Annotated in this window: 50 protein-coding genes and 1 tRNA gene; 26 read left to right on the top strand and 25 right to left on the bottom strand. The window is 68.3% G+C overall.

The window, feature by feature from the left end:
• Positions 1–142 precede the first annotated feature (142 nt).
• The 5 genes from CEK68_RS10930 to CEK68_RS10910 all read left to right on the top strand — a co-directional run bounded on the left by CEK68_RS10930 (position 143) and on the right by CEK68_RS10910 (position 5605).
• Positions 143–2077 carry a heme lyase CcmF/NrfE family subunit gene (locus tag CEK68_RS10930; RefSeq protein WP_152239371.1) on the top strand — a complete coding sequence of 645 codons (1935 nt, stop codon included), beginning with the start codon at positions 143–145 and terminating at the stop codon, positions 2075–2077.
• Positions 2074–2682, top strand: coding sequence for a DsbE family thiol:disulfide interchange protein (locus tag CEK68_RS10925; RefSeq protein ID WP_026143515.1), 609 nt, complete (start codon positions 2074–2076; stop codon positions 2680–2682). The genes CEK68_RS10930 and CEK68_RS10925 overlap by 4 nt, the downstream gene beginning before the upstream one ends.
• A complete protein-coding gene (locus tag CEK68_RS10920; RefSeq protein WP_017907310.1) occupies positions 2679–3137 on the top strand; it encodes a cytochrome c-type biogenesis protein in 459 nt (152 codons plus the stop codon). The genes CEK68_RS10925 and CEK68_RS10920 overlap by 4 nt, the downstream gene beginning before the upstream one ends.
• A gap of 4 nt (positions 3138–3141) precedes the next feature.
• Entirely contained in the window at positions 3142–4179 is a 1038-nt protein-coding gene (locus CEK68_RS10915) for a tetratricopeptide repeat protein (protein WP_152239370.1), read from the top strand.
• 313 nt (positions 4180–4492) lie between these two features.
• Complete coding sequence (locus CEK68_RS10910) at positions 4493–5605, top strand: homoserine O-acetyltransferase (RefSeq protein ID WP_152239369.1); 1113 nt, start codon at positions 4493–4495, stop codon at positions 5603–5605.
• 288 nt (positions 5606–5893) lie between these two features.
• Here CEK68_RS10910 and CEK68_RS10905 read toward each other — a convergent pair whose 3' ends face one another.
• The 3 genes from CEK68_RS10905 to cydD form a co-directional block, all read right to left on the bottom strand.
• Positions 5894–7822: a S8 family serine peptidase gene (locus CEK68_RS10905; protein ID WP_152239368.1), complete on the bottom strand. Its 1929-nt coding sequence runs from the start codon at positions 7820–7822 to the stop codon at positions 5894–5896.
• 268 nt (positions 7823–8090) lie between these two features.
• Entirely contained in the window at positions 8091–9788 is a 1698-nt protein-coding gene (gene cydC, locus CEK68_RS10900; RefSeq protein ID WP_152239367.1) for a thiol reductant ABC exporter subunit CydC, read from the bottom strand.
• Positions 9785–11503 (bottom strand): thiol reductant ABC exporter subunit CydD, encoded by a 1719-nt coding sequence (cydD, locus tag CEK68_RS10895; RefSeq protein WP_226977848.1) that lies wholly within the window; start codon positions 11501–11503, stop codon positions 9785–9787. The genes cydC and cydD overlap by 4 nt, the downstream gene beginning before the upstream one ends.
• Before the next feature lie 272 nt (positions 11504–11775).
• Between cydD and CEK68_RS10890 the strand changes: the two genes are divergently transcribed.
• The 5 genes from CEK68_RS10890 (at position 11776) to CEK68_RS10870 (ending at position 15658) form a co-directional block, all read left to right on the top strand.
• Entirely contained in the window at positions 11776–13365 is a 1590-nt protein-coding gene (locus CEK68_RS10890; RefSeq protein ID WP_017910523.1) for a cytochrome ubiquinol oxidase subunit I, read from the top strand.
• A gap of 19 nt (positions 13366–13384) precedes the next feature.
• Positions 13385–14536, top strand: coding sequence for a cytochrome d ubiquinol oxidase subunit II (cydB, locus tag CEK68_RS10885; protein WP_152239365.1), 1152 nt, complete (start codon positions 13385–13387; stop codon positions 14534–14536).
• Between the two features lie 23 nt (positions 14537–14559).
• Positions 14560–14688: a cytochrome bd-I oxidase subunit CydX gene (gene cydX / locus CEK68_RS10880; protein ID WP_010343450.1), complete on the top strand. Its 129-nt coding sequence runs from the start codon at positions 14560–14562 to the stop codon at positions 14686–14688.
• 60 nt (positions 14689–14748) lie between these two features.
• A tRNA-Pro gene (locus CEK68_RS10875) sits at positions 14749–14825 on the top strand.
• Between the two features lie 299 nt (positions 14826–15124).
• A complete protein-coding gene (locus tag CEK68_RS10870; RefSeq protein ID WP_152239364.1) occupies positions 15125–15658 on the top strand; it encodes a hypothetical protein in 534 nt (177 codons plus the stop codon).
• A gap of 73 nt (positions 15659–15731) precedes the next feature.
• Here CEK68_RS10870 and CEK68_RS10865 read toward each other — a convergent pair whose 3' ends face one another.
• The 13 genes from CEK68_RS10865 to CEK68_RS10805 all read right to left on the bottom strand — a co-directional run bounded on the left by CEK68_RS10865 (position 15732) and on the right by CEK68_RS10805 (position 30158).
• A complete protein-coding gene (locus CEK68_RS10865) occupies positions 15732–17648 on the bottom strand; it encodes a CocE/NonD family hydrolase (RefSeq protein WP_152239363.1) in 1917 nt (638 codons plus the stop codon).
• Positions 17649–17882: 234 nt separating this feature from the next.
• Entirely contained in the window at positions 17883–19130 is a 1248-nt protein-coding gene (locus CEK68_RS10860; RefSeq protein WP_152239362.1) for a glutamate-5-semialdehyde dehydrogenase, read from the bottom strand.
• A 152-nt stretch (positions 19131–19282) separates the two neighbouring features.
• Positions 19283–20464, bottom strand: coding sequence for a glutamate 5-kinase (proB, locus tag CEK68_RS10855; RefSeq protein WP_150409052.1), 1182 nt, complete (start codon positions 20462–20464; stop codon positions 19283–19285).
• Positions 20465–20468: 4 nt separating this feature from the next.
• A complete protein-coding gene (locus CEK68_RS10850; RefSeq protein WP_017912490.1) occupies positions 20469–20726 on the bottom strand; it encodes a YciI family protein in 258 nt (85 codons plus the stop codon).
• Between the two features lie 127 nt (positions 20727–20853).
• Positions 20854–22152: an argininosuccinate lyase gene (argH, locus tag CEK68_RS10845; protein ID WP_152239361.1), complete on the bottom strand. Its 1299-nt coding sequence runs from the start codon at positions 22150–22152 to the stop codon at positions 20854–20856.
• Positions 22153–22238: 86 nt separating this feature from the next.
• Positions 22239–23219 (bottom strand): N-acetyl-gamma-glutamyl-phosphate reductase, encoded by a 981-nt coding sequence (gene argC / locus CEK68_RS10840; protein ID WP_152239360.1) that lies wholly within the window; start codon positions 23217–23219, stop codon positions 22239–22241.
• Positions 23216–23845, bottom strand: coding sequence for a GNAT family protein (locus CEK68_RS10835; protein ID WP_152239359.1), 630 nt, complete (start codon positions 23843–23845; stop codon positions 23216–23218). The genes argC and CEK68_RS10835 overlap by 4 nt, the downstream gene beginning before the upstream one ends.
• A 14-nt stretch (positions 23846–23859) precedes the next feature.
• Positions 23860–25176: an acetylglutamate kinase gene (locus tag CEK68_RS10830; RefSeq protein ID WP_017909775.1), complete on the bottom strand. Its 1317-nt coding sequence runs from the start codon at positions 25174–25176 to the stop codon at positions 23860–23862.
• A 79-nt stretch (positions 25177–25255) separates the two neighbouring features.
• Entirely contained in the window at positions 25256–26353 is a 1098-nt protein-coding gene (locus CEK68_RS10825) for an acetylornithine deacetylase (protein ID WP_152239358.1), read from the bottom strand.
• Between the two features lie 6 nt (positions 26354–26359).
• On the bottom strand, positions 26360–26812 hold the full coding sequence (locus CEK68_RS10820) for a GNAT family N-acetyltransferase (RefSeq protein WP_017912496.1): 453 nt from the start codon (positions 26810–26812) through the stop codon (positions 26360–26362).
• Between the two features lie 187 nt (positions 26813–26999).
• On the bottom strand, positions 27000–28235 hold the full coding sequence (locus tag CEK68_RS10815) for an argininosuccinate synthase (RefSeq protein ID WP_152239357.1): 1236 nt from the start codon (positions 28233–28235) through the stop codon (positions 27000–27002).
• Positions 28236–28293: 58 nt separating this feature from the next.
• Entirely contained in the window at positions 28294–29325 is a 1032-nt protein-coding gene (locus CEK68_RS10810) for an N-acetylornithine carbamoyltransferase (protein WP_017912498.1), read from the bottom strand.
• A 299-nt stretch (positions 29326–29624) separates the two neighbouring features.
• On the bottom strand, positions 29625–30158 hold the full coding sequence (locus CEK68_RS10805) for a hypothetical protein (protein ID WP_152239356.1): 534 nt from the start codon (positions 30156–30158) through the stop codon (positions 29625–29627).
• Between the two features lie 142 nt (positions 30159–30300).
• Between CEK68_RS10805 and cysS the strand changes: the two genes are divergently transcribed.
• The 3 genes from cysS to CEK68_RS10790 all read left to right on the top strand — a co-directional run bounded on the left by cysS (position 30301) and on the right by CEK68_RS10790 (position 33614).
• Positions 30301–31716, top strand: coding sequence for a cysteine--tRNA ligase (gene cysS, locus CEK68_RS10800; protein WP_193314168.1), 1416 nt, complete (start codon positions 30301–30303; stop codon positions 31714–31716).
• Positions 31717–31926: 210 nt separating this feature from the next.
• Positions 31927–32367 carry a SufE family protein gene (locus CEK68_RS10795; RefSeq protein WP_017912501.1) on the top strand — a complete coding sequence of 147 codons (441 nt, stop codon included), beginning with the start codon at positions 31927–31929 and terminating at the stop codon, positions 32365–32367.
• On the top strand, positions 32364–33614 hold the full coding sequence (locus CEK68_RS10790; protein WP_152239354.1) for an MFS transporter: 1251 nt from the start codon (positions 32364–32366) through the stop codon (positions 33612–33614). The genes CEK68_RS10795 and CEK68_RS10790 overlap by 4 nt, the downstream gene beginning before the upstream one ends.
• A 124-nt stretch (positions 33615–33738) precedes the next feature.
• Here CEK68_RS10790 and CEK68_RS10785 read toward each other — a convergent pair whose 3' ends face one another.
• Positions 33739–34851 (bottom strand): alpha/beta hydrolase, encoded by a 1113-nt coding sequence (locus CEK68_RS10785; protein WP_226977845.1) that lies wholly within the window; start codon positions 34849–34851, stop codon positions 33739–33741.
• Positions 34852–35443: 592 nt separating this feature from the next.
• Here CEK68_RS10785 and CEK68_RS10780 point away from each other — a divergent pair.
• From CEK68_RS10780 to CEK68_RS10740, 9 genes are all read left to right on the top strand, one after another.
• The gene (locus CEK68_RS10780; RefSeq protein WP_226977844.1) at positions 35444–36514 is read left to right on the top strand and encodes an HlyD family efflux transporter periplasmic adaptor subunit; all 1071 of its coding nucleotides are present in this window, start codon (positions 35444–35446) and stop codon (positions 36512–36514) included.
• Positions 36511–38703 carry a peptidase domain-containing ABC transporter gene (locus CEK68_RS10775; protein WP_152239353.1) on the top strand — a complete coding sequence of 731 codons (2193 nt, stop codon included), beginning with the start codon at positions 36511–36513 and terminating at the stop codon, positions 38701–38703. Before CEK68_RS10780 ends, CEK68_RS10775 begins: the two co-directional genes overlap by 4 nt.
• Before the next feature lie 29 nt (positions 38704–38732).
• Positions 38733–39353 carry a hypothetical protein gene (locus CEK68_RS10770; protein ID WP_226977843.1) on the top strand — a complete coding sequence of 207 codons (621 nt, stop codon included), beginning with the start codon at positions 38733–38735 and terminating at the stop codon, positions 39351–39353.
• A 49-nt stretch (positions 39354–39402) separates the two neighbouring features.
• Positions 39403–40281, top strand: a complete 879-nt coding sequence (locus CEK68_RS10765; protein ID WP_226977842.1) for a hypothetical protein — start codon at positions 39403–39405, stop codon at positions 40279–40281.
• Positions 40181–41989, top strand: a complete 1809-nt coding sequence (locus CEK68_RS10760; protein ID WP_226977841.1) for a PQQ-binding-like beta-propeller repeat protein — start codon at positions 40181–40183, stop codon at positions 41987–41989. The genes CEK68_RS10765 and CEK68_RS10760 overlap by 101 nt, the downstream gene beginning before the upstream one ends.
• A gap of 111 nt (positions 41990–42100) precedes the next feature.
• A complete protein-coding gene (locus CEK68_RS21225) occupies positions 42101–42940 on the top strand; it encodes a hypothetical protein (protein WP_051067633.1) in 840 nt (279 codons plus the stop codon).
• Positions 42941–43010: 70 nt separating this feature from the next.
• Entirely contained in the window at positions 43011–43397 is a 387-nt protein-coding gene (locus CEK68_RS10750) for a hypothetical protein (RefSeq protein WP_017909791.1), read from the top strand.
• Positions 43398–43725: 328 nt separating this feature from the next.
• The gene (locus CEK68_RS10745) at positions 43726–44580 is read left to right on the top strand and encodes a hypothetical protein (protein ID WP_152239352.1); all 855 of its coding nucleotides are present in this window, start codon (positions 43726–43728) and stop codon (positions 44578–44580) included.
• 69 nt (positions 44581–44649) lie between these two features.
• Positions 44650–45324 carry a hypothetical protein gene (locus CEK68_RS10740; RefSeq protein WP_026144025.1) on the top strand — a complete coding sequence of 225 codons (675 nt, stop codon included), beginning with the start codon at positions 44650–44652 and terminating at the stop codon, positions 45322–45324.
• A gap of 253 nt (positions 45325–45577) precedes the next feature.
• On the opposite strand, the gene dksA is transcribed toward CEK68_RS10740, so the two are convergent.
• Positions 45578–46696: an RNA polymerase-binding protein DksA gene (gene dksA, locus CEK68_RS10735; protein ID WP_152239351.1), complete on the bottom strand. Its 1119-nt coding sequence runs from the start codon at positions 46694–46696 to the stop codon at positions 45578–45580.
• 114 nt (positions 46697–46810) lie between these two features.
• Between dksA and yidD the strand changes: the two genes are divergently transcribed.
• From yidD to CEK68_RS10720, 3 genes are read left to right on the top strand one after another with little or no spacing between them, the layout of a single operon-like run.
• Complete coding sequence (yidD, locus tag CEK68_RS10730; RefSeq protein ID WP_026144024.1) at positions 46811–47083, top strand: membrane protein insertion efficiency factor YidD; 273 nt, start codon at positions 46811–46813, stop codon at positions 47081–47083.
• Positions 47083–48417, top strand: a complete 1335-nt coding sequence (locus CEK68_RS10725) for a dihydroorotase (protein ID WP_152239350.1) — start codon at positions 47083–47085, stop codon at positions 48415–48417. The genes yidD and CEK68_RS10725 overlap by 1 nt, the downstream gene beginning before the upstream one ends.
• The gene (locus CEK68_RS10720; protein ID WP_193314167.1) at positions 48417–49280 is read left to right on the top strand and encodes a M23 family metallopeptidase; all 864 of its coding nucleotides are present in this window, start codon (positions 48417–48419) and stop codon (positions 49278–49280) included. Before CEK68_RS10725 ends, CEK68_RS10720 begins: the two co-directional genes overlap by 1 nt.
• A gap of 436 nt (positions 49281–49716) precedes the next feature.
• On the opposite strand, the gene CEK68_RS10715 is transcribed toward CEK68_RS10720, so the two are convergent.
• Positions 49717–50337, bottom strand: coding sequence for a hypothetical protein (locus CEK68_RS10715; protein ID WP_152182315.1), 621 nt, complete (start codon positions 50335–50337; stop codon positions 49717–49719).
• A gap of 599 nt (positions 50338–50936) precedes the next feature.
• On the opposite strand from CEK68_RS10715, the gene CEK68_RS10710 reads away from it, so the two are divergent.
• Positions 50937–52100, top strand: a complete 1164-nt coding sequence (locus CEK68_RS10710) for a putative acyl-CoA thioester hydrolase (RefSeq protein WP_226977847.1) — start codon at positions 50937–50939, stop codon at positions 52098–52100.
• Positions 52101–52128: 28 nt separating this feature from the next.
• Here CEK68_RS10710 and CEK68_RS10705 read toward each other — a convergent pair whose 3' ends face one another.
• From CEK68_RS10705 to efp, 6 genes are all read right to left on the bottom strand, one after another.
• Complete coding sequence (locus CEK68_RS10705) at positions 52129–52833, bottom strand: phytoene/squalene synthase family protein (protein ID WP_152239348.1); 705 nt, start codon at positions 52831–52833, stop codon at positions 52129–52131.
• A 181-nt stretch (positions 52834–53014) separates the two neighbouring features.
• Positions 53015–53722 (bottom strand): phosphoglycolate phosphatase, encoded by a 708-nt coding sequence (locus CEK68_RS10700; protein ID WP_152239347.1) that lies wholly within the window; start codon positions 53720–53722, stop codon positions 53015–53017.
• Positions 53712–54449, bottom strand: a complete 738-nt coding sequence (gene ubiG, locus CEK68_RS10695; RefSeq protein ID WP_150411436.1) for a bifunctional 2-polyprenyl-6-hydroxyphenol methylase/3-demethylubiquinol 3-O-methyltransferase UbiG — start codon at positions 54447–54449, stop codon at positions 53712–53714. The genes CEK68_RS10700 and ubiG overlap by 11 nt, the downstream gene beginning before the upstream one ends.
• Before the next feature lie 53 nt (positions 54450–54502).
• Positions 54503–55837, bottom strand: coding sequence for a TRZ/ATZ family hydrolase (locus CEK68_RS10690; protein WP_152239346.1), 1335 nt, complete (start codon positions 55835–55837; stop codon positions 54503–54505).
• A gap of 25 nt (positions 55838–55862) precedes the next feature.
• Positions 55863–56522 (bottom strand): TMEM175 family protein, encoded by a 660-nt coding sequence (locus tag CEK68_RS10685; protein WP_017917629.1) that lies wholly within the window; start codon positions 56520–56522, stop codon positions 55863–55865.
• Positions 56523–56648: 126 nt separating this feature from the next.
• Positions 56649–57215, bottom strand: coding sequence for an elongation factor P (gene efp / locus CEK68_RS10680; RefSeq protein ID WP_010343528.1), 567 nt, complete (start codon positions 57213–57215; stop codon positions 56649–56651).
• Between the last annotated feature and the right edge of the window lie 140 nt (positions 57216–57355).

The raw sequence follows: 57355 nt of genomic DNA, 5'->3' as shown, positions 1-57355 counted from the left end.
AATCGTCGAAGCAACAGCGCTGGCACGATCGTTGGGACCACCAAGCAGCGGCGACGGAACCCGGGGGGGCAGCCTTGCGCCATGTGCATCCCGCAATCCGCTGCGCGTCCCGCCCTACCCGCTCGCGCGTTCCGCAAGCACCATGCTGCCTGAGGTTGGTCAGCTCCTGCTGATCCTCGCCCTGCTCACCGCCGTGCTGCAGGCGCTGCTGCCGCTGGCCGGCGCGCAGCGCGGCGATGCGCGCTGGATGGCGGTGGCGCGGCCGGCGGCGTTCGCGCAGCTGGCCTTGGTGGCCGGCGCCTTCGCGATCGTCACCCATGCGTTCGTGACCCAGGACTTCTCGGTGGCCTACGTCGCCGAGAACTCCAATTCGCTGCTGCCGCTGGTGTACCGCTACTCCGCGGTGTGGGGCGCGCACGAGGGCTCGCTGCTGCTGTGGACGCTGATCCTGGCGCTGTGGACCGGCGCTGTCGCGCTGTACTCGCGGCGTCTGCCGGCGCACGTCGTCGCGCGGGTGATCGGCACCCTGGCGCTGGTCAGCATCGGCTTCCTGGCGTTCCTGCTGTTCACCTCCAACCCGTTCGCGCGGCTGCTGCCGGCACCGCTGGAAGGGCGCGATCTCAATCCGTTGCTGCAGGATCCCGGCCTGGTGATCCATCCGCCGCTGCTGTACGCCGGCTATGTCGGCTTCGCGGTGCCGTTCGCCTTCGCCATCGCCGCGCTGCTGGACGGCCAGGTGGATGCGCGCTGGCTGCGCTGGACGCGGCCGTGGACCAACGTGGCCTGGGGCTTTTTGACCATCGGCATCGCCCTCGGCAGCTGGTGGGCGTACTACGAACTGGGCTGGGGCGGCTGGTGGTTCTGGGACCCGGTGGAGAACGCCAGCTTCATGCCGTGGCTGGCCGGGGCGGCGCTGCTGCATTCGCAGGCGGTCACCGAGAAACGCGGCAGCTTCGGCGCCTGGACCCTGTTGCTGGCGATCGCCGCGTTCTCGCTGTCGCTGCTCGGCACCTTCCTGGTGCGCTCGGGCGTGCTGACCAGCGTGCACTCGTTTGCCGCCGACCCCGCCCGCGGCCTGTTCATCCTGGTGTTCCTGAGCCTGCTGTGCGGCGGCGCGCTGCTGCTGTACGCGCTGCGCGGTGGCCGCGTGGCGGCGGCAGCCGACGAGGCGCGGCAACGCTTCGCCCCGGCCTCGCGCGAGACCCTGCTGCTGGCCAACAACCTGCTGCTGACCTGCGCCTGCGCGATGGTGCTGCTGGGCACGCTGTATCCGCTGCTGGCCGATGCGCTGGACCTGGGCAAGCTGTCGGTGGGGCCGCCCTACTTCGGTACCTTGTTCATCGTGCTGATGGCGCCGCTGGTGGCGCTGCTGCCGTTCGGCCCGCTGACCCGCTGGCAGCGCGAACAGGCGTCGCGGCCGCTGGCGCTGCTGGCGCCGTGGGCCGGCCTGGCGCTGCTGGCCGGGGCAATCGGCTTCTTCCTGGCGCCGCAGGGTGCGTGGAAGACCGCCGCCGGCGTCGCCGCCGCGACCTGGGTGCTGCTGGGCACCGCGCGCTTCGTATGGAGCCGGCGCCAGCTCAAGGGCAGCCGTTTCACTGCCGAGATGCTGGGGATGACCCTGGCGCACACCGGCATCGCCGTTTTTCTGGCCGGCGCGTTGCTGGTCGAGGCCCTGGAGCAGCAGCGCGAAGTGGCGCTGGCGCCCGGTCAGCACCTGGAGCTGGGCCGCTACCGCTTCGAGCTGCAGGGCCTGGACCAGCGCAAGGGCCCCAACTACGTGGCCGAGCGCGCGCACGTGCAGGTGCTGCGCGACGATCGCCCGCTGGCGCTGCTGCACCCGGAAAAGCGTCTTTACGCCAGCGGCGGCCAGAACATGACCGAAGCCGGCATCCACCCCGGCCTGTTCGGCGATGTCTACGTCGCCCTCGGCGAGCCGCTGGGCGGCAACGCCTGGGCGATGCGCGTGCACGTCAAACCCTTCGTGCGCTGGATCTGGCTTGGCGCGGCGCTGATGGCGCTGGGCGGTTTCGTCACCGCCGCCGACCGGCGCTTCCGTCGTTCCCCGGAGACCCCCTGATGTCCGCTCCCGCTCCACGTCGCCTGCCGCTGCCCGCCATCCTGCTGGGCGCGCTGTTCTTCCTCGGCCTGCTGGCGTTGATGGTGTATGCGGTGCAGCGTTCCGGCAGCGCCGATCGCGACGCACTGCCCTCGGCGCTGATCGGCAAGCCGGCGCCGGCGTTCGAACTGCCGCTGCTGCACGACGCCTCGATCCGCGTGCGCAGCAGCGAGTTGCTGGGCGCGCCGTACGTGCTCAACGTGTGGGGCAGCTGGTGCCCGGCCTGCCGCGAGGAACACCCGGTGCTCACCCGCTTCGCGCTCAGCAAGCGTGTGCGGGTGATCGGCTACGACTGGAAGGACACCCGCGAGGACGCGCTGCGCTGGCTGGAGCAGTTGGGCAATCCGTTCCTGGCGGTGCTGTTCGATCCCGAAGGGCGTACCGCGATCGACTGGGGCGTGGCCGCGGCGCCGGAGACCTTCCTGGTCGACGCGCGCGGCGTGGTGCGCTGGAAGCATGCCGGCCCGCTGACCGATGCGATCATCCGCGACGAACTGCTGCCGGCACTGGAGCAGGCCGAGCGCGACGCCCCGCCGACGCGCGCCCAGGGTAAGGCCACGCCATGAGCCAGCACCGCCGGCCTGCGCTGCGGCTGGGCCTGCTGGCGCTGCTGGCGTGGTCCACGCTGGCCGGCGCCGAACCGGTGTCCGATCCGACCCCGCTGGCCTACCGCTCCGCCGCCGAGGAGGCGCGCTTCCATGCGCTGACCGCGGAACTGCGCTGCGTGCAATGCCAGAACCAGTCGCTGGCCGACTCCCACGCGCAGATCGCCATGGACCTGCGCCGCGAAGTGCTGGAACTGATGCACCAGGGCAAATCGGATGCGCAGATCAAGCAGTTCCTGGTCGATCGCTATGGCGAGTTCGTGCTGTACCGGCCGCAACTGGAAGCGCGCACCTGGCTGCTGTGGTTCGGCCCCTTGCTGCTGCTGGCCGGCGGCGCCGTGGTGCTGATCCGGATGGTGCGGCGACGCGCGCCGGCAGCGACCGCGCTACCGCTGCAGGACGAACAGGAATGGTGAGGCGATGCTGAGTTGGGGCATGTCGGCCGCGGCGGTGGCGCTGGCGGCGCTGGTGTTCGCGGTGGTGTTGTGGCCGCTGCGCGGCGGCGGCCGCAACGGCGCGGTGCTGGCGGTGGCGATCCTGGCGCTGGGCGTGGCGACGGCGGCGCTGTATGCGTTGGTCGGCACCCCGCGCGCGTTGCAGGCGCAGAACCGCGAGGCACCACGCACGCTCGAGGATGGCGTGAAGCAACTGCAGGCGGCGCTGGCGAAGGATCCCAACCGGGCCGACGGCTGGGCCTTGCTCGGCCGCAGCCAGATGTCGCTGGGCCACCACGCCGAGGCCGCGGCCGCATTCGCGCGTGCGGTGCGCCTGGCGCCGGAGCAGGCGCCGCTGCTGATCGAAGCAGCCGAGGCGCGTGCGATGGCCAACCCGCAACGGCAGTTCGACGACCAGGCGTTGGCCTGGCTGCAGCACGCCCTGCAATTGGCGCCGGGCAGCGAACGCGGCGCCTGGTTCCTGGGCATCGCCCAGCGCCAGCGCGGCCAGGACGCCGCCGCCGCGGCCACCTGGGAAGCGCTGTTGCCGCGCGTGGACGCGGCCACCGCCGCGGCGCTGCGGCCACAGATCGACGCGGCGCGCAGCGCGGCCGGCCTGCCGGCGCTGCCCGCTGACGGCACCGCCGCCACGGCGCAGGATGCGCAGGCGCCGGCGAGCACCGGCCTGACCGTGGCCGTGTCGCTGGACCCGGCGTTCGCCGCCCGCGTGCGCCTGCGCGGCGACGCCAGCGTATTCGTGATCGCACGCGTACCGGGCGGCCCGCCGATGCCGGTGGCGGTGCAGAAACATCCGCTGCAGGCGCTGCCGTTGCGGGTGACGCTGAGCGACGCGGACAGCCCGATGCCGACGCAGAAACTCTCGCAACTCAAGCAGGTGCAGGTGATCGCGCGGCTGTCGGCCAGCGGTAACGCCATGCGCCAGGATGGCGATCTGGAATCGGCGCCGGTGACGGTCACCCTGCCGGCGACCGCGCCGGTGGAGCTGGTGATCGGCAAGCCGTAGCGCAAGCAGTCGTGTGGGAGCGCCCGTGCCTGATCGGGACCGTCCGGTCGCGACCAGGGCAAGACGCCAGCAAGAATGCGAAACGTCGTTGCAGCAGCGGCTTCAGCCGCGACACGCTCTACCGGGAGGCCGGTCGCGGCTGAAGCCGCTCCCACGAGGCAACAGCGTGTCGGACTGGATCGCGGTGGAAGCGAATGATCAGACGCGCAGTAGATCCGGCCCGGCGTCACTCACGGACGCGATTGCGGCCCGACACGCTCCATCCCGCACCCCGCATACGCCGGATGCGCAATCGCGCGGCTAGAATCGGCGCATGACCGAATTCATCCCGCCCGGCAGCCGCTTCCACACCCTGCCCTCGCCGTTCCCGATGAAACGTGGCGGCCAGTTGCATGGCGCGCGGGTCGCCTACGAAACCTGGGGCACGCTGTCGGCCGCGCGCGACAACGCGGTCCTGATCGTCACCGGACTCTCGCCCGACGCGCATGCCGCAGCCAATGCCGACGATCCCACGCCAGGCTGGTGGGACGGCATGCTCGGCCCGGGCAAGCCGATCGACACCCAGCGCTGGTTCGTGATCTGCGTGAACTCGCTGGGCAGTTGCAAGGGCTCGACCGGCCCCGCCTCAGCGCACCCGGACGACGGCCAGCCGTATCGCCTGCGCTTCCCGGAGCTGTCGATCGAGGACGGTGCCGACGCCGCCGCGCAAGTAGTGCGGGCACTGAACATCGCGCAGTTGGCCTGCGTGATCGGCAACTCGATGGGCGGCATGACTGCGCTGGCGCTGCTGCACCGGCATCCGGGCCTGGCGCGCAGCCACATCAACATCTCCGGCAGCGCGCAGGCACTGCCGTTCTCGATCGCGATCCGCTCGCTGCAGCGCGAGGCGATCCGGCTGGACCCGAACTGGAACGGCGGCGACTACGACGAAGCCACCTATCCCGAATCGGGCATGCGCATGGCACGCAAGCTGGGCGTCATCACCTACCGCTCGGCGCTGGAATGGGACGGCCGCTTCGGCCGCGTGCGGCTGGATTCGGACCAGACCGACGACGATCCGTTCGGACTGGAATTCCAGGTCGAGAGCTACCTGGAAGGCCACGCCCGCCGCTTCGTGCGCCGCTTCGACCCGAACTGCTATCTGTACCTGAGCCGCTCGATGGACTGGTTCGACCTGGCCGAACCTGCCGGCGGCGACGTGCTGGCCGGCATCGCCACGATCCGCATCGAGCGCGCATTGGCGATCGGCGCCAACACCGACATCCTGTTCCCGGTGCAGCAGCAGCAACAGATCGCCGACGGCCTGCGCGCCGGCGGCGCACAGGCGCAGTTCCTGGGGCTGGATTCGCCGCAGGGCCATGATGCGTTCCTGGTGGATTTCGCGCGGTTCGGGCCGGCGGTGCGGGCGTTTCTGGACGCGCTGTAAGCGGTGCGGCGTACTGCCCGTACCACTCCATCATGCGGTGCCTGGCGAAGCCGCCATCGGCAAGTCGAGATGGACTTAACTCAAGATGCATCCCGCTCAGTGAGTTGATTTCCCTCCGAACACGTCGCACCTAGCAGATCCCCCGCGCGTAACCGCTGCCACGGCCGTACGCACGAACCGACTGAAGCGCTGGCGACACACGGAATTGGAAAGGCAGAAGCGAGAGCACGGCAGATCCTTTGCCGTACTCTCGCCGATCGTTGCAGCAGAACGCCGGCAACGGTGAAATCAGTTGAACCGCGCCATGTCCGCCAGCGCCGTGTTCTGGATCAGCGTCTCGCCATTGAACTCGAAGTAGCGGCCATAGGCGGTGATCACCTCATGCCGATTGCTCTTGAGCTCACGCGTGTCGAACTTGCACGGCGTACCCGCCGGACCGTAGTTGCAGATCTGCTGATAGCGCGCAACGCTCTGCAACGGACCGGAAGCAAGCAGATTGCCGTTGGCATCCCACATCCAGTACTGCCCGTACGCGTTGACCGACTCGACCAGCCCGCCCCACTCCGGGAACACGACCAGCGAGCGCGTGTCGAACACGCAGGGATTGCTCTGGGTTTTCTGGTAACACGGCCCATTGGCGGCAGCGTATCGCGGTACGTCGTGCAGCGCTCCACCCTGCGGGCCGAATGGCTGACCGTTAGCGTCAAAGTTCCAGTAACGGCCATAGGCGGTAATGGATTCCAAATAGCCCACACCCGGGTAGTTCACTTCGGCGCGGGTGTCGAACGTGCACGGCTTCTTGCGCTTCGCGAACTGCGCCGTGCACGGCCCGTTCCCGCGTGCATAGACAGGCGAACTACTGAGCGGCACGGGAAGCGTCACCGGCAAGCCCTGAGCATCGAACTTCCACACATGGCCATAAGCGGTGACCGTCTCGGTGCCGTCCGGCGAGACATCCATGCTACCCAATGCGCACGGCGTTTGCGCCGATTGGCCAGGCGCGTTGTAGCGGCAAGGACCAGCGGACGTCCACTGGCCGGCGACGCTTCGTGCCTGACTGACTGCAGCTTCTGCATTCAGCATGCCAGCGCCACAACCGCCGGAAGGACATACCACCGGGCCGGCAGAAGATTGCAGGATGTTCGCGATCTGCGCGGGACTCAGCGAGGGATTAACAGAAAGCATCAGACCGATGACACCACTGACATGAGGTGCTGCCATCGACGTTCCGCTCAAATAGCGATAGCAGTGCACCCATTGCGTGCCGGTGCCCTCAGCCCAAGTCGCCAGCACACCCACCCTGCTTGTACTGAAGCCCCTATTGCCGACATTGTTCTGCAGGGGGCAGGGTTCCACGCCAGCACCGTACAAACCGTCTTCAATCGTCACGCCACCACCTGGCGCAGTCAATGTCAGTGACGGGCCACCATTGCTGTAGGGAGCTTCCACATTTGGCTGCTGCGGCGTACCGAGGGATGCCCCGACAGAAATCACCCCGGGACAGGATGCTGGACTCACATTCGCTACATCGACCCGCGCCCTCGGGAGTGGCTCATTGCCGTAGCTGATATCAGGCGTATTGTGGTTGCCGGCCGCTGCGACGACTGACACCCCCGCGGACACCGCGCTGGCGATCGCCGCTTTTGTGAGCTTGTACGTTTCGCTAGCGCTACACGAGACATCTGGCTGAGCGAGGCTGAGATTGATCACTCGCGCACCAGCCTGCACCGCGAGCTGTACGCCCCGTGCAATGTCCTGATCTACAGGGTCGATCTTGATCGACACCACTTCGCACTGCGGACAGACGCCAGCGATTCCCTGACCATTGTTGGTTCGGGCCGCAACGATACCGGCAACATGCGTACCGTGCGTGTACGACGGAACATTCCTAGGATCCTGCCCTGCCTTTTCGTCATCGTCCAAGACCTGCGTTGCGTCCAGATAGAAATCTTGACCAGCACCGTCCTTGGCCCAGTTAATATCTGGATGCTCGGAATAGCCGGTATCGAGAACCGCCACGCGGATTCTCTCGCCACCGGCTGGGGCCAGCGCCCAGGCCTGCGGCGCACGGATCGCATTGAGGGTCCACTGCTGCGCCGAAAGCGGATCATTGGTCAGCGCTTGCGCGTGGACCGTGCCACTCAACGACAAGCCTGCCATCATCCCGAGTCGCACCAGGGCAGACAAACGTTTCTTCGCGAACATTGTTCCAGACATACGTGAAACTCCTTTTCTCTGATGGGCAACCCCCTGTCGCCCGGTCACCCGGAAAGAAACTGACTACCGCTTCGTGGTGTTCGTTCCGCATCACCGACCGTCGCGAAATTCTAGAGCGGTGACGTCTCACAGGCCGACACTGACGGCGCGTTGTATACCATCAGAGAATCTCGTCCCAGTTGCCATCGTTCTGCGACGTGCGTGCTTGGAGGTCGCCGCCATTCGTGGCACACGTGCGCCACGCGCGACCAGTCACGCTGCGCGTGTCTCACACCGTGTCATCGCCCGACGCTTCGACGCTGCGCACGAGCTGTCCGCCCTGCAAGCGATAGCGCACATGCACCACACCGTCGGGCAGCGCATCGTGACTGATCAGCAGCAGGCTGCGCTGGCCCAACGCCTGCGCCAGGTCGCGCAACAGCGCCTGCGCGGTGTCCACGTCCAGGCCTTCGGTGGGTTCGTCCAGCACCAGCAGCGGTGCCTCGCGCAACAGGGCGCGGGCCAGGGCCAGGCGCCGCGCCTGGCCGGCGGACATGGTGGCGCCGTTTTCGCCGAGCCAGGCGTCGAGGCCACCGACTTCGTGCAGCCAGGCGTCGAGCCGCACGTCGGTCAGCACCCGCTGCAGCCGCGCATCGTCGGCCGATGGATCGCCCAGGCGCAGATTGTCGCGCACGCTGCCCGCGAACACCGGCGCGCCCTGCGGCAGCCAGGCGACGCGGCGATGCCACTGTGCCTCGGCGACCTCACGCAAATCCGTGCCGGCGTAGCGCACGCTGCCCTGTTGCGGATCCCACAGCCGCAGCAGCAGCGCCGACAGGGTGGTCTTGCCGCTGCCGCTGTCGCCGCAGAGGGCGATGCGCTCGCCCGGGGCGATGCGCAGGGACACACCGTCGAGTACGCGCCGCGCCTCGCCCGGCCAGGCGAACACGACGTCGTCGAACTGCACCTCGCCAGTGGCCGGCAGCGACTGCGGTTGCGCCGGGTCTAGCACTGGTGGCGCCTGCCCGGCGATCGCCTGCAGGCGCCGCGCGGCGACGCGGCCGGACTGCAGCGCCTGCCAGGCCAGGCCGGCCCCGGCCCAGACCTCGAGCAGGGCCACGGTCAGGAACACCAGGCCGGCGGCCTGTTCGGCGCTGATCGCGTCGGCGCGCGCCGCACCCAGCGCCACCCACAGCATCGCCAACAGGCCCGCCGCAGCGCACAGCGCGTGCAAGGCGTTGCCGCCGATCAGCCGCTGCCGCTGACGCCGATCCTCCGCGCGCACCGCCTGCGCGCTGGCGTCCACGCGCGCGATCCAGGCGGCTTGCGCGTCGAGCGCGGCCAGGTCGGCGGCGCCCTCCAGGCCTTCGTAGGCCAGGGTGCGCAAGGCTTCGCGCTGCTGCGCGCGTGCGCGTTCGCGGGCCTCGCCGCCGCGCGCCACCACCCACGGCACGCCGAGCCCGATCGCCAACGCCAGCGCGGTGAGCACCAGCGCCCCCGGCCCGTGGATCGCCGCTGCCGCGGCAATGCCGATCGTGCCGACGCCGAGCAGTGCGGCCAGCGGCGCCAGCGCGCGCACCACCAGGCCGTCGACCTCGCCGATGTCCGACATCAGCCGTGCCAGCAGTTCGCCGGTGCGGCTGGCGCCGAGCCGTGCCGGTGCCAGCGGCAGCGCGCGGCGGAAGAACCACACCCGCAGGTCGCGGGCGATGCGCAGGGTCGCGTCGTGTCCGACCAGCTTTTCGCCGTAGCGCGAGGCGATGCGGGCGAAGGTCAGTGCGCGAATGCCGGCCGACGGCGAGAAGAAGTTGAAGCCGCTGCCCATGCCGACCGCGCCGGCCAGCGCCGCGGCGGTGAGGAAGCCGCCGGACAGGCCGAGCAGCCCGACCCCGGCCAGCATCGTGCACAGCACCAGCAGCGCGGTCAGCAGCAGCCGGCCGAGATGGCGGCCGAACACGCCGCGCAAGCTGTCGCGGGTGCCGCTCATGGCTGCGCTCCCTGGGTCGCGGCGGAGGCGTTGCGGGCCGGCAACCGCAGCACGGTATCGGCCCAGCGCATCGCCGCCTCGCTGTGGGTGGCGACGATCACGCTGCGGCCGCGGGCGAACTCCGCCAGCGTGCGCAGCAGGTCCGCCTCGGTGTCCGCATCCAGGAACGCGGTCGGTTCGTCCAGCAACAGCAGTTCCGGATCGCGCAATAACAGTCGCGCCAGGCCGATGCGGCGCGCCTCGCCGCCGGACAGGCCGAAGCCGCGCTCGCCGATCGGCGTGTCCAGGCCCTGCGGCAGACGTGCGGCGAAGCGCAGCACCTGCGCCGCCTCGGCGGCGGCATGCAGTTGCGCAGCGCTGGCCTGCGGATCGGCCAGGCGCAGGTTGTCGGCGATGCTGCCGTGGAACAGATACGGCCGCTGCCCGGCGTAGCCGATGCGCAGCCCCTTGCGCACCTGCAAGGTACCGGCACGCGGTGGCAGCCACCCGGCCAGCGCTTCCAGCAGCGTGCTCTTGCCGCTGCCGCTGGGCCCGACCAGGGCCAGGCGCTGGCCGGCGTGCAAGTCGACATCCAGGCCCTGCACCGCATCGCAGCGCGCACCCAGCGGCCGCAGATGCAGCGCGCGCGCCTGCAGCAGCGGCACCTCGCGTGCCGCGCTTGTGGAAGGCGCGGCGACGGGCATTGCCTCGGCAGCGGCGTCGCTCGACACGGCTGCACCCTCGGCGTGCGCAGCCGGCGCGTCCGTGGCCTGCGGCAGGCTTTCCAGCAGGCGCTCCACCTCGGCCGCCGCGGCCAGTGCATTGGCGCGGTCGTGGTAATGCGCGGCCAGGCGCCGCAGCGGCGCATAAAACTCCGGCGCCAGCAGCAGGCAGAACACGCCGGTGCCCAGGGTCGGCACGCTGCCGTGCAGGGCGATCATGCCGAGGTAGCTCAGGCCCAGGTACAGCGCGACGATCGCCACGCTGACCGAGGCGAAGAACTCAAGCACGGTGGACGACAAGAACGCGATGCGCAGCACTTTCAGCGTGCGCTCGCGCACGCCCTCGGCAGCAGCGGCGATCCCGCGCAGTTCGTCGTCGCCGCGCCCGTACAGGCGCAACAGGCCCAGGCCCTTGAGGCGGTCGGCGAAGTGTCCGCCCATCCGCGCCAGTTCGCGCAACTGACGGCGGCCGGCGGCCTCGGCGCCCCAGCCCACCAGCATCATGAAGATCGGCACCAACGGCGCGGTGAACAACAGGATCAGCCCGACCACCCAGTCGCTCCACGCCACCGCCAGCACGATCAACAGCGGCACCACGCTCACTTCCCAGCGCGCGGGGCGGTAGCCGGCGTAGTAGCCGTCCAGCGCATCGCCATGCGCCAGCAGCAGTTCGCCCAGTTCGCCGTTGCGCTGTCCGCGCAGCCACAGCGGCCCGCGCTGCAGCAGTTGCCGGTACACGCGCCGGCGCAATTCGAGTTTGGCCGCATCGGCGACATCGCCGGCAGCCCGCTGCGCGGCGGCGCCGAGCCCGGCACGCAGGACCAACACCAGCGCCAGCAGGCCGAAGGCCGGCAGCGCCTGCGCCAGCTCGCGCCGCTCGACCAGCAGCGCCTGCACCAGCCAGGCGATGGCGCCGGCCTGCACGATCAGCAGCGCGCCGGACGCGCTGATCGCCGCCGCAGCTAGGCGCTGGCGGCCGCGCGCGGCCACGGCCAGGGCCTCCAGCCAGCGCATGCGCTGCTGCCGCTGCTGCGGCGTATCGGCGGGCAGTGCAGTGGACGGCTCGGCGGAATCGGTCAAAACGGGCTCGGCGCGGCGAACGAAGTCGCCAGTTTAGCGGGAAGGCGCTTCCGGGCCGGAACCGCCGTGGCCGCCACGATGCCGGGCACCCCGGTTGCGCACATTGATCTGAATCAAGGTCGAACGCGCCGGCCCGGCGGAAGATCGCCTCCAATCTCCCGCCACTCGGCCACCCAGATGCACATCTTCCACGAGGTAGCACAGCCATGATCGACACCACTGTCGTAGAGCTGTCGCGGCTGCAGTTCGCCATGACCGCGATGTACCACTTCCTGTTCGTCCCGCTCACCCTGGGCCTGTCCTTCATGATCGCGATCATGGAGAGCGTGTACGTCATGACCCGCAAGGACGTGTGGCGGCGCATGACCCTGTTCTGGGGCGTGCTGTTCGGCATCAACTTCGCGATGGGCGTGGCCACCGGCATCGTCATGGAGTTCCAGTTCGGCATGAACTGGTCCTACTACAGCCACTACGTCGGCGACATCTTCGGCGCGCCGCTGGCGATCGAAGGGCTGATGGCGTTCTTCCTGGAGGCGACCTTCATCGGCCTGTTCTTCTTCGGCTGGAGCAAGCTCACCCCGGTCAAGCACCTGATGGTGACCTGGCTGATGGCGCTGGGCACCAACCTGTCGGCGGTGTGGATCCTGATCGCCAACGGCTGGATGCAGAACCCGACCGGCGCGGTGTTCAATCCGGACACCATGCGCATGGAAGTGGTGGACTTCATGGCGGTGGTGTTCAACCCGGTGGCGCAGGCCAAGTTCGTGCATACGGTCAGCGCCGGCTACGTGACCGGTGCGGTGTTCGTGATGTCGATCAGCGCGCTGTACCTGCTGCGCGGCAAGCACCGCGACATCGCCCGGCGCTCGTTCGCGGTGGCCGCCGCGTTCGGGCTGGCGTCCTCGCTGTCGGTGGTGGTGCTGGGCGACGAGAGCGGCTACGCCGCCAACGAACACCAGAAGATGAAGCTGGCCGCGATCGAGGCGATGTGGGAAACGGAGCAGGCGCCGGCCGACTTCACCGCCTTCGGCATCCCCAACCAGGCCACCGGCAAGAACGACTACGCGATCAAGGTGCCGTACCTGATGGGCCTGATCGCCACGCGCTCGTTGAACACGCCGGTGCCGGGCATCCTGGAACTGGTCAAGCGCGCCGAGCACCGCGTGCGCGGCGGGCAGATCGCCTACGGCGCGCTGCAGCGGCTCAAGGCCAACCGCAACGACGCCGAAGCGCGGGCGGTGTTCGATCGCCACTGGCAGGACCTGGGCCACGGCCTGCTGCTCAAGCGCTACCGCGAGGACATCCTCAACGCCACCCCGGAGGAGATCGCCAAGGCCGCGCTGGACACGGTGCCGCGGGTACTGCCGCTGTTCTGGACGTTCCGGGTGATGGCCGGCCTGGGCTTCTACCTGATCGCGTTCTTCGCCGCGGCGCTGTGGTTCTCCTGCAAGCACAACTTCGAGGACAAGCGCTGGTTCCTGAAGCTGGCGCTGTGGACCCTGCCAATGCCGTGGATCGCGATCGAGTGCGGCTGGTTCGTGGCCGAGTACGGCCGCCAGCCGTGGGCGGTGGAAGGCGTGCTGCCGACCTTCTATGCCGCTTCCGGCCTGGCCCTGCACGACATCCTGATCACCCTCGCCGGCTTCGTGGCGATCTACACCACGCTGCTGATCATCGAGATCAAGCTGATGCTCAAGGCGATCCGCAAGGGGCCGGACGACCTGCCCGCCCTGCTGCAACCCGCCCCGCGTCCCGTCACCCCGATCGCCGCACCTGCGGCCGCCGGCCACCTCTGATTCCGGCAGGAGACACACCATGGACTTCATTGCATTGGACTACACCACGCTGCGCGTGATCTGGTGGCTGCTGCTGGGCATCCTGCTGATCGGCTTCGCGGTGATGGACGGATTCGACCTGGGCGTCGGCGCGCTGCTGCCGTTCGTGGCCAAGACCGACGCCGAACGCCGGCTGGTGGTCAACACCATCGGCCCGGTCTGGGAAGGCAACCAGGTCTGGTTGATCCTGGGCGGCGGCGCGATCTTCGCCGCCTTCCCGCCGCTGTACGCGGTGAGCTTCTCCGGCTTCTACCTGGCGATGTTCGTGATCCTGTTCGCGCTGATCCTGCGCCCGGTCGGGTTCAAGTTCCGCGGCAAGCTGCCCAGCCAGCGCTGGCGCAACGGCTGGGACTGGGCGCTGTTCGTCGGCGGCTTCATCCCGGCGCTGATCATGGGCGTGGCGGTGGGCAACGTGCTGCTGGGCGTGCCGTTCCACTTCGACGACACCCTGCGGGTGTTCTACACCGGCAGCTTCTTCGGCCTGCTGATGCCGTTCGCCCTGCTCGCCGGCCTGCTCAGCGTGAGCATGCTGGTGGCGCACGGCGCGGCGATGCTGGTGGTGAAGACCGACGGCCCGGTGGCCGAGCGCGCGGCGCGCTACGGCAGCATCGCCGCCCTGGCGGCCTGCGCGCTGTTCGCCGGCGCCGGGGTATGGGTGGCCACTGGCCTGCCCGGCTATGCGGTCACCTCGCAGGTGGTCACCGACGGCGCCACCAACCCGCTGCTGAAGACCGCCGTGCTCGGCGAGGTCGGCGGCTGGATGCACAACTACCAGACCATGCCGCTGACCGCCCTGGCCCCGGCCGCCGGCCTGCTCGGCCTGCTGCTCAGCGCGGTGCTGCTGCGCAAGCGCCGCGGCGGCCTGGCGTTCATCGCCTCCGGCGCGGCCATCGCCGGCATCATCCTGACCGTGGGCTTTGCGATCTTCCCGTTCCTGCTGCCCTCCTCCAGCCAGCCCGGCTCCAGCCTGACCGTGTGGGACGCCTCCAGCAGCCACCTGACCCTGTGGATCATGCTGCTGGCCACCGTGGTGTTCCTGCCGATCATCCTCGGCTACACCACCTGGGTGTACCGCGTGCTCAAGGGCAAGGTCACCGCCGCCTCCCTGGACGACAACCCCAACGCGTACTGACGCGCCCGCAAGGAGAAACGATCATGTGGTACTTCGCCTGGATTCTCGGTGTCGGCCTGGCCTCCACCGCCGCCATCCTCAACGGCATGTGGTTCGAAGCGCGCGAGCGCAACGCGGCGGATGCCGCGGACGCAGCCGCCGCGGGGGACTGAAATTTTTTTGCAAAGGCGCTTGCCGAATGCGGAAGACCTCCGTATCATGTGCGGCTCCTTCGGGGTGTAGCTCAGTCTGGTAGAGCGCTACGTTCGGGACGTAGAGGTCGCAGGTTCGAATCCTGTCTCCCCGACCAGTTTCAAGGTCACAAGAAGCCTGGAAAACCACAGTTTTCCGGGTTTTTTTGTGTCTGCAATCCGGTCTCGCGACGGCGTGGCGTCGCCCCCGCATTGCTACGGCGTACTTGGCCGCTTGCGGCGGCGACCCGGATCGGTCTGCACGACGGCGAACATCGGCACCGCACCGATCCCGGTGATGCACATCAGTGTCCATCGTGGGAACCGCTGCTCGCATCCCGTCCCCTGTCTCGGCATTGCGTCAGCGGCCCGAGCGCATCACGCGCCCGCCCTCCCGACGCGTCACGAGGACACTTCCATGCCCGGCAAAACCATCCACACCCTGATTACCTGGATTCCCGATTCCGCCAACGATGGAGAACGCGAGGCGAAACGCCTCAATGCCAGATTCTCGGCCTATTCGAACGTGATCGACGGCCGCAAGCTCACCAGCAGCGCACTGGACGGCTACATGAGTCTGATCGTGGTCGGCCACCGCAGCGAACTGCTCAAGAGCGGCGTGCTGGGCAGCCTGACCACGCTGGTGCGTGGCTCGCAGTGCCCCTGGGTGGTGCTGGCGAACTGCGCCAGCGGCACCGCGACGCAACAGGGCACGCTCGGCGATAACGAACTGTGGGAGCCGGCCCAGAAACTTGCCAATGATCTGAAGATCCGGGTCTCCGGTACCACACGCGCACTGACCTTCGACGAGGTCGGCCAGGGAACGGCCTTTGCGCTGGCCCTCGGCGAAGTGCTGATCCGCTCCAATCCGCCCGGCACGAGCGGACTCTGGAAGGACTTCCACCCGCAGGACGGCATAGAGCAAATCACGCAAGGCTTGCGCAACCTGTAAACGCCCCGGCGACGCCCCACACCGCGTGGTCCCACCACGATCCCGCGCACGACGCGCGGGATCGGGAATTGGCTCACTCCACCGGCAAACTGATGTAGCTCGCCTGCTGCGGCGTGTGCCAGATCCGCTGCGTCGCCTTCTGGTAATCGCCGGGCTTGGCGAAGTAGATGTTCGGCACGTAGGTCTGCGGATTGCGGTCGTACAGCGGGAACAGGCTCGACTGCACCTGCACCATCACCCGGTGGCCACGCTCGAAGGTGTGGTTGGCGGTGGGCAGGCCGAAGCGGTAGGCCAGCGGCTGGTTCGGGGTCAGCGGCGCCGGATGCTCGAAGCTTTCGCGGTAGCGGCCGCGGAAGATCGCCAGCGACACCGGCAATTCGTAGCCGCCCAGTTTCGGATCGGACGCCATCTGGTCCGGGTACACGTCGATCAGCTTCACCACCCAGTCGCTGTCGCTGCCGCTGGTGGAGGCCTGCAGGTTCACCTGCGGCGCGCCGGCGATGCGCAGCGGCGCCTGCAGCGGTTCGCTGACGAAGGTCAGCACGTCCGGGCGGCCGTCGACGAAGCGCTGGTCGTGCACCAGCCAGGTGGTCCACATGTCGCGGTCGCCGAAAACCACCGGGCGCGGCACGAACGGCACCGGCTTGGCCGGGTCGGACACGTACTCGGTGTACTCGCCCTGCCCGGCCTTGGGCGCCTCGAACGAGACGCGGCCGCCGGCCTCCAGGTACAGCGGCTTGCTCTGCGCCGGGCAGCCCTGCGCGCAGCTCAGCGGCCAGCGCTGCAGGCGGTCCCAGTGGTTGGCGCCGGTGTCGTAGATCAGCACCGGCGGCGTGTCGGCCTTGGGCGCGCCGTCGACCAGGTACTGATCGAAGAACGGCTTGAGCACGTCGCGGCGGAACTGCAGCGCGGTATCGCCGTCGAACTGCAGCGCACCCAGCGAGGCGCCCTCGTAGTTGACCTGGCTGTGCCGCCACGGCCCCATCACCAGGTAGTTCTTGTCGTTGCCGGTATCGCGCGGCTCCATCGCCTCGTAGCTGTGGATCGCGCCCCACATGTCTTCCTGGTCCCACAGCCCCTGCAGCCACATCGTCGGCACCTTCAGCGGGGTGCGCGCCATCACCTTGTCCAGCGCCTGCTCCTGCCAGAACGCGTCGTAGGCCGGGTGCTCGGTGAGCTTGCGCCACCACGGCAACTGCTCCAGCCCGGCAGCCTTGGCGTAGTCGCCGGCCGAGCCGGCGCGCAGGAAATTGCTGTAGTCGTCGTAGCCCTGGCGCGGGATGCCCTCGCCCTTGCCGCGCCGGGTCATCTGGCCGGTGAAGTAGTCCAGGTTGACCTGGCGGAAGGCGCCGTAGTTGAGCCAGTCGTCGCCCATCCAGCCGTCGATCATCGGGCTTTCCGGCGCGGCCACCTTCAGCGCCGGATGCGGATCGGCCAGCGCCATCACCACGGTGAAGCCCTCGTAGGACGAACCGATCATGCCGACCTTGCCGTTGGATTCGGGCACGTGCTTGACCAGCCAGTCGATGGTGTCCCAGGCGTCGGTGGCATGGTCGACCTTGGTCGGGTTGAGCGGCCCGCGCAGCGGCCGGGTCACCACGTAGTCGCCCTCCGAGCCGTATTTGCCACGGATATCCTGGAACACGCGGATGTAGCCGCCATCGACGAACACCTCGTCGCCCTGCGGCAGCAGATCGCGCATGTGCGGCGAGGCCAGCCGGCTGGCACGGCCGCTGGCGTCGTAGGGCGTACGGGTCAGCAGCATCGGCGCGCCGTGCGCGCCCTTGGGCAGCACGATCACCGTGTGCAGCTTGACCCCGTCGCGCATCGGGATCATCACCTCGCGCTTGATGTAGTCGTTGGCCGCGGTCGGCGCGACGAAGGGCTTGCCGGTGATGTCCGGGGTCATCGGCGCGGTCTGGGCGAACGCGGTGCCGGCGGTGGCGAGGGCGACAGCAGCGGCGAGCAGGCAGGGAGCGAGGCGGCGCATGGGCATTGGATCCCGAAAGGAGGCGAATCCGCGACGCTAGGCGACGGCGCCTCACTCGGCAAGTGACAAAGGCTGGGTCGCCGACCCTCGCCGTTGGCGCCGCGGGCACGCGAGCGCGCAGGCACGCCATGCCAATCAGCTCAGGTGGCTGCCCTGCCCCAGCTCCACCGACGCGACGCAGATCACTCCCTTGCCAGGCAGCTCAGGCGCCCGACCGACCAGGATCGCAGCGCCTCAGTGCCGCACCTGGCCTTCGCCGCGCACCACGAAGCGCTCCACGGTCAGCGCTTCCAGGCCCATCGGGCCGTAGGCGTGCAGGCGCGTGGTGGAGATGCCGATCTCCGCGCCCAGGCCGAGTTCGCCGCCGTCGGAGAAGCGCGAGGAGGCGTTGACCATCACCACTGCCGCGCGCAGCGCCTGCACGAAGGCCTCGGCGTTGGCCGCATCGGCGGTGGCGATGACTTCGGTGTGATCCGAGCCGTAGCGGCGGATGTGCGCGATCGCCGCGTCCAGGTCGGGCACCACCGCCACCGCCAGGATCAGGTCCAGATATTCGGCGGCGTAGTCGTCGTCGCTGGCGGGGTCGATGTCCGGCAGCAGCGCGCGGGTGGCGGCATCGCCGCGCAGGGAGACGCCGCGTTCGCGCAGCGCCTGCGCGGCCAGCGGCAGGAAGCGCGCGGCCACGTCGGCGTGCACCAGCAGCGTTTCCAGCGAATTGCAGGCGGCCGGCCGCGTGGTCTTGCCGTCGACCAGCAGCTTCACCGCCAGCGCCAAGTCCGCCGAGGCGTCGACGAACAGATGGCATACGCCCTTGTAGTGCTTGATCACCGGCACCCGCGCATGTTCGGCGACGAAGCGGATCAGGCCTTCGCCGCCGCGCGGGATCGCCAGGTCGACGATGTCGTGGAGCTGCAGCAGTTCCAGCATGGTGTCGCGGCGCAGATCCTCGACCAGGGTCAGCGCGGCCTCGCCGATGCCGGCGTCGCGCAAGGCACGGCGCAGCGCCGCGGCGATGGCGGTGTTGGAGTGGATCGCCTCGGAGCCGCCGCGCAGGATCACCCCGTTGCCGGCCTTGATGCACAGCGCCGCGGCGTCGGCGGTAACGTTGGGGCGCGCCTCGTAGATCATCGCCACCACGCCCAGCGGCACGCGGATCTTCTGCACGCGGATGCCGTTGGGGCGCACGTCGTCGCGGGTGACCTGCCCCACCGGGTCGGGCAGGCCCGCCACCTCGCGCAGCGCCGCGGCGATGCCGGCCAGGCGTTTGCCGTCCAGCGCCAGCCGGTCCAGCATCGCGCTGCCGACGTCCTTGGCCCGCGCCGCCTCCAGATCGCGCGCGTTGGCGGCGAGGATCGCCTGCGCATCGGCCTCCAGTGCCGCCGCCATCGCCTCCAGCAAGGCCTGTTTGGCCGGCGACGACAGCTGCGCCAGCGCTTGCGCGGCATCGCGGCATTGCAGGGCCTGGGTGCGGATGGAGGTCATTGGGCGGCTCCGGTGGATTCGGGATTCGGGATTCGGGATTCGGGATTCAAAAAGGCTACGCGCGACGCGAGGAAATCAGAGGCGGCGAATGCGAGGCGCGATGCAGGTGCCGGCCTTGCGGCGCAGACGCGGCCGGCGCGGGGCGGGCGCGATTACGCCGACTCCCCATTCCCGACTCCCGATTCCCGCACCACCACCAGATCGTCGCGATGAATCACATTCTCGCCATAGTTGTAGCCCAGGATCGCCTCGATGTCGCGCGAGTGGCGGCCGGCGATGCGACGGATGTCCACTGCCGCGTACTGGCTGACGCCGCGCGCCAGGCAGCGCTCGCCGGCCGCGTCGCGCAGGCGCACTTCCACCATGTCGCCGCGGCGGAACTCGCCCACGGCGCCGGCCACGCCGCCCGGCAGCAACGAGGCGCCCTTGTCGAGCAGCGCGGCGGCAGCACCGGCATCGACCAGGATCGCTCCCGGTTCCACCGGCACGTGGCGCAGCCAGTACTTGCGCGCGGCGATGCGGGTGCGCGCGGCATGGATGCGGGTGCCGCGCAGGCTGTCCTGGGCCAGGCCGCGCAGCACCTCTGCACTGCGGCCGTTGAACAAATAGGTCTCGATGCCGGCGGCGCCGGCCTTGGCCGCCGCCTCCAGCTTGGTGCGCATGCCGCCGGTGCCCACGCCGCTGCCGCTGCCGCCTGCCATGGCCAGCACCGCCGCGCTCAGTTCCTGCACCTCGTGCAGCGGCTGCGCCTGCGGGTCGCGGCGCGGGTCGGCGGTGTACAGGCCGTCGATATCGGTGGCGATGAACAGCGCATCGGCATCGACCAGGGCGGCGACGATCGCGGCCAGATTGTCGTTGTCGCCGAGCTTGAGCTCGTCTACCGAGACGGTGTCGTTCTCGTTCACCACCGGCAGCGCGCCCAGCCGCAACAGTTCGCCCAGCGTGGCGCGCGCGTTGAGGTAGCGGCGACGGTTGCGCAGGTCGTCGTGGGTCAGCAGCACCTGCGCCACCGGCCGCTCGAAGAAGCGCTGCCACAGCGCGATCAGCTGCGCCTGGCCGAGCGCGGCCAGCGCCTGCCGTGCCGCCAGCGCCGCACCGGCCTCGGCAGCCTTGGGCACGATGGCGCGTCCGGCGGCCACCGCGCCGGAGGACACGATCACCAGTTCGCGCCCGGCCGCCAGGTTGGCCGAGACGAACTGCGCCAGGCCCAGCGCGAAGCGCGGGGTCAGCCCGCCGCCGTCGGCGGCCAGCAAGCTGCTGCCGACCTTGAGCACCGCGCGCCGCCACGGCGGCAGGCGTTGTTCGACGAAGGGCGATGGCGTCTGCGAGGTCATGGGATCAGCGCGTGTTCCATTCGTACACGGTGAGGTCGGAGCAACCTTGGATCGCCAGCGGATCGGCGGCGACGATCGCCTGGGCCTGCGCCAGGTCGTCCACGCCCTGCAGCAGGTAGGCGCCGCCGCTGCGGTCGCTGAAGCCGCCGGTCAGCGCCAGCAGGCCGCGCGCGCGCAGGTCGTCGAGGAAGGCCTGATGCGGCGCGACCACGCGCTCGTCGAAGCTCGGTTTGCGCATCGCCAGGACCAGGTAGTGCTTCATCGTACGGTGTTCCTTCTGCAATCGGTTTGCATGTTCGGCGTCGCAGCGAATGCTTTTTGTGGGAGGGGCTTCAGCCCCGACGCGTTATAGCGCCGAGGCGTCGCGGTTGAAGCCCTCCCACAGGCAATCAAGCCTCCAGCGCCTGCCAACGCGCCTGCAGCTCGTCCAGGCGCAGATCGGCGGCGGCGCCCGGCGAGACCCGCGCGGCCAGGCTGCCTTCCGGCGTGCGCCCCTGCCCTGCGCTGTCGGCGGATGCGGCGGCGGCCTGGTAGGCCTCGCGGAACGGCACACCGGCCACTGCGGCTTCCACCGCCACGTCGGTGGCGTACATGCCCGAATCGATCGCCGCGCGCAGCCTGTCCTCGCGCCACTCCAGGTTGGCCAGCAGCGCCGGCAGCAGCTCCAGCGCGGCCAGGCCGCGGCCGAAACCGTGGAAGATCGCACCCTTGCTGCTCTGCAGATCGCGGTGATAGCCCGACGGCAACGACAGCAACTGTTCGATCTCGGTGCGCGCGGCAGCCACGCTGGCGTGGGTGGCGCGCATCAGCTCGATCACGTCGGGGTTGCGCTTGTTGGGCATGATCGAGCTGCCGGTGGTGTACTGCGCCGGCAACGCGACGAACCCGAATTCGCCGCTGGTGAACAGCGACAGATCCCAGGCCAGGCGGCGCAGATCCAGGGTGGCGCTGCCCAGCGCTTCCAGCGCGGCCATCTCGAATTTGCCGCGCGAGAGCTGCGCGTAGATCGGGCTGACCTGCAGGCGCGCGAAGCCCAGCGCGGCGGTGGTGTGCGCACGGTCCAGCGGCAGGTTGACGCCGTAGCCGGCGGCGGTGCCCAGCGGATTGCAGTCGACCAGGCGCAGGGTGTCGCGGGCGCGCAGCGCGTCGTCGATGAAGGCCTCGGCCCAGCCCGCCCACCACATGCCCGCCGAGGACACCACGGCGCGCTGGATGTGGGTGTAGCCGGGCACCGGCAGGTCGCGCTCGGCCCGCGCGCGGTCCAGCGCCACCTTGGCGATCTCCGCGCTCAGTTGCGCCAGCCGCGCCAGCCTGTCCTTCAGCCACAGCCGGGTGGCCACCAGGATCTGGTCGTTGCGGCTGCGTCCGGTGTGGATCTTGCGCCCGGCATCGCCCAGGCGTTCGGTCAGCCGCGCCTCGATCGCCGAGTGCCCGTCCTCGAAGCGCGCATCCAGCACGAACGCGCCGCTGCGGAAATCCTCGGCCAGCACCGCCAGCTCGCGCTGCAGCCCGGCCAGTTCGTCGGCGGACAGGATGCCGATGCGCTGCAGGCCCTCGGCGTGCGCGCCGCTGGCGGCGATGTCGTGCAGGAAGAACTCGCGGTCCAGGAGCACGTCGTCGCCGGCCAGGAAGGCCTGGATCTGCGTGTCGACGGCGACGCCGGGTTTTTGCCAGAGCAGATTGGTCATTGGAGAGCCGGGATTGGGGAATGGGGAATGGGGATTCGGAAAGCGGCGCGCTGCGGCGGTGATGGACGCCGCGCTGAGGTGGCGCCCTACGCCGGCGTGTCCATCCGCGGGATCGAGGTCAGTTCGTCAACGCCCAGCGCCAGGTTGAGGTTCTGCATCGCCTGCGTCGCGGCGCCCTTGAGCAGGTTGTCCAGGGTCGCCACCAGCACCAGCCGCTTGTTGCCCGGGGCAAGGGTGAAGCCGCCGAGCTGCACGCCGTGGCGGCCGGCGATGCGGCTGACCCACGGCGCCTCGTCGACTACCTCGATCAGCGGCTCATCGGCATAGCGCGTGCGATACAACTGCTGCACCGCGTCCAGCTTGAGCGGTTGCTGCAGCCACAGGTTCACGGTCATGGTGATGCCACGGAAATGCGGCGCCACGTGCGGCATGAATTCCACCGGCACGCCGAGCTGCGCGGACACCTCGCGCTCGTGCATGTGGTCGGTCAGCGCGTAGGGCATCAGGTTGTCGTGCAGCAGCGCCGGGTTGTTCTTGTCCGACGGCGTGGTGCCGGCGCCGGAATAGCCGGACACGCCGAAGCACTGCGGCGGCCCGGCGAGCTGCTCGCGCAGCGGCGCGATCGCCAACTGCATCGCGGTGGCGTAGCAGCCCGGATTGCTGATGCGGCGCTGCCCGGCATAGCCGGCGCGGGTCAGTTCCGGCAGGCCGTAGTACCAGGCCGGGTCGAAGCGGTAGTCCGCAGAGAGATCGACCACGATCGGGTCGGGCGCGCCGGCGGCGACCGCCGCATCCAGCGCCGCCACATAGGGCGCGGCCTTGCCGTTGGGCAGCGCCAGCACCACCACGTCGGCGCGCTTGGCCGCCACCGCGTCCGGGTCGAGATTCTCGTAGCGCAACTCGCCTTCGTAAGCGTCGTGGTGCGCATCGACGCGCTGCCCGTCCAGCTCGCGCGAGGACAGGAAGGCCAGCCGCAACTGCGGATGCGCGGCGATCAGGCGGATCAGTTCGGCGCCGGTGTGGCCACGGGCGCCGACGATGCCGATGGAATGAATGGAAGTGCTCATGCGTGCGAATCCAGGCGGAACTGCAGGTGGCGTTTCACCCCGGCCCATTCCGTATCGATGATGGAGAAGATGACGGTGTCGCGCGGGGTGCCGTCGGCGTGACGCTTGTGGTTGCGCAGCACGCCGTCCTGCTTGGCCCCCAGCCGCGCGATCGCGGTGCGCGAGGCATGGTTGAACCAGCTGGTCTCGAACACCACGCTGAGGCAGCCCAGCGATTCGAAGGCGTGGCCAAGCAGCAACAGCTTGGCCTCGGTGTTCAGGCCACTGCGCTGCACCCGCGGCGCATACCAGGTGTAGCCGATCGACAGCGTCGGCACCTGCGGATCCAGGCCGTAGAAACGCGTGCTGCCGACGATCTCGCCCTGCGCATCGCGCACCACGAACGGCAGCACCCGGCCCAGCGCCTGCACCTCCAGCGCGGCAGCGACGTAGGCGTCCACCCGCTCTGGCGCCGGCACATTGGTGTACCACAGCGCGTCCAGGCCGCTGCCGCGCAGCGCGGCGCGCAGGCCCTCGGCATGCGCCGCCTGCAGCGGCTCCAGGCTGACGTGGCGCCCGCGCAGTGTGGGCACGTGGCGCCAGGCCTCGGGCAGCACGGGATCGATGCTGGAGATGGGAACGGTCATGACGAAGGCGCCGCTCAACCCTGCAGGGTCGGCGTGCGCGTCGCGCAATGCGCCACGCAGTGCTGGATCTGCTCGAAGGTCTCCAGGCCGTACCAGAACACCTTCCACTTCTCCTGCTTGAAGCAGCCGTCGGACTCGGCGTAGTAGAAGATGTTGACCTGGTTGTTGTGGCGCGAACGCCAGAACAGCTGCGGCGTCTCCTCGCGCATCACGTTCCACACCGCGCGGCCCAGGCCCTCGCCCTGCGCGTCGTCGAGCACGGCGAACTTGTCCAGGTAGGTGTAGCCGCCCTCGTCGGTCAGGATCACCGCGGTGCGATAGTTCTCGCTGACGTAGGCGCGCAGCAGCTTGGTGGTGTCGAAATAGTCCGGCACCAGGGTGCGGCCGAAACTGGATTCGATCAGGGTCTTCAGCCGCGGCAGGTCCAGCTCGCTCCACGCCGTGGCGCGCAGCACCTTTTCGCCGCGCCGCACCAGGGTGCCCGAGCCCTTGTGGGTGAACAGTTCCTTGGCCAGGTCGGCCGGGCGCGTGATCGACACCGACGACTCCAGCGGCAGCCGGTCCAGCAGGTCCTTGATCTGCTCGATCTTCACCTTCATGCCGCCATGAATCCACGGCTGCGCGATCAAGTGGTCGTACTCGGTGGACAGGTTGATCGAATCGATCACCGTGCCCTTCTCGTCGAGCAGGCCGCCGGTGCCGGTGAGGAAGATGATCTTGTACGGCTGCAGTTCCTGCACCAGTTCGTTGGCGGCGAAATCGGCGTTGATGTTGAGGATCTGGCCGCTGGGGGTCTCGCCCAGGCTGGTGATGACCGGGATCGAGCCGGCCTGCAGGCTGGCCTCGATCGGCGCCAGGTTCACCGCGGTGACCTCGCCGACCAGCCCGTAGGTATCGCGGTCCAGGTACTGCGCCTCGAACACGCCGCCGGTGATCGAGGTGGCGCGCGCGCCGTTCTGCTGCAGCGCCTCGACCAGCTTCAGATTGGAAGCCTGGAACACCCGGCGCACGATCGCCAGCGCTTCCGGCGAGGTCACCCGCAGGCCGTTGACGGTCTGCTTGTCGATGCCGGCGGCGGACAGCTCCGCGTCCAACTGCGGGCCGGCGCCGTGCAGCACGATCGGGGTCAGGCCGACTTCCTGCAGGAACGACAGCGAGGAAGTCAGCGCCTCCAGGTCGTCGCGCAGCACCGCGCCGCCGACCTTGACCACGGCGAAGCGCTTGGCGTCCAGTTGCGAGAAGCGCTTGAGGTACTGGCTGATCTCCTTCGCGCTGGCCATGCTCGAGAGCAGGCGCACGATGGTCTGGCGGGTTTGGCGGTTGGCGTGCATGGCGTGGGGCGATGTCCGAAGGAATCCAGGGTGGAGCCGATCGCAGGATCGGTCCGGGCGACGTGGAAAGGCGCGCGGCTCAGCGCGGGCCGTTGATGATGCGATGCACCGAGGCGGCGTAGCGCTGCAGTTGCTCCAGCGTCACGAACTCGTCGGCGGTATGCGCCTGGGCGATGTCGCCCGGGCCGTAGACCAGCGCGGTGTAGCCGCCGGCGGAGAACAGCGAGGCCTCGGTCCAGAAGTCCACCGCGTTGCCGATCGGCAGCTCCAGCGCATCGGCGACGTCGCGCGCGGCCAGGCGCTTGTCCTCGGCGCGCGCAATGTCTCCCGACGGCAGGCTCGGCCCGCGGAAGGTCTCCTCGAAATGCGCCGCGGCCGGCTCGGCGAAGCCGGCGAAGGTCGCCAGCAACGCATCCACATCCATCGACGGCAGCGGCCGGAAACCGAAGCGCAGCTCCGCCGCCGGCGCGATCATGTTGGCCTTGATCCCGCCCTCGACCCGGCCGATGTTGAAGCGCAGCCCGGTCAGCCCGCCGAAGCGCGCATGCGCCAGCGACTCCACATGGTCCAGCGCACGGCCGCCCCAGCGCATTGCCTGATGCAGGGCGCTGGCCGCGGCATCCTGCTTGCCGGAGGCATGCCCGGCGCGGCCGGCGAAGCGCATCAGCACCGAACTGATGCCGCGGTGCGCCAGCACCGCCTCGCTCATGGTCGGCTCGGCCACCAGCACCGCTTCATAGGGAATACCGCGGGCCAGGAACGCGGCGATGCAGCGCGGGTCGTTGGCTTCCTCGTCGCTGGAGAACAGGAACGCGGCATCGCCGTCGCCGGCATTGGCCGCGGCCAGCAGCGCCGCCGCCGCGCCCTTGATGTCGCACACGCCCAGGCCGACCACGCGATCGTCCAGGCGCCGCATGACGTGCGGATCGGCGCTCCAGTGCGGCGAATCCGGCACCGTGTCCAGGTGCACGTTGAACAGGTACTTCGGCGTGCCGCGTACCGCGTACAGGCTGACCGCGCCGGCGCCGTGGTCGATCACCTCCACCGCGAAGCCGGGCAGCTGCGCACGGAGGTAGTCGAAGATGCCATCGGTGCCGATCGCCCGCGGCGGATTGCGGGTGTCGAAGGACACCAGTTCTTTCAGGTGGGTCAGGGTGGATTCGAGCAGATCGGTCATGGTGTGTCAGGCTGCCGTGGTGCTGGTGCGGTAGAGATCGGGATAGGCGATTTCCATCAACGACTGCGGCCGCGCCGGCGCGGCGAACCCATACTGGGCGTACAGCGCATGCGCATCGGAGGTGGCGAGCATGAAGCGACGCAGGCCTTGCAGCTGCGGGTGGGCCATCACCGCCGCCACCAGCTGCTTGCCGTAGCCGCGGCCGCGGTGGGCGTCGAGCACGAACACGTCGGCGAGATAGGCGAAAATCGCGCCGTCGGTGATCACCCGGGCGAACGCCACCTGCCCGACGCCATCGAGATGGCCGCCGAAGCACAGCGAACCGGCGATCGCCCGCTGCACCGTGTCCAGCGGGATGCCCAGGCTCCAATAGGCCTGCTCGCTTAGGAAGCGATGGATCAACGGCAGATCCAGTTCCTGCTTGTCGGTGCTGATGCGCAGTGCGTGCATGAGGTCCATCAGACAGGTCCTTCTCCCCTCGGGAGAAGGTGCCCCGCAGGGGCGGATGAGGGTACGAGCGAAGCCTGGTGAAGCCAATCGCGCTAGCAGGTGAAGATCCTGGCGAAGCTCGCGCAACCAACTAGTGCGAGGCTTCGCCCGGACCCTCACCCCAACCCCTCTCCCGAAGGGAGAGGGGCTTTACGCGTCAGCGGTTGACCTGCGCGTACAGCGTCGAGCTCATCCCGAACAGCTTGATGAAGCCCTCGGCCTCGGCCACGCCCCAGTCCGCCGACTGCGCGTAGGTCGCGCCCTTGGCGTTGAGCAGGTGCGGCGACTTCACCGCCACCGCGTCGACGCGGCCGCCGCGGGTCTCCAGCGTCACTTCGCCGTTGACCATGGCCTGCGACGACTTCAGGAAGGCTTCCAGGTCGGTCTTCAGCGGATCGTGATAGAAGCCTTCGTACACCAGCTCCACCCACTTGCGCGCCACGTCCGGCTTGAAGCGGTTCTGCTGCTTGGTCAGCACCGCATCCTCCAGCGCGCGGTGCGCGGCCAGCAGCGCCACCAGGCCCGGCGCCTCGAATACGATGCGGCCCTTCAGGCCGATCACGGTGTCGCCGGTGTACACGCCGCGGCCCACGCCGTAGGGCGCGAACAGCTTGTTGAGCTTGGCCAGGATCTGCTCGCCCGGCAGCGCCTTGCCGTCGAGCTCGACCGCCTCGCCGTGCACGAACTTCAGCTTCACCGTCAGCGGCTCGGTCGGCCACGCGCTGCGCGGCGCGCACCAGCCGCGGGCGCCCTCGCCCGGCGCTTCCCAGCGGTCGATCTCGCCGCCGGACATGGTCAGGCCAAGCAGGTTCTCGTTGATGGTGTAGGCCTGCTGCTTGGCACGCACGCCGAAGCCGCGCTCCTCCAGGTACTTCTGCTCGTAGGCGCGGGTCTGGGTGTGTTCCTTCTGGATCTCGCGGATCGGGGCGACGATCTCGTAGTCGCCCAGCGCCTTGACCGCCAGGTCGAAGCGCACCTGGTCGTTGCCCATGCCGGTGCAACCGTGGGCGATGGTCTTGGTGCCCAGTTCCTCGGCGCGCTTGAGCGCGGCATCGACGATCAGATAGCGGTCCGACACCAGCAGCGGATACTGGCCCTGGTAGCCCTCGCCCGCCCACACGAACGGCTTGACGAAGCCGGCCCAGATCGCCGGGCCGCCGTCGACGGTGACGTGGCTGGCCGCGCCCAGTTCCGCGGCGCGCTTCTCGATGAAGTCGCGCTCCTCGGCATCCACGCCGCCGGTGTCGGCGAACACGGTGTGCACCGCATACCCCTTGGCCTGCAGGTAGGGAATGCAGAAGCTGGTGTCGAGGCCGCCGGAGAAAGCGAGGACGATGTCCTTGAGGCCGGGAGTGGGGAGTGGGGAATCGGGAATGGTAGAAGCGGTGCTCATGGCGGTTTCCTTGATGACGCGTAAAAGTGGGGGCAAAGGCTGCTGCTGCGACGATTCTCTATTCCCGATTCCCGATTCCCGCTTGCGAAGCAAGCGCCGCCATGATCGCCTTCTGCACATGCAGGCGGTTCTCGGCCTCGTCGATGGCGATGCAGTTGGGCGAATCCATCACCGCGTCGGTGGCCTTGACGTTGCGGCGCAGCGGCAGGCAGTGCGAGAACACGCCGTTGTTGGTCAGCGCCATCTTGCGTTCGTCGACGATGAAGTGCTGGTACTGGTCGCGGATCGGCTTCTCCGGGCCCCAGTTGCCGAAGAACGGCAGCGCGCCCCAGCTCTTGGCGTAGACCACGTCGGCACCGGCGTAGGCGCTGTCGATGTCGTGGCTGACGGTCAGCGAGCCGCCGCTCTCCTGCACGTTCTGCGCGGCCCAGCCCATGTAGCGCTCGTCGAGCACGTAGTCCGGGGTTGGGCACAGCAGGGTCACGTCCATGCCCAGGCGGGTGGCGATGGTCAGCGCGGAATTGGCCACCGCGGTGTTCAGCGGCTTGGGATGGTAGGTCCAGGTCAGCACGTACTTCTTGCCGCGCAGGTCGCGGGTGCCGAAGTGCTCCTGCAGCGCCAGCGCATGCGCCAGTTCCTGGCAGGGATGGGTGATGGTCTCCATGTTGATCACCGGCACCGGCGAGTACTTGGCGAAGCTCTTCAGCACCAGGTCCTCGCGGTCCTTGGCCCAGTCGACGAACTTCGGGAACGCGCGCACGCCGATCAGGTCCACATAGCGACCCAGCACCCGCGCCACCTCGGCGATGTGCTCTTCGGTGTCGCCGTCCATCACCGTGCCCAGGTCGAACTCGATCGGCCACGCGTCCTTGCCCGGCTGCAGCACCACCGCGTGGCCGCCCAACTGGAACGCGCCCAGCTCGAAGCTGGTGCGGGTGCGCATGGACGGGTTGAAGAACACCAGCGCGATCGACTTGCCCTTCAGCTCGCTGCCGAGGCGGTTGCGCTTGAACAGCGCCGCCTGGGTCAGCAGCGCGTCGAGCTCGGCGCGGCTCCAGTCCTGGGTGTTCAAGAAGTGCTTCAGAGACATCGATCGATCCTTTGCAGCGGTGGGGACGCGGGGACGCGCGAGGCGTTCTACAGGGAGGTTCTTTACGGGTGAAACTTTTCCGGCCGATGAAAACGAAAAAACCCAGCCTCGGGCTGGGTTTTCAGAACGAACGGCACGACGCTCCGGTTACCCAGCGAGAATGTGGGATTCCGGTCGACGCGCGCGCGACGTCATGCCCGAGGCCATGCGTGCGGCGCTGAGATCGTGCTGGGGCAGGTTCGCTTTCATCGGCGCGCATCCTCGCACGCGCACGCCACAGGCGCAAGCGCGTGCGGCGCTCAGCGCGGGGGCACCACCACCGCGTCGGGCACGTACGGCGCCACCGAGACGCGGATACGCAGGCGGTTGCCCGGATCCTCGGGCAGCCGCGAGCGGTACTTGGTGCCCTTGTAGACATAGTCCACGTCGTAGGCGATGGGCCGGCGGAACTCGCGGCCGACCTCGACCATCCGGCAGTTGCGCCCCCCCTGCGGCGCCGCGGCCGGCGCAGCCGCCTGCGGTGCCGGCTCCTCGTGGCGGCGGCTGAAGATGTCCTTCACCGAATCCATCAGCCGGTTCAAGCGGCTGTCGTCCTCGGCCGGCTTGGGCGCCGGCGCCGTCGGGGCCGGCGTGGGAGCCGGGTCGCATTGCTGCTCAGTGCGGGTGGCGCGCAGGGTCTGGTAGACCGGCTCCACGTTCAGCACCTGGGCGTAGTCCAGCTTGACGTTCTCGATCACCACCACCCGGTTGCGCGCCTCGGAGTCCTGCGCCCAGGCCGGCGCGGCGGCGCAGGCAAGGATGCCGACCAGCGGCAACAACGGGTTCGGGCGCATCGGCAGCAGCTTCGCAAGGGCAGACCAATGAGTGTAGGCATGGCGGCTTGCGTCGGGCTGAACGCGAGCCGACAGGCGCGCCGCGCGCCCGCCTGGCGACGGCTGCCGGTAGAATCGGACGGTTTCCCCACCGCCGATGCCGATGAGCCTGCGCCTGCACAACAACCTGACCCGCCGGGTCGACGCCTTCGAACCGCTCGATCCGGTGGCCGGCCCGACGCTCTACGTCTGCGGCCCCACCGTCTACAACTACGCGCACATCGGCAACGCCCGCGGCCCGGTGGTGTTCGACGTGCTGGCGGCACTGCTGCGGCGCCGCTACGGCAAGCTGCGCTACGCCCGCAACATCACCGACGTGGACGACAAGATCAACGCCGCCGCGCAGGCGCAGGGCGTGCCGATCTCCGCCATCACCGACCGCTTCGCGGCCATCTACCGCCAGGACATGGCCGCGCTGGGCGTGACCCCGCCGGACATCGAGCCGGCGGCCACCGCGCACATCCCGCACATCGTGGCGATGATCGAACGGCTGATCGCCGGCGGCCACGCCTATGCCGCCGAAGGCCACGTGCTGTTCGCGGTGGCCAGCTTCGCCGATTACGGCAAGCTGTCGCGGCGCGACCCGGAGGAGATGCTGGCCGGCGCCCGCGTCGAGGTCGCCCCGTACAAGCGCGACCCGGGCGACTTCGTGCTGTGGAAGCCCTCCAGCGACGACCTGCCGGGCTGGGACTCGCCATGGGGCCGCGGCCGCCCCGGCTGGCACATCGAGTGCTCGGCGATGGCCGCCGCGCACCTGGGCGAGACCATCGACATCCATGCCGGCGGCGTCGACCTGCAGTTCCCGCACCACGAGAACGAGATCGCGCAGAGCGAATGCGCCCACGGCGGCGCCACCTTCGCCCGCGTCTGGCTGCACAACGGCATGCTGACCTTCAGCGGCGCCAAGATGAGCAAGTCGCTGGGCAACATCGAAACCGTGCACGATCTGATCGAGCGGCATCCGCCGGAGGCGCTGCGCTGCGCACTGCTCAGTGCCCACTATCGGCAGCCGCTGGACTGGTCCGACGCCCTGATCCAGGCCCAGGTGGCCCGGCTCGATGGCCTGTACGGAACGCTGCGCGATCTGCAGGGCATCGAGGCTGAGGCCGTCATTCCGGCCGAGATCGAAGAGGCCCTCGACGACGACCTCAATACGCCGCTGGCGCTGTCGGTGCTGTCGAGCCTGGCGACCCAGGCGCGACAGGCACTGCGCGAGGCGGCGCCGGCCGGCGGCCCCGACCCCGCCGATGCCACGCAACGTGCCGACGCACTGTGCCAGGCCAAGGGCCGTCTGCTCGGCGCCGGCCTGGCCCTGGGCCTGCTGCAGCAGGATCCCCAGGTCTGGTTCCAGGGTGCCGGCAGCGACGACGACGCCCGCATCCAGGCGCTGATCGACGCCCGCAGCGACGCCAAGAAGGCCCGCGACTTCGCCCGCGCCGACGCCATCCGCCAGGAACTGGCCGACGCCGGGATTGTCCTGGAGGACACGCCACAGGGCGTACGCTGGAAGCGTGGGTGAACACCACACGCGCAGTCAGAAGAAGCGCGGCTGTTCCCTTCTCCCCTTGGGAGAAGGTGCCCCGAAGGGGCGGATGAGGGTACGGGCGCCGGATGAGGGTACGGCGCGAGGCGACTCGCATAGACAGTTCGCGAGGCTACGCCCGCACCCTCACCCCAACCCCTCTCCCGGAGGGAGAGGGGCTTTACATCGCTTGATTCTGGATTGCTGATGACCGACACCGACTTTCCGCTCGAACCCACGCCCGCCGACGCCCAGGCCGCCATCGCCGAGGAGTTCGGCTTCTTCGGCGACTGGTCCGAGCGCTACCAGTACCTGATCGACCTGGGCCGCAAGCTGCCCGCCTTTCCCGAGCACTGGAAGACGGAGGAGCATCGCCTGCACGGCTGCCAGTCGATGGTGTGGATCGTGCCCGAGGGCAATGCCGAGCGCCTGGTGTTCCATGCGATCAGCGACTCGGCGATCGTCTCCGGGCTGATCTATCTGGCGCTGCGGGTCTATTCCGGGCGCAGCGCCGCGGACATCCTCGCCACCGCGCCGGACTTCGTCGCCGCCATCGGCCTGGGCAAGCATCTGTCGCCGACCCGCAGCAACGGCCTGGCCGCGCTGCTGGCCTTCATCCAGGACACCGCACGCGCCCAGCAGGCATGAGCGCGCCGCTGCCCACCCCACCGCAGACATTGCGCACGCTGCTGGCGCACCCCGGCTTCGCCCTGGTGCTGGCCTACCGCATCCTGGCGATGCTGTCCTATCAGGTCGTCGCGGTCACCGTCGGCTGGCATATCTACGAGATCACCCGCGATCCATTCTCGCTGGGGCTGATCGGGCTGGCCGAGATCCTGCCGTTCTTCTGCATCGCCCCGTTCGCCGGCTACCTAGTCGATCACCTGCCGCGCCGCTACCTGGGCATGCTCGCCAGCGTCGGCCTGGTCGCCACCGCCGCGATCCTGCTGGCGGTGAGCCGCGGCTGGCTGGCAGCGCAGGGCGTGTGGCCGATCTACGCGGCGATCGCGCTGACCGGCGCCGCGCGCGCCTTCCTGTCGCCGGTGTACAACGCGCTGTTCGCCCGCGTCCTGCCGCGCGAGGCCTATGCGCGCGGCGCCAGCGTCGGCAGCGTGGCGTTCCAGGCCGGCATGGTGATCGGCCCGGCGCTGGGCGGCCTGCTGGTCGGCTGGGGCGGCAAGAGCCTGGCCTACGGCACCGCCATCGGCGCCTCCAGCGCGGCGCTGCTGGCGCTGTGGCTGCTGCGCGTGTCCGAGCCGGTGCATGAAGGCCCGCGCGCACCGATCTTCCGCAGCATCGCCGAAGGCGCGCAGTTCGTGTTCTCCAACCAGATCATGCTCGGCGCGATGGCCCTGGACATGTTCTCGGTGCTGCTGGGCGGCGCGGTGTCGATGCTGCCGGCGTTCATCCACGACATCCTGCACTACGGCCCCGAGGGCCTGGGCATCCTGCGCGGCGCGCCGGCGCTGGGCTCGATCCTGGTCGGCGTGTGGCTGGCACGGCACCCGCTGCAGCGCAATGCCGGGCGCGTGCTGCTGCTGGCGGTGGCCGGCTTCGGCCTGTGCACCATCGCCTTCGGGTTGTCGCGGCACTTCTGGCTGTCGGCGGCGATCCTGCTGGTCTACGGCATGTGCGACGGCGTCTCGGTGATCGTGCGTTCGACCATCCTGCAACTGGCCACGCCGGACGCGATGCGCGGCCGCGTCTCCTCGATCAACGGTATCTTCATCGGCTCGTCGAACGAACTGGGCGCGTTCTACGACGGCGTGATGGCGCGATTGATCCACCTGGTGCCGGCGGTGGTGCTGGGCGGTTGCGTGACCCTGGGCGTGGTCGGCATCACCGCGTGGAAGGCGCCCAAGCTGCGCAATCTGGATCTGCGCGACCTGCAGTAGGTCTGGCTGATGGCGAGTGTGGGTCGGACGCGAGACAGCTCGGCCCGGTCGTGCATCACGCACCCTGGCGCAGGCGCGTGCGCACCGCGCCAGTCATCCTTCCATTCGCCGCAAATGGCCGCGCTCAGCGCGCGGCGGTCGCCGCGCGCGCCTGCGCCTCGTCGTCGGCCCAGGCATGCGCGCAATCCGGCACGCCGGCCGGCTGCACCAGGCCGCCCTGCCCCGCCAGGAACCGGCAGGTGGCGGCGAACACCGCCGGCACCGCCCGCGAGCGGATCGGCGAGGCCAGCACGTGATTGTCCGCCCCAGGGAAATCCACCGCCTGGCGCAAGGCCGGCGGTGTTCCCAGCTGCTTGAACATCGCCTGCAACGCCGCCACCGACACCGTGCGGTCCTGGTGCTGCGGATCGCGATAGTAGTAGCCCAGGAACACCGGCACATGGATCCGCGCATAGGTCGCCGGCCGCATGCCGCCGCGGGTCAGCGCCGCCAGCGCGCGGTAGCCGTCCAGGTGCGTGGCGTCGGCCCAGTAGGCACTGTCGACCGGATAGCGCAGGATCGGATCGCCATCGTTGTGCGTCCACGCCAGCAACTGCGCGCCCCACGGCCACAACATCGGCTGCAGCTGATCGCCGTACTCGCGCACCAGCGGCGACCACAGCACCAGCGCCTGCACCTGGCGCGGATTCGCCGCCACCGCCTGCGTCGCCAGCGCACCGCCCATCGAATTGCCGATCACCACCACCCGGTCGCCCAGCACCCGGGTCACCGCCAGCGCCTCGGCCGCACCCGCGAGCAGGCGGCCGGCATCGACGCCGCGCAGCGCATCGGCTGCGACCAGGCCGTGCCCGGGCAGGCGCGGCAGATACAGATTGCAGCCGAAGCTGCGCGCCAGCCGCACGTGGGTGGGCGCGCCCTCGCCCTGGCTGGCGGTGAAGCCATGCAGATAGACCATGGCGCACGCACGTCGCCCGGGATGCGCCGGATCGGCCCAGACGATCCGCGCCTGGTTGTCCGGGCGCAGCCCCGGCGTGGCACGTTCGCGCGCATCGATCCAGGCCTGCAGCGCCAGCGGATCCTGCGGCACCGCCGGCGCCGCCACCTGCGGCAAGGCCACGCTGACCCGCGGCCCCAGCGCAACGACCGCCAGCAGTGACAGGGCGATCAGGATCGGCCAGCGCCAGCGACGACGGAGTTTGCGCGCACCCGATCCGGCCACGTCGGAATGACCGTTCAAGCGCGACGCTCCGTTATCGAACTGAGCGAGGATACATAATGGAAATAATTTTCAAGCAGTGACATTGATTGTCGGCGTCGACATGGCGATATACCACAGCCGCCATTATGCGACACCGTCATGACAGGCGCATTTAAAGCCTCTCCAAAGCCACGCGCAGCACTGAAATTCCGATGACAAGCGACTGAATTTCATGGCGTATTTTTTCACCAACCAGTACCGGTAAAACGCATTTTGTAGACAAGATGGAAAGCCAGCAAACACAGAAAGGAAGGCGAAAGAAGGCCCCGAAATTATCTCCTCCGAATTAAGTTTCAGCCCGCTTCTAGAAAATGGACGCGCCTCGAAACGCGCGGCTCCCATATGAAACACGGATGGAATCAGCCGAATGGAACATTCGCTTTTTCGTGACGAGGCAGTGGACGCCCGGAGCCAGGCATGGCTGGGGACGGTACGACTGGCAACGCCGCTTTCGACCCGGGCCTGGACCTTCGTCGCCCTCGGCATGGCCGCCGCCATTGTGCTGTGGCTCTTCTTTGGCTATTACACCCAGCGCGTCCATGTCACCGGACTCCTGGTTCCGCGCGCGGGCTTGATCAGCCTGACCGCCAATACGCTCGGCGTGATCGATCACGTCGGCGTCGCCGAAGGCGATCGGGTCGCGAGCGGACAGGTCCTGGTCTCGCTGTCGGGCGAGCACACCAGCAAGGCACTCGGCAACACGGCGGCCAGCGTCAGCGCGCAGTTGCAACGCCAGGCCGGCAGCCTGCGCCAGGACATCGGCGATACCCTGCAGTTGCAGGACAAGCAGGCAGAGGACAACCGCACGCAGCAATCCGCACTGAAGGAGCAACTGGTTCAAATCGATGCGCAGATCGCCATCGAGAAAAAACAGATGCAGTTGGTGCAGGAGCTGGTGGACAAGTGGTCGGGCCTGGTCGCCGGTGGCTACATCCCGGCGCTGCAGGTCGAGCAGGAGCAATCGGCGTTGCTCGCCGACGAGTCGCAGCTGAGGTCGTTGCAGCAGCAACGCGCCAGTACGCAGCAGCAACTGAGCGTCCTCAACGATCAACTGACCCAACTGCCACTGGCCGTGTCCGCCAAGCTCAACGACCTGCGCCGGCAACTCGCGCAGGTCGAACAGACCCTTGCGCAGAACGAAGCGGCACGCGCCAGCGAACTGCGTGCGCCGGCCAGCGGCACCGTCTCCACCTTGCTGGTCAAACCCGGCGCTTCGGTCGCACTTGGCCAACCGCTGCTCGCCATCGTCCCGGACGGCTCGACCCTGCAGGCGCAGATCCTGGTTCCCAGCCAGGCGGTCGGCTTCGTCCATCCGGGCATCCAGGTCACCCTGCATTACCAGGCATTCCCTTACCAGAAATTCGGCCTGCACCACGGCGTGGTGCGCAGCGTCTCGCGCAGCGCACTGACGCCGGGCGAAGTCACCTTGCTGCTCGGCGGCGGCAATCCGCCCTCCTCCGACCCCCTGTACCTGGCCCGCGTGGATCTGGCGGATCAGAACGTCGAAGCATATGGACGCAAGGAACCCTTGCGCCCGGGCATGGCGCTGGACGCGGACATGTTGCTGGACCGGCGCCGGATCGTCGAATGGATCTTCGAGCCGCTGTACGGCATGGGCCATCGCTGGAGCAGTGGCGCGTGAACGCGGCCCCCACGCATCACGGCACGACGGCACAGACTGCGAGCGCGCAGGACGCGCGCGCCGCGAAACTGCGCTTCTGGCGTACGCGCGTCCTGCCAAACGTGCTGCAGGCCGAAGCCGCAGAGTGCGGCCTGGCCTGCATCGCGATGATCGCCGGCTATCACGGACACCATACCGATCTGCCCGCGCTGCGACGCCGCTTCAGTCTGTCGCTGAAGGGCATGACCGCGCGACGCCTGATCGAGATCGCGCATGCGCTTGGGCTGCAATGCCGGCCACTTCGGCTGGACCTGGAAGAGCTCGGTCAGTTACAGACGCCCTGCGTGCTGCACTGGGACATGGATCACTTCGTGGTGCTGCGCAGCGTCGGCAAGCACGGGATCGTCGTACACGACCCCGCGGTCGGCGTGCGCAACTTGAGCATGAGCGACGTCGGCAGGCACTTCACCGGCGTGGCAATCGAGTTTTCCAGAGGGCCGACCTTTCAGCGCCAGCGCGAGACGCCGCCGGTGTCGCTGCGCGCGCTCGCCGGCTCGGTGCAGGGCCTGGGCCGCGGACTGGCGCAGATCTTCGGGCTGGCCCTGGTCCTGGAAGTCTTCGCGCTCCTGGCGCCCTTGTTCATGCAACTTGTGGTGGATCAGGTGATCGCCGATGGCGACCACGACCTGCTCACGTTCCTCGGCCTGAGCTTCGCACTGCTGATCGTGCTCGAAACACTCGTCTCGGCCTTGCGCAGCTGGACCGTGATGTGGCTCAGCACGCACTTCAACCTCGGCTGGACCGGTAATGTGTTCCAGCATCTGTTGCGTCTGCCGCAGTCCTACTTCGGCACGCGCCATCTCGGCGACATCGTGTCCCGCTTCGGTGCGATCGACACGATCCAGCAGACGCTCACCACCCGCTTCGTCGAGATCCTGCTCGACGGGCTGCTCGCCAGCGTCACCCTGGTCGTGCTGTTCGTCTACAGCCCATTGCTGTCGGCCATCGTCCTCGGTGCGGTCGCCGTGTATGCGGCACTTCGGCTGCTGTACTTCCGCGTCTACCGCGAGGCCAACCTCAGCCAGATCACCGTCACCGCCAAGCAGCACAGCCGATTCCTGGAGGCGGTCCGCGGCGTGCAGACGATCCGCCTGAACAACCAGGAGGCCGAGCAGACCGCGCGCTACCTCAACGCTGCGACCGACACGCTGAACACGTCCATCGCCGTGCAACGCCTGGACATGCTGTTCACCGCATTGCAGAACCTGGCGGCAGGCGCGCAGCGCCTGGGCGTGCTCTGGCTGGGTGCTTGGCTGGGATTGAAAGGCCAGTTCACCGTCGGCATGTTGACCGCCTTCTTGGCCTACGGAGACCAGTTCAGCAGCCGCGTCGCCAGCCTGGTCGACTATGCGATCGAACTGCGCATGCTGCGTCTGCAGGCCGAAAGACTGGCCGACATCGTACTGACGCCACCCGAGGCCCACGCCACCAGCGAGCACGCGGGTCCGCTGCCGCAGCCCAGCATCGCCTTCAACAAGGTCAGCTTCCGCTATGCCGAAGGCGAGCCCTGGATCCTGCGCGAGTGCAGTTTTGCGGTGCAGGCAGGCGAATCGGTCGCCATCGTCGGCCCATCCGGGTGCGGCAAGAGCACCCTGGTGAGAGTACTGCTCGGCCTGCTCGATCCGCAACAGGGCGCGATCGAGATCGGTGGCCTCGATCTGCGCCGGCTCGGCAAGTCCCGCTACCGCGCGATCACCGGCAGCGTGATGCAGGACGACCATCTGTTCACCGGTTCGATCGCCGAGAACATCAGCATGTTCGACGTACTCGCCACGCCGCAGGACATCGAGGAGGCCGCCTGCCTGGCCGGCATACACGAGGACATCATGGCCATGCCGATGGGCTACCACAGCCTGGTCGGCGACATGGGATCCTCGCTCTCCGGCGGCCAGCAACAACGCCTGTTCCTGGCGCGCGCGCTGTACCGGCGCCCGCACATCCTGGTGCTGGACGAGGCGACCAGCCATCTGGATCTGGCGCTGGAACGCCAGCTCAACCAGGCGATCAAGGCCCTGAACATCACCCGCATCGTCATCGCGCACCGCCCCGAAACGATCGCGCACGCCGATCGCGTCATCGAATTGCACGAAGGAGCAGTCCGCACGCGCCAGCCTGCGGCGCATGCGCCACGCGCGCCCGTCACCTCCTAGCTTGCCGCCGGCACGGCGGCCAGTTCGCCGTGCCACATCGTCCCATCCCGTATCGCCAACGTGAGGTCGCCATCGTGTCAGCGCCGGAAGCGTCGTCCCTGCAAGTCGTCAACAATTTCGTCGAAGTCCAGCATCTGCCGGAACTGCTGCGCGGTCGCGGCGGCTGGTCCTACGGCATCTATCCAGGATTGCTCGGCGACGCCGCGCCGTCCTGGCATATCCATCTGTGCGGCAGCCGCAAGGCGCACGAGCGCGCCATCCACGACGACGTCCTCGCGGCGACCCCGGGCATGGAGGCGCTCCACGAGGTCTGGACGCAGATCAAGGACAACCTCGCGCAGGACTACGGCCTGGTCCGCGCCTACGTGACCGGCCACACGCATGGACAGGACGGCGTGGCGCATCACTACGCCAAGCCGTCGGATCAGGAGCGTGTCGCCTTGCTCTATGCCAGCGCCGAATGGAAAGACGACTGGGCGGGTGAAACCGTGTTCTACGACACTGCGCGCGAGTGCATCTCGATCCGCCCGCGCCCTGGTCGGCTGGTGTTGTTCGACGGCGCCGTCACCCGTGCCTCGCGTGCCCCGGCGCGGGAGTGCCCGACGCTGTGCTCGACCATTACCTTCCATATGCGGCGTGTCCGGCGCTGATACCGACCCACCGGGAACATCCACCATGTCGTCTGCCTGCCTGCGCTGCATGTTGACCACGACCGCACTGCTGTCATGCGCCATGGCGCCCTGCATCGCCTCGGCGAGCGGTTTGGGCGGCACGCGTGCCGATCTTGGTGAACCGTTGCAGATCCCCATCGCCGATCCGGACGGACATCCCTGGACCTTGCAGGGACGGCTGTGCCGCCCTGTCGGTGTCCGCCGCCCGCGCGTCGTGGTCATCGCACACGGCTCACCGGCCAAGGCATCCGATCGACCCGGCATGACGCTGGAAACCTGCGATGGCGAATCGGCGCGCTGGTTCCTGCGACGCCACTACGCCGTGGCATTGGTCCTGCGCCTCGGCTACGGCGCCACCGGCGGTCCCTGGAGCGAGGGCTATGACGGCTGCGACCGCGCCGACTACGTCAAGGCCGGCTTGGAAACCGCACGCCAGCTCAAACGCATCGTGGACGTCCTGACCGCGCTGCCCGACTACAGCCCGACCGGCGCCGTCGTGGTCGGCCAGTCGGCGGGCGGCTGGGGCACGTTGGCGTACGAGACCCTGCCGCATCCCAACGTCGGCGCATTCGTCAACATGGCCGGCGGGCGCGGCGGCCACTTCCACGACCGGCCCAACAGCAACTGCCATCCTGACAGGCTGATCGCGGCAGCCACCACGTTCGGCCAACAGGCCACCACGCCGATGTTGTGGATCTACACGGCCAACGACAGCTTCTTCGGGCCTGAACTCGCCGCGTCGCTGCATCGCGCCTTCACCGAGGCAGGCGGCCATGCCGTCCTGGTGACGCCGGCCGCCTTCGGCGATGACGGTCACCACCTGTTCTTCGGCCACGGAGGTTCCACGATCTGGGGACCGGCCGTGGAGCGCTATCTCGGCTCGGTCGACGCTCCGGCGTCTCCCTGATCCGCCATCACCCACATCCTCCCATTCCCAGCAGGGCTGCACGATGACCATGCAATCGCTTCGGGACCTGATCCAGACCGTCGGCCTGCACACCAGCGCCGAGAACATCCCCCTCATCACCAAGAAGGGTGGCTCCTACCTCTGGCTGTTCGATCTGCGCCGGGTGTTCATGCGACGCGCTGCGCTTGAGCAGATCGCCGCAGCGTTCTGGGAGCGCAACGCCGCGCGCCCACCCTTCCAGCTCGGCGGCCTGGAAACCGCGGCAATCCCGCTGCTCACCGCGCTGCTGTTGACCGCCCCCAAAGAACGCGGCCCGGTCAACGGCTTCATCATTCGCAAGGATCGCAAGACCACGGGGATGGGCAACGCCATCGAGGGCGATGTGCTCGACCTGCCCATCGTGCTGGTCGACGACTCGCTCAATTCCGGCAACAGCGCTGAGAAGGCGCGTGCGGTGATTGCGGCGGCCGGACACGCGCTCGACGAGGTGTTCGTGGTGGTCGATTTCCTGTCCAAGGCCGGCATGCAGTGGCGCAAGACGCACGCGATCTCGGTGCAAACACTGTTCACGCTCAAGGATTTCGACCTGCCGCCGGAACAAAGCGCGCCGCCGCCCACCCAGGCGTATCGCGAACTGTGGCGGACGGCGACGCCGGGAGGCTTCGCCTTCCACGTGGTCCCCAAGTCCGCGCCGCTGCTGGTCGGCGACATGATCTACCGCGGCTGCGACGCCGCCAAGATGCAGGCGTTCTCCGCCGAGACCGGCGGGTTGGTCTGGGAATACCCGGTGACCGGTGCGGCGTACACCAAGAAGGGCATCTGGTCTTGCCCCGCCTACCATGACGGACGCCTGTACTTCGGCGCGTACAACGGCACCGTCTACTGCCTCAATGCGGCCAGCGGCGAGGAGATCTGGACACATCCGGACGGCGACTGGGTCGGGGCTTCGCCGCTGCTGGTGCCGCGCCACAAGCTGATGTACGTGGGCATCGAATATGTCCGCCCATGGGCGCAGGGCAGCCTCGCCGCCTATGCGATGGACACCGGCGAAAAGATCTGGGAGCACCAGGTGCAGAAGCTGCAGCACGGATCGCCCGGTTACTGGGAAGGCGGCGACCTGGTGATCTGGGGCAGCGCGGACCATGAGACGCTCGCGCTCGACGCCAGGACAGGACGCATCGCCTGGCGCTTCAAGACGCGGCGCTCGGTGAAGTACGCGCCGGCGGTGGACGAACGTCGCGGGCTGACCGCCTTCGCCTCGTTCGACAAGTCCATCTACGTGCTGGATGTCGCCACCGGCGAAAAGCGTGGCGAGTGGCAGACAGACGAAATCTGCTACACCACGCCGCTGTTCGCCGGCAACAAGCTGTTCTGTGGCTCGGGCGACCGCCATCTGTACGTGATCAACATCGACACGATGCAACTGATCAAGAAGATCAACCTGCGCTCGCGCGTGTACGCCTCGCCCAAGCGGATCGGCAACCGGGTGATCGTCGGCAGCAACGGCGGCCGCGTCGTCGAGATCGACATCGACACGCTCGAAACCGTGGGCGTGCTGCAGTTGCCCGACGCAGTGACCAACGGTGTCGCGATCTCGCCTGACGAACGGCGCATCTACGTGTCCACCTACATGAACCATCTCTATGCCTTTGAGCGCCTGAGCGACGTGCACGCGCAGTCCGCGTGCCCCGCCCTCGCCGCATCCTGACGTGCGGCACGCGTGAACGGGATCGGTCCACGCATGCGGCGCCTTCGTCGCGTACGCGGATCAGCCGAAGCGAGGACGGCCTCTTCCCCGCATACCTGTTCGAGGATCACCATGAGAACACTCGATATCATCGAAATCGACCTGGTCGCAGGCGGGACGCGCACATCGATCGGCGCACACCCGCTGTCCAGTTCGATCCACCATGCCAAGGCGCACAACAAGACCCACCACGCCAAGGCCAGGATCCATCACCACCACGCCGCGATGCACAAGTCCGCGACCATGCAGATGGCACGGATGGAAGAGGTCGAACCGATCGGTGAAGGCGGTGAGGGCGGCGAAGGCGGAGAGGGAGGGGAAGGCGGTGAAGGTGGCGAGGGAGGTGAAGGTGGCGAGGGAGGCGAAGGCGGTGAAGGCGGTGAAGGTGGTGAGGGAGGCGAAGGCGGCGAAGGCGATGGCAGCGGCGGTTACGACGACGGCGACGATGCCGACGGCAACGGCCCGGCCGATACCAGCATAGGCAGCAGCCATACGACGTCCGATGGCAGGACGGTCTCGATCACTTACCAGAACACCCAGGACGGCTCGAGCAGCAACAACCCGGTCACCTCCAAAATGGCCTCGACCCTGGGCTCGGTGCTCGACGGCGACCAGAGCGTCGACAGCATCGATATCTCGGCCACGACCAACGGCAGCCACAACCCCAATTCCGCCCACTACACGGGCAACGCCGTCGACATCAACATCATCAACGACGTCCATGTCGGGACGAGCGGCGAAGGCCTCCAGAACGCCCAGGCGCTGGAGAATGCGGCGATGGCCAATCCCAACGTGAGCTACGTGGAAGGCCCTGCGGGCAATTTCATCCGCTCCAGTCCCACCGCGGACTGGACCGCCGCCAGCCGCGAGACCGGCGACACCACCCACGTCCACATCAGCGTCTTCAAGTAACACGCACCCCACCCTCTCCCGGGCCGGCGCACGCCAGCCCGGGAGACAATCGCCCATCGGAGCTCTGCGTATGAAGTCTTTCTGGTTACCGCGCATCTGCATGACCCTGGCGCTCGCCGTCGCCGTGCAAGGATCGTCGCAGGCGAAGCAAGCCTCGTCTCACGCAGGCGGAGAACAGGCGATCGCCTATGTGCTGAAGAACGACATCGTCCTGTCGAGGCTGTTCGCGGACTGTCCTGCGCTGAAATTTGTTCGCACCGGCGCCGAAGGGAGCAACGCCTTCCTGATCGAAGGCAACTGCGACATCAAGAACAACCCGGAGGAGGATGCCGACTGCCCGTCCTATCACGTCCATGCGACCGGGACGATGGATACCCCGTCGCATTGGACGGTCCGCCGCCTGGAGCTGGCCTTGGTGTGCTCCAGCGAGGGGGCGACGACCACCCAGCAGATGTAGCCGCCGGATAGGCGCTGACGCCATTGCTGCAGGACGCAGTGCGGGGAACCGCACGGTGCCCGCTCCCGCGGTTCGCCCTGGTGTTGCAGCCCACGCGCGGCGCAGCGTGCGACATGGCGGCGTCGTCCTTGTCGCCTGGCGCAGCCGCATGCTCCACGTTTCTTGCGTTCGAACGCCTCCCCACGCGCAAGACCGGGCCTACGCCCTGCCCGCGCCCTGGGACGTGCCGCACGCAGCATGAACCGATCCGATCGTCGGCCACGCCGCGCGCAACGGATCAGCCGAAGCGGGAACGGCGCTTTTCCCGCACCTCTGTTCAAGGATCAACATGAGAACGCTCGATATCATCGAAATCGATATGGTTGCAGGCGGCACGCGCACATCCATCGGCGCGCATCCGTTGTCCAGTTCGATTCACCACGCCAAGGCGCACAAGAAAACCCACCACGCCAAAGCCAAGACCCATCACCATCACCACATGGCGATGCACAAGACTGCGACGGCCCAGATGGCCATCAGCGACGAAATCGCACCGGTCGAATCGGAGGGCGGTGGCGAGGGCGGTGAAGGCGGTGAAGGCGGTGAAGGAGGCGAAGGCGGTGAGGGAGGAGAAGGTGGCGAGGGTGGCGAGGGAGGCGAAGGCGGTGAAGGCGACGGTGGCGACGGTGATGGTGGCGACGGAGACGGCGACGGTGGCGACGGTGATGGCAGCGATGGCGACGGTGCCGGCAGCAACGACAAGCCCGCGACGTCCGCGTCGGCCAGCGGCACCACGGTGACCTATACCGCGGCCGATGGCACCACGCATGATGTCACCGGCACCCATCCCAACCGCGACAACAACCCGCTCGACATCCGCTCCGGCACGTTCGCGGACAATCACGGCACGCTCGGCGACGACCGCGGCTTTGCGATCTTCTCCAGCCCGCAAGCCGGTCTGGACGCCGCGGCGGCCAACATGGACCGCCTCAACAACAACGCCGGTGGCACCGCCACGCTGAGTGACCTCATCACCAGCTGGTCGCCGCCGAGCGAAAATCCGACCTCGGAGATGATCACCACGATCACCACCAATTCGGGCCTGAATCCGTCCGATCAGTGGTCATCGTTGAACAGCGACCAGCGCAACGCGTTCATCACCGCCTACGGGCACCGCGAAGGCTGGGATCCCAACAACCACTAATTCATCCTTGGGCGGGGCCGGGAGCGCTCCCGGCCTCGCCCACGCGCGATCCACCACCGGAGATGCCCCATGCCACACCGCTCCTTTTCGCTGTTCGGCATCCTTGTATTCGGCATGGCCGTCGCACAGGCCAACGCCACCGGCAACGACGCCGCTGCCTGTACCCGCGGGCTCCACCAGGCCTTCGCTGCCTCCAGTAATGCGTCCACCCTACCCGCTCCATGCACGCACATCGGCCCGGTCGCGCTTGGCATGCACAAGCAACAGGTCCTGGCCTTACTCGGCCAGCCTGACATCACCCGCGACGATGCCGAGCATCCGGACACGCTCAGCGTGATGTACCTGTACCCGCGCGATTTCAAAGCGCAACTGGCTCGGCATCCGCGTCCGGTTGGCACGCTCGTCTACAGTCAGCTGGCCTTACGCTTCCGTAATGACCGTGTCATCAACCTAATCGCCTTCGCCGATCTGAAAGTTCCCCTGCCCTTCGACCTGCTCGGCCAGCCGGTCGGCACCCACATCGATCGCCTCCTCCAGGCGATCGGTGGCAATGCGCAATGGAACGCCAGCCGAGACTATGTGCAGTTCGCCGCCATGCCGCTGGCCGTGGATGTGGATCCGGACACCTCGGCCATCGTCGGGCTGAACATCGCAGCCACCAAGGAGGACCTTTACAACTTCAGTCCGCTCGGCCTGGATCTCGTCAAGGACGCGAAAAGCGCTCTGGTCAACGGGGTGCGCTGAAGGCGCCGCCGCCCATGCTGAGGGACAGCCACCTCGACGCATCACCCGCACAGCCGCAGGTGGCCCAGCAGCAGGATCGGCCCATGGCCGAGCATCACGTCGATGCCGCGGGGCCGATTTGGGGAGGCGGCATCGCCTCCGCGGCGTGCGGCATCGCCGACAGGCGAACTGCCTAGACCGGCGATGAGGTGACCAAAACGCAAAGCCCCGCGTGAGCGGGGCCTTGCCTTGACGCATTGAAGGCGGTGATCGCTCAGTCGCCCTGCTGCTTCTGCAGGTGCTCCCAGCGCTCCTGCGCGTCGATGGTGCGCTCGGCGGTCAGGCGCGCCTCCAGGCGCTCCAGGCCGATTTCCTCGCCAGTGTCCACGCAGTAGCCGTAGTCGCCGGCGTCCAGGCGCTTGAGCGTGCTGTCGATCTTGCCGATCAGCTTGCGGTAGCGGTCGCGGGTCCGCAGTTCCAGCGAGTTCTCGGTTTCGCGAGTGGCGCGCTCGGCTTCGTCGCCGATGTCGCGGACCTCGTCGCGCAGGTTCTCGATGGTCTGCTTGGATTCCTCGACCAGATCGGCGCGCCAGGTGAGCAGGCGCTGGCGGAAGTACTCCTGCTGCAGCGCGCTCATGTACTCCTCGTCGGCCGCCGGCTTGTAGCCCTTGGGCAGGATCGGGCGGCCGGTGGCCTCGTCGGTCTTGTACTCGACCACCTTGTACTTGGCCGGCTTGACCGGGGTGTTGGACTTGGCGGTCACGGCCACGGCGACCTTGCCGGTGGGCTTGGCGACCGGCGCCTTCGGGGTGGATTCGGACTTGGTGGGGGTTTTCGCGGAGGATTTCGAAACGGACACGGGATTCTTTTGTGGCGGGGTCGACGGCGCGGCGGACTTGGCGGCAACGGGCTTGGAGGCCGGTGCTGCGGCAGGCGCGGCGGGCTTGACCGGGACAGGCTTGGCCGCAGCCGGCTTGGGCGCCGACTTCGGTACGGAGGTGGTCACCGCAGGTGCGACAGAGGCGGTGGCCGGTTTGGATTTGGCGGGAGCGGCCGCGGTCTTGGCCACTGGCGTCTTCGCTGCCGGCTTGGCGGCGGGCGCTGGCTTGACGGCGGCCTTGGCCGGGGCGACCGGCTTGGCAGTCGCCTTCTTGGCCGGGGCCCTCTTGGCAGGAGCGGACTTGGCCGGCGCCGCAGCGACCGGCTTGGCCGCCGGCTTCTTGGCCACGGCCTTGCTGGCCGATTTGGCCGGCGCGGCCTTGGCTGCCGACTTCGCAGGCGCGGCTTTCTTCAGCGGTTTGCTGGCGGCGGACACCGTCGCTTTCTTGGCGACGGGCTTGGCAGGCTTCTTGGCGGCCTGGACGGCCTTCTTTGCAGGTTTTTTAGCAGCCACGAACGCTCTTCCTTGGTCTTCCCGGGGCCCGGGAAAGCGGGCCTTTATAGCCTACCCTACCCCCCGCGGCAACAACGCGGCGTATACGCCGAGCGACCCGCCTAGTCCAGCACAGTGGCATATCATGGTGATGTGATCGCCCGCGCTCTCATCGCCCTGCTGCGCCTGTACCAGCGCTTCATCAGCCCGCTGCTGGGACCGCGCTGTCGTTTCGTGCCCAGTTGCTCGGCGTATGCGGTGACCGCCATCGCCCGTTTCGGCGCATTGCGCGGCGGCTGGATGGCCGCCCGCCGCGTCGGCCGCTGCCACCCCTTCCATCCTGGCGGGTTCGACCCGGTGCCCGACCCCACGGCGCCGCCACCCTGCCGCTGCCAAGGAAAACACTGATGTCCGCTTCCACATTGATCGTCAACGCGCGCCTGGTCAACGAAGGCCGCGAAACCCAGGGCGACCTGCGCATCGCCGACGGCCGCATCGCCGCGATCGCCCCGCAGCTGGCCGCGCGCGAGGGCGAGACCGTGGTCGATGCCGCCGGCCGCTGGCTGCTGCCCGGCATGATCGACGACCAAGTGCACTTCCGCGAACCCGGCCTGACCCACAAGGGCGACATCGCCACCGAATCGGCGGCGGCGGTGGCCGGCGGCCTGACCAGCTTCATGGACATGCCCAACACCAACCCGCCCACGCTCGACGCCGCCGCGCTGCAGGCCAAGTACGACGCCGCGCGCGGCCGCGCCTGGGGCAACTACGGCTTCTACCTGGGCGCCAGCAACGACAACCTGGCCGCGATCCAGACCCTGGACCCGAAGACCGCGCCCGGCATCAAGGTGTTCATGGGCGCCTCCACCGGCAACATGCTGGTCGACAACCCGCAGACCCTGGACGCGATCTTCCGCGACGCGCCGACGCCGATCATCACCCACTGCGAAGACACCCCGACCATCGACGCGACCCTGGCCGCGTTCAAGGAAAAGTATGGCGAGGCGCTGACCCCGGACATGCACCCGGACATCCGCTCGCGCGAGGCCTGCCTGAAGTCCTCGCAGCTGGCGGTGTCGCTGGCGAAGAAGCACGGCACCCGCCTGCACGTGCTGCACATCTCCACCGCCGACGAGCTGGCGCTGTTCACCCCCGGCCCGATCCAGGGCAAGCGCATCACCGCCGAGACCTGCATCCATTTCCTGCGCTTCGACCGCGCCGACTACGCCACGCTCGGCAACCTGATCAAGTGCAACCCGGCGATCAAGGACGCCAGCGACCGCGAGGCGCTGATCCGCGCGATCGCCGAGGACGTGATCGACGTGCTCGCCACCGACCACGCCCCGCACACCTGGGAAGAGAAGAGCAAGCCGTACGCGCAGGCGCCGTCGGGCCTGCCGCTGGTGCAGTACGCGCTTGTCGCGGCGCTGGAGTTGGTCCACGAGGGCCGGCTCAGCGTGGCCCAGGTGGTGCACAAGTTCGCGCACGCGCCGGCCCTGCTGTTCGACGTGCACGAACGCGGCTTCCTGCGCGAGGGCTACCACGCCGACCTGGTGCTGATCGACGACACCGCGTTCACCGTGCGCCGCGAGGACGTGCTGTCCAAGTGCGGCTGGTCGCCGTTCGAAGGCCGCAGCTTCCGCTCCAGGATCGCCGCGACCTGGATCAACGGCGTGCTGGCCTGGGATGGAACCCGTCTGGTCGGCAGTCCCAACGGGCAGCGCCTGGCGTTCGACCGCTGATGCGCGGCGCCCTGGTGTCCGGCGCCGCATTGGCGCTGGTCCTGCTGACCGCACCGGTCGCCCCGGCGCTGCACGCACAGACGCCGGCCGCGGCCGGCGCCGAGGCGCGCAGCGTGTTCCCGCGCAGCGCCTCGCAGGGCGCGCTGGTGATCGGCAAGGTCGCGCCCGGCAGCCGCGTGCAGTACGCCGGACGCACCCTGCGAGTCAGCGACTACGGCAGCGTGGTGTTCGGCATCGGCCGCGACGAGCGCGGCCCGCTGCGCATCGCCGTGCAGCGCCCGGATGGCGGGACTGAGACGATCGAGATCGCGGTGACGCCGCGCGACTGGCCGCTGGAACAGGTCAACGGGGTGCCGCCGAAGACGGTGAACCCGCCGCCGGCGATCGCCGAGCGGATCAAGCGCGAACAGGCCCAGGTCACCGCCGCGCGCGACCGCGACGACCCGCGCACCGATTTCGCCGCACCCTTCATCTGGCCGGTGCAGGGCCGCATCAGCGGCCGCTTCGGCAATGCCCGGGTCTACAACGGCCAGCCCGGCGCCGGGCATTCGGGCATGGACATCGCCGTGCCCACCGGCACCCCGGTCAAGGCCCCGGCCGCCGGCGTCATCACCTTCGCCGCTCCCGACCTGTACCTGACCGGCGGCACCGTGCTGCTGGATCACGGCTACGGCGTCAGTTCCAACTTCCTGCACCTGTCGCGGATCGACGTCAAAGTCGGCGACCGCATCGCCCAGGGCCAGGTGATCGGCGCAGTGGGTGCCACGGGTCGTGCGACCGGGCCGCATCTGCATTGGGGGATGAATTGGTTCGATGTGCGCATCGATCCACTGTTGGTACTGGAGCGGACAAAGCAGCAGTAAAGGGCTGGTGGGTCAGGTGCGTTGGCGCGCGGCGGCGCGTTCCTCATCCGGGTCGCCGACACATTCGTTTGGCGCGGTTCGATGTGCGCATCGATCCGTTGTTGGTGCTGGAGCGGACAAAGCAGCCTTGAAGCGCTGGCGTGTCAGGTTCACTGACGCGCGGCGGCGCGTTCATCATCTGGGTGGCCGATGCGTTCGCCTGGCGCGGTTCGACGCAAGCATCGATCCCTTGCTTGATGCTGAAACGCGCGCAAAAGCAGCGAAACGCGAGCTAGTCAGGGCTTGCCGTCGCTCCGCGATAGATTCCTATGACCTCATCAACAACGACGGATAAGGAACGCTCCCGAACCGGAGCATCCTAAGTCACGAGGCCCACCTGCACAGCACACGACCAACCCTGAGCAACCATTCAAACCAAGCACACCGCCATACCCGATCAGCGAAGGGACTTCCTCTTACGCCCAAGCAAATCGAGGATTCCAACGACGCACATGGTCGCAAGCCCGTCCCCTTGCGGATACCCAGGATTCAATCTCCTGAACTCCAAGGCATAAGGATCCCTCTCGGCATCTGGTATGAAATCGATCGCCTCGCGCAGGATCACGCCAAGATTCCTGACAGTACAGCTATCGGCATCCCATTTTTCCTTGTAAACCTCGGAAAAGATCGCGCTCATCAGAGCTTTCATGTCAGGAGGCGTCGTCACAAAAGGGCTTGGCCAAGCATTCCTCAACCTTCCGACGAAAGACCTGTAGCCACGCCAATTTCCGAATACGGCGCAAAACACCACACTTGAAAAAGGACTCTTTGCTTTTTCAATAAAGTAATTGTAGATCGTATATTTTCGTATCAAGTCGCGACCACGAGCCACTGGATCGAACACCGTGCCTGGAATAATTACAACATAGCTCTTGCCATTCACCTCCAGCCGCTTGATGACCAGGGTTCCAATAGCGACAATAGCCCCACCCTTATCCCGCCCTATGACAACTTTCTGCAATTTTCGCAAAGACTGCAATATATCTTTCCTTGACCGCCTCAAGTCGTACTTCTTCATGAAATCGCAGTAACCGAGAATCTCCGCCCTGTTTAAATCCTTTATTTTCTTTGTTTCAAGCTTTAACCGCATAAAATCCCCATCGAAGTTCAGCGCGATGCAACATCGACCAGAAACGCGCACCGATGCGGAGCGCTATTTGATTAGACGCGCATCACATCCAGGCAACATTCAAGCAGCAGTCGGAACGAAGCTTTAGGCATGTAGCTTCCCACAGATTGCATCATGTGGCTGGTTGCAACGAACCGCATGCCGGTCGCCTCGGCAGTCGAATTGCCCCTTTTGGAGCCATAGGTCGTTTGCTCGCGCAGAAAGGCAATACAGCGCATATCCGAAGACATACCAACAGGGTTCCGCCCTGCCCAACTTGCCTTGCCTTCGAATCAAACTCGGCCAGCACACCGATCGTGATGGAGACCCACAGATCGATAACTGCGCGTACTCTAAGGCGTCACAGACGACCAATCGCTGTCTAGGATAGCTCCGCAGCATCGCCATGGGCGCCGCCGTGCAGAAAATTGATACCGGTGTCATACCCGTTGTGAGCGGCTTCACCTATAAACCCAGGGAATCCTATCGTCATGACTAATGTGCTATGGATGAAGACCTTGGCGACGCTGGCGCTGGCGGCCGGGGTCGTCACCGATGCCCCGGCGCTGACCGGAACCGCGTCGCGCCCGCAACTGACCAGCAGCGAGGCGGCCAACCAGACCGTCGCCCGCCACCTGGCCCAGGCCGGACCGATCGGCGCGCTGGTCACCGACAACTGGGATCCAAGCGCCGGCGTCGCGCTGCTGCAGGCCGACTACGCGGTGGCCGCCGACGGCAGCACCCGCTACCGCACCGTGCAGGCCGCGGTGGACGCCGCGGTCGCCGCCGGCGGCAGCATGCGCCGCTACATCAGCGTGGCGCCGGGCACCTACACCGAAGTGGTGTGCGTGCCCGCCGCGGCGCCGCCGCTCACGCTGTTCGGCCTCGGCGGCAGCCCGGCCAGCACCACGATCCGTTTCGACAACGCCAACCCCACCCCGAAGCCTACCGGCAGCGCCACCCATCCGTGCGCCAGCAACGCCGCCAGCAGCACCGTCGGCACCTCCGACAGCGGCACCGTCACCGTGCGCGCGGCGCAGTTCCAGGCGCGCAACCTGGCGATCGTCAACAGCTATGTCGAGGGCACCTACAGCGGCAGCAACCAGTCGGCGGTGGCGCTGGCGTTGCGCGGCGACAAGGCAGTGCTGGAGAACGTGGTGCTGACCGGCAACCAGGACACCCTGCTGGTCAGCGCCGGCAGCGCCAACACGGTGATCCGCGCCTATTTCAAGGGCGGCACCATCGAGGGCGACACCGACTTCATCTTCGGCTCGGGCGTGGCGGTGTTCGCCGGCAGCACCATCCGCTACACCGCCGCGCGCCGCGGCGCCAACGATGGCGGTGTGATCTTCGCGCCCAGCACCCGCCCGGTCAGCAGCTACGGCTTCCTGGCGATCGGCAGCACCTTCGATGCGGTCGGCAATCCGGGCAGCGGCACGGTGTGGCTGGGCCGGGCCTGGGACGAGAGCGTGGGCAGCCTGTCCAACTACGTCGACGGCACCTCGCCCAACGGCAAGGTGGTGATCCGCGACTCGACGCTGGGCGGGCACATCCGCAAGAGCGCGCCATGGAACGCCTCGACCATCGGCCGGCCGTACTGCAGCAGCAACTGCAGCAATTCGGCCAATCGCTTCTACGAGTACGCCAACAGCGGCGCCGGCAGCGCGCCCTGAGGCATGCCGGCGCGGAGGGCGGGCGGGCTCAGCCCAGCCCGGCCCACCAGGCGCGCCACAGCGTCGCCATCTGTCCCGGCGGCCTGGGCATGGCGGCCGCCTGCTGCACCATCCGCGCACGCGCCAGCGCCGACAGGATGCGCCGCGGACGCGGCCCGCGCACGCGGCGCGGCCACGGCTTCAACAATGCCTGCGCCCAGCGCTGGCGCTGCTGCGCCTCATCGCCGCCGCGCAGCGCCAGCGGCGCGGTGGCGGCGCCGCCCTCGACCAGGCGCTGCGCCAGCACCTGCAGCGCGACCGGCACCACGGCGCCCTCGGCCGAGGCCTCGAACAACGCGCGCTCGACCGCGACCACCGCCTGCGCGAACGGCTCCAGCCGCTCCAGCGCATGCGCGGTGTCGGCCGCGGCCGCGCGCGACTGCGGCAGGCTCGGCAAGGCCTCGGCCAGTTGTGTCCACGGCGCCGCCACAGGCTCCAGCACCCGGCCCAGCGGATGCCGCGAACGCTGCCCGGCCCAACTGCGCAGTTCCTCGCCCCACCACGCCAGCTTGGCGTCGGCCGGCAGCGGGTCGCCGGCGATGTTGAGGATGTCGTCGAACTCCTGCAGCAGGGCGAACCAGGCCACGGTGCGGGCGCGCTGCGGCGCCGGCACGAACGCCTCGGCCACGGCCCATTCCGGCCAGCGGCGACGCCATTTGTCGAGGAAGGCATCCAGGGCGGACGAACTGCTCATGCGATCGGTGGATCCGGATTCAGGCGCGCGCGCCGACGGCATCGCGCAATGGGAGAGTGAGCGCGGCTGCCGCGCAGAACGCGCAGTGTACGTGCGCGACCGGTGGATGCCGAGCGGCGTCGGCGTGCAAGCCGCGACACGGCGGTCGTGCATCACCGCGAACGCGGCGACAGCACCGGTTTCAGGACGCGGCTGCGCTGACCGGCCAAGCCGCGGCGTCGTACAGCTCGGCCGGCGCCGCGACCATCGCGTCGGCGCGCCAGGCCAGCGGATCGTCCTCGTCCAGCCGGTAACCCCACAGCACCGCCACCGACGCCATGCCGGCGGCACGTGCGGCCAAGATGTCGCGTTCGTCGTCGCCGACGTAGACCACTTCCTGCGGCGCCACGCCCAGGCGCTGCGCGGCGACCTGCAGCGGCAGCGGATGCGGCTTGCGCTCGGGCAGCGTGTCGCCGCCGATCAGCACCGTGCAGCGCTGCTCCCACTGCAACTGCGGCAGGATCAACCGCGCCAGCGCCTCGGGCTTGTTGGTGACGATGCCCCACACGCTGCCGGCCTCTTCCAGGCGTTGCAGCAGTTCCGGGATGCCGTCGAACGGCTGCGAATGGCGCCCGATCAGCGCCTCGTAGTGGCGCAGGAATGCCGGAATCAGCGCATCGTGCTGCGCGGCGGGCAGATCCGGAAAGGCGACGCCGAGCATCGCCCGCGAGCCTTTCGACACCACCGGCCGCAACTGCGCCAGGTCGAGCGCAGGACGCCCATGCTCGGCCAGCAGCGCATTGGCCGCGGCCAGCAGATCCGGCGCACTGTCCAGCAGCGTGCCATCCAGATCGAACAGCACCACCGGCGGGTAACCCCGCCGCGGCAGCGGCGCTTCCCTATTCCCCATTCCCGATTCCCGGCTTTACAGCACACGCCAGGTAATTGACCTCGGTGCGCGAGGACAGCCGCGCGCGATTGCGCCACGGCTCGTAAGCCAGGCCGCTGACGTCGCGCAGCTGCAGTTCGGCCTGGCGCAACCAGGCGGCCAGCTCCGCCGGCTTGATGAAATCCTGGTAGCGGTGGGTGCCGGTGGGCAGCAGCCGCGCCACGTATTCGGCACCGACGATGGCCAGGGCGAACGCGGCCGGGGTGCGGTTGAGGGTGGACAGGAACAGCTGTCCGCCCGGCTTGAGCAGGGTCGCGCAGGCGCGCACGATCGCCGCCGGATCGGGCACGTGCTCGAGCATCTCCATGCAGGTGATGGCGTCGAAGCTGCCCGGTTGTGCGGCCGCCAGGTCCTCGACCGACTGCACGCGGTAGTCGACCTCGACCCCGGATTCGAACTGGTGCAGCCGCGCAACCTTGATCAGCTCCGGTGCCAGGTCGATCGCGGTGACCTGCGCGCCCTCCTTGGCCAGCGCCTCGCTGAGCAGGCCGCCGCCGCACCCCACGTCCAGCACCGTCGCCCCGCGCAGCGGCAGGCGCTCGGCGACGTAGCGCAGACGCACAGGATTGAGCGCATGCAGCGGCTTCTGCGGGCCGTCGGCATCCCACCAGCGGGTGGCCAGGGCGCCGAACTTGTCCAGTTCGGCCTGATCGAAATTGGCGGAGGCGTTGGCGGCGGAAGCGGTCATGGCGAACTCTCGTTGGGGCCGCGCGCGCGGCGCGGCACGGCGAACATAGCGGATCAGGCGTGGATGCTGCGGATACGTTCGCGCCACTGCCGCGCATTGGCGACCAGCGCATCGACGTCCATGTCCACCAGCACGCGCTGGCTGAGCTTGGGCTGGCCGGCGATCCACACGTCGCTGACCTGCTGCCGGCCGGTGGCGTACACCAGTTGCGACAGCACGTTGTGCAGCGGCTGGGTCTCCAGCGCCGACAGGTCCACGCAGATCAGGTCGGCCTGCTTGCCCGGCTCGATCGAGCCGATGGTCTCGCCGAAGCCCAGCGCGCGCGCGCCGCCCAGGGTGGCCGCGCGCAGCGTGCTGGCCGCGTCCAGCGCGGTGGCGTCGTTGGCCACCGCCTTGGCCAGGATCGCCGCGGTGCGGTTCTCGCTGAACATGTCCAGGTCGTTGTTGCTGGCGCAGCCGTCGGTGCCGATCGCCAGGTTCACCCCCGCCCGCTGCAGCGCGCAGGCCGGGCAGAAGCCGGAGGCGAGCTTGAGGTTGGATTCGGGGCAATGCACCACGCTGACCCCGCGCTCGGCGCACAGGTGGATCTCGGCGTCGGTGAGCTGGGTCATGTGCACCGCGATCAGGCGGTCGTTGACCAGGCCCAGCCGGTCCAGCCGCGCCAGCGGGCGCTGCCCGTACTGCTTCAGCGAGTCGGCGATTTCCTGCGCGGTCTCGTGGGTGTGCAGGTGCACCGGCACCTCGAGCTGGTCGGACAGCATCCGCACCCGCTCGAAGTTGGCGTCGTTGACCGTGTACGGCGCATGCGGGGCGAAGGCGATGCCGACCAGCGGATCGTCGCGCCACTGGTCGTGCACCTCGCAGGCGCGGGCGAAGTACTCGTCCGAGGTCTTGGCCCAGGCGGTCGGGAAATCGATGATCACCGTGCCGACCCGCGCGCGGAAGCCGTGCTGCTTGTACACCGCGGCCTGCACGTCGGCGAAGAAGTAGTTCTCGTTGGCGCAGGTGGTACCGCCGCGCAGCATCTCGGCGATGGCCAGCGCAGTGCCGTCGGCGACGAACTCCGGGCCGATCACCGCGGTCTCCACCGGCCAGATGTGCTGCTGCAGCCACACCATCAGCGGCAGGTCGTCGGCGATGCCGCGCAGCAGGGTCATCGGGTTGTGGGTATGCGCGTTGACCAGCCCCGGCAGTAGCGCCGCGTCCGGACGCGAGACGGTGCGCGCGGGGGCGAAGCGCGTGCGCGCCTCGGCCGTGGGCAGCACCGCCACGATCTCGCTGCCGCGCACCGCCACCGCGTGGTCTTCCAGCACCACCGCATGCGGTTCGATCGGGACCACGTAGCCGGCTTCGATCAGCAGGTCGCAGGATTCGGGTATGGAGGTCATCGCAGGGACTCTGGAAAAGGGAGGGTCACGGTGCCGGTGCCGCCTGGGCCTGGCGGATGCGCCGCTGGTACACGCGCATCACCCCCCACTGCAGCAGGAAGACCGCCAGGAAGCCGAAGCGGCCCAGCCACGGTGCCACCATGCCCACGGGGATGCATAACGCGAACACCACCGGCGAGACCGCCGCGCGCAGCTTCATCGCCTGCGCCTGCAGCGGGCCCAGCCGCTGCGCCAGGCCTTCCTTGCGCACCGCATAGGCATGCAGCCAGTACCCGGCCAGGCCGATCGCCGCCAGATGCGCGCAGTACACCGAGAACGCCTCGTGGCTGCCGAAATAGTCCGAGTACAGCGCGGTGGAGAACGGCAGCAGGCCGATCAGCAGCAACTGCAGCACGTTGAGCCAGATCAGCCGGTCGTCGAACTGGCGGATGTGCCGGCACAGCTGCAGGTGCGACTTCCAGAACAGCGCGGTGACCAGAAAGCTGACCGCAAAGCCGATGAACAGCGGCAGCATCCGGTGCAGGGCGGCGAGGATGCCGCCGGCCGCCGCGACCTCGGCGTGTCCGGGCACCTTGATTTCCACCGCCAGCAGGGTGATGGCGATGGCGAAGACCGCATCGCTGAAGAACACGACGCGGTCGTGCGGGTACTTGCTGTCGGCGCTGTCGGCGTGGCTGGTCGTCACGGGCGTTTCCTGGGAGCGAGGTGGTCCATCACCGCCGCACGGCGATCCGGCGCATGGCGCTGCCTGGCCGCCGCACGCCAGCGCGTGCGCATGCCCGCGGCCGGCGGCGGCCGCGGGCATGCCGACTTACTTGACGCGCGAAACGTATTCGCCCGAACGCGTATCGACGCGGATCACTTCTTCCTGGCCGACGAACAGCGGCACGCGCACCACCGCACCGGTCTCCAGGGTCGCCGGCTTGCCGCCGCCGCCGGAGGTATCGCCGCGCACGCCCGGGTCGGTCTCGACGATCTTCAGTTCGACGAAGTTCGGCGGGGTGACCTGGATCGGCGTGCCGTTCCACAGCGTCACCACGCAATCCTCCTCGCCCTTGATCCACTTGGCGGCGTCGCCGACGCCGGCCTTGTCGGCCTGCACCTGCTCGAAGGTTTCCTGCTGCATGAAGTGCCAGTACTCGCCGTCGCTGTACAGGTACTGCATGTCGGTGTCGACCACGTCGGCCGCTTCCACGCTGTCGGTCGCCTTCATGGTCATTTCGACCACGCGCCCGGACTTGATGAAGCGGTACTTGACGCGGGTGAACGCCTGGCCCTTGCCGGGCTTGACGTATTCGGTATCGGTGATGATCGCAGGCTCGCTGTTGACCAGGATCTTCATCCCGTTCTTGACGTCGTTCATGCCGTAGCTGGCCATCTGAAACTCCTCGGGTAAGGCAAACCCGCCGCGTTCGGCGGCCGGCCGGATAGAATGGAAGCTCCGCCGCAACGGCGGGCGCTCGTGTGATGACCGCCTATGATAACCGCAGCCCCCCGCCCGATGCAGCCGTCCCCGCC

The sequence above is a fragment of the Xanthomonas sp. LMG 12461 genome, assembly GCF_009192935.1.
Taxonomy (GTDB): Bacteria; Pseudomonadota; Gammaproteobacteria; order Xanthomonadales; family Xanthomonadaceae; genus Xanthomonas_A; species Xanthomonas_A sontii.
Note: the sequence above shows the minus strand (reverse complement) of the source record. Positions and strands in the feature narration are given on the sequence as shown.

Coding starts and splice junctions, on each gene's coding strand:
- CEK68_RS10930 (WP_152239371.1), top strand. CDS start 143: ATGCTGCCTGAGGTTGGTCAGCTCCTGCTGATCCTCGCCCTGCTCACC.
- CEK68_RS10920 (WP_017907310.1), top strand. CDS start 2,679: ATGAGCCAGCACCGCCGGCCTGCGCTGCGGCTGGGCCTGCTGGCGCTG.
- CEK68_RS10915 (WP_152239370.1), top strand. CDS start 3,142: ATGCTGAGTTGGGGCATGTCGGCCGCGGCGGTGGCGCTGGCGGCGCTG.
- CEK68_RS10910 (WP_152239369.1), top strand. CDS start 4,493: ATGACCGAATTCATCCCGCCCGGCAGCCGCTTCCACACCCTGCCCTCG.
- CEK68_RS10905 (WP_152239368.1), bottom strand. CDS start 7,822: ATGTCTGGAACAATGTTCGCGAAGAAACGTTTGTCTGCCCTGGTGCGA.
- cydC (WP_152239367.1), bottom strand. CDS start 9,788: ATGAGCGGCACCCGCGACAGCTTGCGCGGCGTGTTCGGCCGCCATCTC.
- cydD (WP_226977848.1), bottom strand. CDS start 11,503: ATGCGCTGGCTGGAGGCCCTGGCCGTGGCCGCGCGCGGCCGCCAGCGC.
- CEK68_RS10890 (WP_017910523.1), top strand. CDS start 11,776: ATGATCGACACCACTGTCGTAGAGCTGTCGCGGCTGCAGTTCGCCATG.
- cydB (WP_152239365.1), top strand. CDS start 13,385: ATGGACTTCATTGCATTGGACTACACCACGCTGCGCGTGATCTGGTGG.
- cydX (WP_010343450.1), top strand. CDS start 14,560: ATGTGGTACTTCGCCTGGATTCTCGGTGTCGGCCTGGCCTCCACCGCC.
- CEK68_RS10870 (WP_152239364.1), top strand. CDS start 15,125: ATGCCCGGCAAAACCATCCACACCCTGATTACCTGGATTCCCGATTCC.
- CEK68_RS10865 (WP_152239363.1), bottom strand. CDS start 17,648: ATGCGCCGCCTCGCTCCCTGCCTGCTCGCCGCTGCTGTCGCCCTCGCC.
- CEK68_RS10860 (WP_152239362.1), bottom strand. CDS start 19,130: ATGACCTCCATCCGCACCCAGGCCCTGCAATGCCGCGATGCCGCGCAA.
- proB (WP_150409052.1), bottom strand. CDS start 20,464: ATGACCTCGCAGACGCCATCGCCCTTCGTCGAACAACGCCTGCCGCCG.
- CEK68_RS10850 (WP_017912490.1), bottom strand. CDS start 20,726: ATGAAGCACTACCTGGTCCTGGCGATGCGCAAACCGAGCTTCGACGAG.
- argH (WP_152239361.1), bottom strand. CDS start 22,152: ATGACCAATCTGCTCTGGCAAAAACCCGGCGTCGCCGTCGACACGCAG.
- argC (WP_152239360.1), bottom strand. CDS start 23,219: ATGAGCACTTCCATTCATTCCATCGGCATCGTCGGCGCCCGTGGCCAC.
- CEK68_RS10835 (WP_152239359.1), bottom strand. CDS start 23,845: ATGACCGTTCCCATCTCCAGCATCGATCCCGTGCTGCCCGAGGCCTGG.
- CEK68_RS10830 (WP_017909775.1), bottom strand. CDS start 25,176: ATGCACGCCAACCGCCAAACCCGCCAGACCATCGTGCGCCTGCTCTCG.
- CEK68_RS10825 (WP_152239358.1), bottom strand. CDS start 26,353: ATGACCGATCTGCTCGAATCCACCCTGACCCACCTGAAAGAACTGGTG.
- CEK68_RS10820 (WP_017912496.1), bottom strand. CDS start 26,812: ATGGACCTCATGCACGCACTGCGCATCAGCACCGACAAGCAGGAACTG.
- CEK68_RS10815 (WP_152239357.1), bottom strand. CDS start 28,235: ATGAGCACCGCTTCTACCATTCCCGATTCCCCACTCCCCACTCCCGGC.
- CEK68_RS10810 (WP_017912498.1), bottom strand. CDS start 29,325: ATGTCTCTGAAGCACTTCTTGAACACCCAGGACTGGAGCCGCGCCGAG.
- CEK68_RS10805 (WP_152239356.1), bottom strand. CDS start 30,158: ATGCGCCCGAACCCGTTGTTGCCGCTGGTCGGCATCCTTGCCTGCGCC.
- cysS (WP_193314168.1), top strand. CDS start 30,301: ATGAGCCTGCGCCTGCACAACAACCTGACCCGCCGGGTCGACGCCTTC.
- CEK68_RS10795 (WP_017912501.1), top strand. CDS start 31,927: ATGACCGACACCGACTTTCCGCTCGAACCCACGCCCGCCGACGCCCAG.
- CEK68_RS10790 (WP_152239354.1), top strand. CDS start 32,364: ATGAGCGCGCCGCTGCCCACCCCACCGCAGACATTGCGCACGCTGCTG.
- CEK68_RS10765 (WP_226977842.1), top strand. CDS start 39,403: ATGTTGACCACGACCGCACTGCTGTCATGCGCCATGGCGCCCTGCATC.
- CEK68_RS10760 (WP_226977841.1), top strand. CDS start 40,181: ATGACGGTCACCACCTGTTCTTCGGCCACGGAGGTTCCACGATCTGGG.
- CEK68_RS21225 (WP_051067633.1), top strand. CDS start 42,101: ATGAGAACACTCGATATCATCGAAATCGACCTGGTCGCAGGCGGGACG.
- CEK68_RS10750 (WP_017909791.1), top strand. CDS start 43,011: ATGAAGTCTTTCTGGTTACCGCGCATCTGCATGACCCTGGCGCTCGCC.
- CEK68_RS10745 (WP_152239352.1), top strand. CDS start 43,726: ATGAGAACGCTCGATATCATCGAAATCGATATGGTTGCAGGCGGCACG.
- CEK68_RS10740 (WP_026144025.1), top strand. CDS start 44,650: ATGCCACACCGCTCCTTTTCGCTGTTCGGCATCCTTGTATTCGGCATG.
- CEK68_RS10725 (WP_152239350.1), top strand. CDS start 47,083: ATGTCCGCTTCCACATTGATCGTCAACGCGCGCCTGGTCAACGAAGGC.
- CEK68_RS10720 (WP_193314167.1), top strand. CDS start 48,417: ATGCGCGGCGCCCTGGTGTCCGGCGCCGCATTGGCGCTGGTCCTGCTG.
- CEK68_RS10715 (WP_152182315.1), bottom strand. CDS start 50,337: ATGAAGAAGTACGACTTGAGGCGGTCAAGGAAAGATATATTGCAGTCT.
- CEK68_RS10710 (WP_226977847.1), top strand. CDS start 50,937: ATGAAGACCTTGGCGACGCTGGCGCTGGCGGCCGGGGTCGTCACCGAT.
- CEK68_RS10705 (WP_152239348.1), bottom strand. CDS start 52,833: ATGAGCAGTTCGTCCGCCCTGGATGCCTTCCTCGACAAATGGCGTCGC.
- CEK68_RS10700 (WP_152239347.1), bottom strand. CDS start 53,722: ATGGGGAATAGGGAAGCGCCGCTGCCGCGGCGGGGTTACCCGCCGGTG.
- ubiG (WP_150411436.1), bottom strand. CDS start 54,449: ATGACCGCTTCCGCCGCCAACGCCTCCGCCAATTTCGATCAGGCCGAA.
- CEK68_RS10690 (WP_152239346.1), bottom strand. CDS start 55,837: ATGACCTCCATACCCGAATCCTGCGACCTGCTGATCGAAGCCGGCTAC.
- efp (WP_010343528.1), bottom strand. CDS start 57,215: ATGGCCAGCTACGGCATGAACGACGTCAAGAACGGGATGAAGATCCTG.